This is a genomic window from Streptomyces sp. NPDC031100, assembly GCF_055570785.1.
Genome location: NZ_JBVIGN010000006.1, coordinates 1 through 57,033, shown reverse-complemented (window position 1 = coordinate 57,033; position 57,033 = coordinate 1). Strand labels below are relative to the sequence as shown.

Below are 57,033 nucleotides of genomic sequence, written 5' to 3'. Positions count from 1 at the left end.
GAGGATCTCCCCGTCCTGCTCGGAGGCATCCCCGGCGTTCATGGCCGTGAGGAACTGCCAGAGGCCGAGGTCGCCGTGGCACAGCGTGTGGCTCCAGCCGAAGCCCTCGGCCGCGCAGGCACGTGCGGCGCGCCGGGCCATGTCGAGGCGGGCCGGATCGCCGGTGCGCTCGTGCAGGTCGAGCATGCCGAGCCCGATCCCGGCGCTGCCGTGACACCAACTGGTGAAGAAGTCCTCCTCGGCGCCGATCCGGACATCGAGCCAGTTGCCGTGGTCGGGCTGCCACAAGGTCTCCTGGAAGGCGAAGGCCCGCTCGGCGAGACGGTTCCAGTCGCGCCGTTCGGCCGCGGAACCCGCCTCGCTGAGCGCGAGCCGGGTCAGCGCCCAGCCGATGCCGGTGGCGCCGTGGGCGAAGCCGCCGATGCCCTCCGGGTTGAGCCGGGTCGTCCAGCGGACCCCATCCGCGTCGACCGTACCCAGCCCGGCCAGCCTGCGGCCGATGTGCGCGGCGGCGGCCAGCCAGCGGTCCTGCCCGGTCGCCCGGGCCAGATCGAGCAGCGGGACGACTCCACCGGCCGCCCCGTTGAGGAGATCCACCTCGACGTCGTCCTCGACCAGCCGGCCCTCCAGCAGCACCGCCCGCTCGGCGGCCCGCTCCAGCAACCAGCCCGCACCGACCACCCGGTGCAGCGCCAGCCACGTCCACACCTGCGACGCGGCGCCGCTGAACGCCCCCGGTGACGGCGTCGGCGTCCGGTCCTCGGTGCTGATCAGCACGCGCAGCGCGCCCTCCAGCGTCTCGGCGACGCCGGGCACCTCGTCGGCCCGCCCGGCCCGCACCTCGGCCTGGTACTCCGCGAGCGTGAGGACCACCCCGCCCTGCCCGGTGTAGAGGTCGGCGGGCAGCACCCTGATCGACCACCCGGCGGGGGTGAAGACGGGGCTGATCCAGGTGACCGTACCGTCCTCGCCGTGTACCGCCCCGTCGCACAGCCGCCGCACCATCTGCGCGGCCAGCTCCCGGCGGCGCCGCTCCCGGTCACGCGCGTGCGGGTCGTGAGCGGGGGCCTGCACCCGCGCCGGCAGCGATCGCTCGTTCAGGTACGCGCCCACCAGCGCGTCCTGGATCACCGACTCCTCCAGCGCGAAGTCCGCGGTGCGCCAGTCCTCGACCGTGTTCCGTACGGCGGACCCGTCCACCGTGAAGGCGAACATCGGCACGTCGCCGGCCAGAAGGTCGGCGATCTCGCCGTCGATGGCCGCGCGGTCCGTCGGCGCACCGGGCAGCACCTCGGCGTTGCGCCGCAGGATGTCCCGGGCCCGCTCGACGGCCGCCGCCTCGTCGTGCAGCGAGGCCGGGTGCCACAGCATCCGGCCGATGTCGACGTACGCCTGCGTCGGCCGCAGGATCCGCCGTGCCTGCGCGCCTTCGAAGCGGCCCAGCAACCGGTACGGGTCCACGCCCGGCCCGCGCAGGTGCGTGGTCATCTCGCGGAAGCCGGCCAGGATCCGGTCCCAGTACGCGCTCAGCACCGGGGTGGGGCTGGGGTGGTTGCCGGCGGTGGGCATCGCCACCAGGCTCACCTGGAAGCGGGCCGCCGCGGTGCCGCCGTCCGCGATCACCGGGCTCGGGATCAGCGGCTGCTGGCCCGGCAGCGCACCGACCCCGGAGATGTCCACTCCGCCGAGGGCGAAGCCGGTGCCCCGCACGGGCAGCAGCCCGGTGCGCAGCACCGTACGGCGGATGGCGGCCGCCGCCACGTCCACCGCGTCGCCCCGGCCGCTGGGCGGGAAGGGCGCGGGCGAGTCGAAGAGCGTCTCGGCGTCCACGATCACCGGCACCGGGCCGGCGGCGATCATGTTCTCCGCGTGCATGTCGGTGCCGCCGGTGAAGCGGAGAACGGCCAGCCAGTGCCCCATGTTCCGGTAGAACGAGGCGAGTTCGAGGTCGTTCGCGCAGTACCGGTGGCGGACGAACTCGGCCCAGCCGTACCCCTTACGCGCCACCGTCCGTGGCACCCGGATCCGTTCGTCCGGCGCCGGGGCGTCGGGGAGGTCCGAGAACAGCTCGTCCAGCAGTGCGCCCAGAGCCACGTCGGTCTCCGACGGCCGGGGCTTGTACATGACGGTTCCGCCGGCGAAGTCGACCCGGCTGACCGTCAGGCCGCCCCGGTGACTGTCGCCCGCCCCGAACGTCACGGCACGTACCGGCCCTGCGGCTTCCCCGAGCAGCCGACGCAGAAGGTCCCGGTCCGAGGCGAGCCGTTCCGCGAAACCGGCCGTTGCCGCCACCGACATCCGCGCCACCGAAGCGATCCGTCGGCCGATGTTCGGGTACCGGCCGGCCAGCTTGTCGAGATAGCCCTCCTCACCGGCCTGCTCGACGAACGCGGCCCATGTTCTCGTGTCCGCCGCACGCTCGATGTCCGCATCGCCGCCCCCTGCCAGGCGCAGCGCGTGCAGTTCGAGGAGGAACAGGCGGGAGAGCTTGGCGTGCAATGACGCGTGCAGAGCGGTGTGGCCGGCCTCCAGCAGCACATCCCGCTCGTCCCGGCCCAGGGCGGACACGGCCGCCAGGCGCCGGGCCAGGTCCTCCCCCCAGGGTCGCGCGATGTTTCGTACGGGCTGGGCGAACCACTCCGTCTCCTCCCCGCTGTCCGGCGCCGATCCGCTCAACTTCCGCCCTCCCTGTTCTGCCGCACGTGCCGGGGCCTGCCGGGTGCCGCCCGGAGACGGCGCGGGGAACTGCGCGCGCCGCGCAGTTCCCCCATGGTGCGACCGATCAACAGCACCAGCTGCCGCGCGACCCGCTCGGGCTGGAACAGAAGCCGTACAGGGAGTCACTCGGGTCGGTGAGCGCGGCCTCCGCGGCGGCGCCGCCGACGTAGAGCGGACCGGCGGGGTTGAGCTGGCCAAAGGCGCTCTCGGCACCCGACAGCCAGGCCTCGAGCACGGCCGCGGTCTGAACACTGGTCTGGGACATCAGTGGCCTCCGAAGGCGGGAACGGGGCGGATTGCCCAGCCCTGAGTATGGCGAGATTCGAACATCCGTCAGATGTCCGATCCAGCCACACTCCAGTGGTGCTCCTGATGCCTCCTGTAGGGATCTGAGGCGCTGCGACGAGCCCTCCGTCCCCTCACAACATGACGTGCTTGACCTGCGTGTAGTCGAGTAGGCCGGTGAGGGACAGGTCGCTGCCGTAGCCGGAGTGACGCACTCCGCCGTGCGGCATCTCCGAGACTGTCGTGCCATGGGTGTTGACCCAGACGATGCCGGTGTGCAGTGCCCGGCTCGCGCGCATGGCTCGGTCGTGGTCGCGGGTCCAGACGCTCGCGGCGAGCCCCTGGGGAACGGCGTTCGCCATGCGGAAGGCCTCGGCCTCGTCGGTGAAGGCCTGGACGGTGACGACCGGGCCGAACACCTCGCTCCGTACGATCTCGTCCCCCTGCCGGGCCCCGGCCACCACCGTGGCCTGGTGGAAGTATCCGGGCCGGGTGAGGGCCGTGCCGCCCGTGACCACCTCGGCATGAGCAGGCAGACGCTCCAACAGGCCGCAGACAGAAGCAAGTTGGCCCGCGTTGGCCAGCGGGCCGAAGTCGGCGTGCTCGTCGTCGGGTGCTCCGGGCACGCGCTGTGCCGCCCTGCCGGCGAAGGCGTCCAGGAAGGTGTCGTGGATCCGCCGGTGGACGAGGATCCTGGTGGCGGCCGTGCAGTCCTGCCCGGCGTTGTAGAAGGCCAACGACGACAACTGCTCGACCACGTCCGTGAGATCGGCGTCCTCGTGGACCAGGACCGGTGCATTGCCGCCGAGCTCGAGATGCAGCCGCTTGAGGTCGGCGGACGCCGCAGCGGCGATCTCCTGCCCGGCGCGGACACTGCCGGTGACGGCGACCATCCGTACCCGGGGATGGGCGACGAGGGACCGACCGGTGTCACGGTCGCCGCACACGACGTTGAGCACGCCGGGCGGCAGGTGCTCGGCGGCCAGCCGGGCGAGGAGCACGGCGGAGGAGGGCGTGCTGTCGGACGGCTTCAGGACGACGGTGTTGCCCGCGGCCAGCGCGGGGGCGACCTTCCAGACGGCCATCATCAGCGGGTAGTTCCACGGGGTGATCTGGGCGCAGACACCGACCGGCTCACGGCGCACAACGGAGGTGCGCCCCGGTGTGTACTCGGTCGCGGCAGCACCCGGCAGGTTCCGGGCGGCTCCGGCGAAGTACCGCAAGACGTCCACGATCGCGGGCAGTTCGTCCGCCAGGAACAGGGCACGCGGCTTGCCCGTGTCGGTCACCTCGGCGCTCGCGAGCGCGTCCGCCTCCCGCTCCAGGGCGTCGGCGATGCGCAGCAGCGCGGCCTGCCGCTGTGCCGGAGTCGTCACCGACCAGCCGTGGAACGCCTCCTCGGCCGCCCGGCAGGCCGCGTCCACGTCCTCGGCGCCGGAGAGCGGAGCCGTGCCGTGCTGCTGCCCGGTGGCCGGGTCGATCAGCCGCACAGTGGCACCGGAGGCGGCCGGTACCTCGCTTCCGCCGATGTGGTTGAGGTGTGCGTCGTCAGCCACGGCGCAACGCCTCCTCGGCGGCGGCGCGGCCGGTGCGGACGGCACCCTCCATGTATCCGGCGACCCACTGGTCGGAGCCGCAGACGTAGAACGGCGGTTCGTGGGTGCCGTGCAGCGGGCCGACCGCCATGACCTCGCCCGGCGGCCACTGGGTGACGTAGCCCTGGGTCCAGGGATCGGTGCCCCACAGCCGCAGATGGCAGGCGGCCGGCCGACGTGCCTCGTCGCCGAACAGGGCGGCCATCTCGGCGAGCAGCTCGGGGGTGCGCAGATGGGGCGGGGTGCCGAGCAGGACTCCGTAGCGCTCGGGCGGGATCAGCGCCGACAGCATGCCCTCGCTCTGCGGCCAGGTGCTGCCCAGCACACCCTCGGCCTCGGACAGGCCGTTCAGATCGTCGTCCCGCCAGAAGGGACGGTCGTACACGGCCGCGAACTTCGCGGCGACCGCCTGGCGTTGCCGGTGCAGAGAGGCGAGCCGGGCCGGACTCACGCCGGTGACGGCGACATCCCGCAGCGGTCCCACGGGCAGGGCGCTCACCACGGCGGCGGCGGTGAGGACTTCGCCGGTGACGAGGCGGACGGTGCAGTGGCCGGGGCGTATGTCCAGTGCGGCGACCGGCGAGCCGAGCCGGATCCGGGGGCCCAGCTCGCGGCCGAGGATCTCGGCGAGCGTCGCCGATCCTTCCGCCGGCCGTAGCCCCTCCCAGTCGTCGTAGTCGTAGTCGCCCCCGCCCGAACCGGGGACCGCCGCGCTCTTGCGCAGCGCCGCCAGCAGCGAGATCCGCTCGTACGAGCCGCCCGCCAGGGCGAGTTGACCGATGTCCCACAGACGCACCACGGCCGGCGAGGCGTGCCGGGAGCGCAGCCAGTCGGCCACGGACAGCCGGTCCAGGGCGGCAGCGTCCGGATGCGACCAGGGGTCGCCCGGATCGACGGTGGCGGCGAGGGCGGTGAACTCGGCGCCCAGCCGCTCGTGCAGCAGCGCGTCACCGGGGCCGAACCAGTGCGGTGGATCGCCGGCCGAGCGGCCCTCGGGTGTGGCACGGGTGATCCGGCCGGGCTCGGCGACATAGCTGGGGACGAGTTCCAGGCCGAGTTCCCTGGCGAGTCGGAGGTAGGCGGTGTGCCCGTGGCCGACCACCTCGCCGCCCAGCTGGACGGTACGGCCGTCGGGTGTCCGGGTCTGCTCGACCCGGCCGCCGACGCGGTCCCGGGCCTCCAGGACGAGCACGTCGGTGCCGGCGGCGGCCAGGTCCCGGGCGGCGGTGAGCCCGGCGAGACCGGCGCCGAGCACGATCACGTCGTGGTGCATGAGCTTCGCTTTCGTCGTGGAGTGGGGTCAGGCCAGGACCAGGCAGTGTTCGGGGCGCCAGCCGAACTCCACCGTCTCGCCGCCGCTCCAGCGGTCCTCCATGCGGGCCCGGGCCGTGTTCTGCTCCAGGACGGACAGCGTGACGCCGGGGGCGAGTTCGATCAGGTAGGTCGTGGTCGGACCGCTGTAGACGGTTTCGCGGATGACACCGCGCAGCATCGACATTCCCGGTTCGAAGTCCGAGAGCCAGATCTTCTCGGGGCGCACGGACACACTGACGGCGGTGCCGTCCGCGATGCCGGTACGGGCGCCGACCGGCAGGGCGGGCCCCTGGTCCAGGGTGACCTCGCCGCCCCGGTAGGTGCCGCTCATCAGGTTGGACGTGCCCATGAAGGAGGCGACGAAGCGGCTGGCGGGGTGTTCGTAGATGTCCTCGGGGGTGCCGCACTGCTCGATGCGCCCCTCGTTCATCACCGCGATCCGGTCGGACATGGTGAGCGCCTCGTCCTGGTCGTGGGTGACGAAGACGAAGGTGATGCCGACCTCGCGCTGGATCTGCTTCAGCTCCACCTGCATCTGGCGGCGCAGCTTCAGATCGAGGGCGGCCAGCGGCTCGTCGAGGAGGAGGACGGCCGGGCGGTTGACGAGGGCGCGGGCGAGGGCGACGCGCTGGCGCTGGCCGCCGGAGAGGGTGCGGGGTCTGCGGTCGGCGAGGCCGGCCAGCTGGACCAGATCCAGCATCTCGCCGACGCGCTGCCTGATCTCGGCCCTGGCGACGCCCTTGCGCCTGAGGCCGAAACCGACGTTGTCGGCGACGCTCAGGTGGTCGAACAGGGCGTAACTCTGGAAGACGGTGTTGACGTTGCGCCTGTTCGGCGGCAACGCGGTCACGTCCTCACCGGCGAGCAGCACCGAGCCCTCGGTGGGGTCGCTGAATCCGCCGATCATGCGCAGCGAGGTGGTCTTGCCGCAGCCGGAGGGGCCCAGCAGGGAGAAGAAGTGGCCGGCCTCGATGGCGAGGTCGAGACGGTGGACGGCGTAGGAGCCGGCGAACTGCTTGGAGACGCCGTCGAGCCGGACGGCCGGGGTCGCGTCCATGGAGTCACTCTCCGGAGAGGATGTCGAGGCCGCCACGGCGGCCGAAGAGGCGCGGGATGAACAGGGCCAGGGCGATCAGGGCGATGGATCCCGCGAGCATCAGCGTGCCGACCGCGTTGATGGTGGGCTGCACCCCGAAGCGGATCGCCGAGTAGATGCGCACCGACAGCGGTTGGGGGTCGACGCCGGTGGTGAAGTAGGCGAGGACGAAGTCGTCGAAGACCAGCGCGAAGATCAGTACGGCACTGGCCAGGACGGCGGGGAGCAGGGCCGGCAGGGTCACCAGCCGGACCGCCTGCCAGCGGGTGGCGCCGAGGTCCATCGCCGCCTCCTCCACCTCCGGGTTCAGCGCGGCCACCCGGGATCGGAGGACGACCGTGACGTACGAGATGGAGAAGGTGATCTCGGCGAGCATCACCGTGCCGGTGGACAGGGCCACGCCCAGGCCCTTGAACAGCAGCATCGACGCGACGCCCGTGACGATCTCCGGCGTGATCAGCGGCACCAGCATGATGAGGCCGGCCAGCGAGCCGATCCGGGTGCGGCAGCGGACCAGGCCGAGTGCGAGCGCCACCCCGAGGACGACCGAACCGGCCATCGCCACCAGGGAGATCCGCAGGCTGGTGTCCAGCGAGGAGACCAGGACGTCGTCGTGGACGAACGCGCGGTACCAGCGCAGGCTGAATCCGCCGAAGACGGTGAGGGACTTCTTCGAGTTGAAGGAGAACAGGGCCACGACGGCGATCGGCAGGTAGAGCAGTGCGAAGAAGAGCGCGGTGACGGCGATGAGTATGCGGGGTTTGCGGTCGGCGCGTCCGCGTCCCGAGCGGGTCCGGGCGGCCGGACGGGCCGGAGCCGTGCCGGAGGGCAGGCGGAGCAGGGTCATCGGCGGGCCTCCGCCTCGTCCTTGCGGGTGCGCCGCAGATAGCCGAGCATCCCGATCAGCAGGACCAGCATCAGCAGCATGGTGAGCGCGGAGCCCAGCGGCCAGTTCTGGCCCTGGAAGAACTTGTCCTGGATGAGGTTGCCGATCATGATCTGGTCCGGTCCTCCCATGAGCTGCGCGCTGACGAAGTCGCCCATGGCGGGCAGGAAGACCAGCACGAGTCCGGCCGCCGCGCCCTGGCGGGTCGCGGGCAGGGTGACGTGGAGGAAGGTGCGGATCGGGCCGCCGTAGAGGTCGCGGCCGGCCTCGATGAGGGAGACGTCCAGGCGCTCCAGGGCCGCGTACAGGGGGATGATCATGAAGACGACGAAGCCGTAGACGAGTCCCGCGACCACGCCGGCGCCGGTGTTGAGGATCTTCGTGCCGCCGTCGGCCAGCCCCACCGCGCGCAGGGCGCGCAACACGGGCCCGTCGTCGGAGAGGACCACCGACCAGCCGTACATCCGTACCAGGTAGTTGGCGAAGAACGGCACCACGATCGCGGCGATCAGCGCGTGTTTGTACCGCCCGCCGTACAGGGCGATGGTGTACGCGACCGGGTAGGCGATCAGCAGGCAGATCGCGCAGGTCAGCAGGGCGTAGCCGAGGGAGCGGGCCAGGACCTCGGTGTAGGCGGGGTCGGCCAGGGCGCGCACGGCGGACAGGTCGAAGCCGAAGCGCGGGTTGCCGAGGTCGTCGGTGGTGCCGACGGCGAGGACGGCGACGAGCACCAGCGAGGCGATCAGGAAACCGGTCATCCAGAGGGTGCCGGGCAGCATGAGCCAGGTCCAGATGCGGGTGCCGTCGGTGTCCCGGCGGCGGGCGCCGGGGGAGTGGCGGAGCAGTGCCAAGGGTCAGCCCGCCTTCACATGGGTCCAGGCGGTGTCGCGGGCGTCCTCCGCCGCGCGGCCGCCGTTGCGGAAGAACAGGTCCGCCTTCAGCTCGTCCTCGGTGACGAGGCACTCGGGGAACGGCTTGACCAGCTCTGCGTAGACCTTCTCGGAACCCGCCACCGGCATCGGGTAACCGATGTACTCGATGTTCTTCTTCACGTTCTCCGGCCGCAGCATGTAGTCGATGAACAGCATCGCGGTGCCGGGGTGCGGGGCGTTCCAGGGAATCGCGTAGCAGTCGGAGTTGATCGGCGTGCCCTCTCTGGGAGCCTGGAAGCCGAACACGGAGGGGTCCTTGGCCTGGTTGAGCATCGCGGCCATGTCGCCGCTCCACGCCTGCGTCATCACCGCGTTGCCGTTGAGGAGGTTGTTGTAGCTGTCGCTGGAGAAGCCGCGCAGCCGCGGGCGCAGAGTGCTCAGCAGGGAGGTGATCCGGTCGAGGTCACCGGTGTCCCCGGTGCTGACGCCCAGGCCGAGTTCGAGGGCCGCCATGCCGAGGACCTCGTCGCGGTCGTCCAGCAGGAAGACCCTGCCCTTGGCCTTGTCGCTCCACAAGTCCCGCCAGGATCCGGTCAGTTCGCCGATCCGGTCGCGGCGCCAGCCGATTCCGGTCTTGTACGCGGTGAAGGGGACGGTGTGCGCGGAGCCGGGGTCGTACCAGGGGTCGGAGAAGTAGGTGTGCGCGCCGAATACAGCGGGCGCGTTGGTGAGCTGGGAGTGGTCTATACGGCGTAGCCGGCCGCCGCGCACCAGGCGCTGGGCCCACTTGGCGCTGGGGAAGATGATGTCGTAGCGGTTGCCGGCGTTGAGCTTGGCGACCATGCCTTCCATCGAGTCGAAGTTCGACTGGACGACCTTGACGCCGTACTCCTTCTCGAAGCCCTTGAACACGGACGGGTCGACGAAGTCGGCCCAGTTGAAGTAGACGAGATCGCAGTCCACGCGCGCCCGGACCGGGGCGAGCTGCCGGGCGTCGGGCGTTTTCGCGGGCATGAACCCGCAGCCGCCGACCGCGGCGCCCAGCAGGCCGCAGGCGCCTGCCCGCAGCACGGTGCGTCTGGTCGGTGGGGGTACGTCGGGGGACATGGAACGTCCTCTCCGTCGAGGAACGGCACAACTCCAGGGCGGGACCGGCTGGTCGGCTCGACGGAGGCCCTGACTCCGTGGGGAAGACCGGTCTGGGGAGGGTGCGACGTCGCGTCAGCGGGGGAGGGGTAAGTCCGACCCGAGGCGGAGGGAGTGCGGCGCGCGCGAGGACGTCACTGCGCGTCCCCCTCCAGGTCGTCCCGGACCCGGCGGGCGAACCAGCCGACGGCGGCCTCGCGCTGCGAGAGCGGGCCCGGCTCGAACCCGGGCGTCGACAGTCCGGCCTGCACGCGCTCCACCAGCTCGGCGTCCTCGTCGTTGGTGACCCAGCCGATGTGGATGTTCAGCCGCCGGGCCAGCCTCGTGCGGACGCTCTCCCCGTGCCGGGTGTAGAAACCGCCGGGAATCGCCGCCCGGTCCTGGGCGGTGGGCAGGGCGGTCCACGCGAGCACGTGGTCAGGGTAGAAGTCGATGAGCGTGTTCGGATAGATCACGGCGTAGCGCCACACGCGCCGGTCGGCCTCGGTCAGTCCCGGCATCGGGGTGGCCAGCCGCTGGTAGAGGCGCTCGGTCCAGTTCGAGGAGGGCTTGTCGCGCAGCGGGGACTCGAAGAGGACGTAGTTCTCCCGGACGTCCACCGTGTACGCCTGGTAGTCCAGCAGCCGCATCAGCGCGGGGTGCGCCACGGGGACGTGGTAGCCCTCCAGATAGTTGTCGACGATCACCTTCCAGTTGGCGTTCTGTTCCTCGCCGCCCGCCAGGTCGTGGATGCGGTGCCGGCCGACGGGTACCAGGCCGGGGTCGGCGTAGCGGCCGACGGCCTCGGCGAGCCCGGCGCAGCTCTCCGCGAGCGGCGTCGCCTCCAGGTCGAGGTTGACGAAGACGAAGCCGAGGAAGGACTCCACGTTGACGGGGTGGAGTCCGAGCCGGGGCTTGTCCAGGCAGGGGATCCGGCGCGCCTCGGGAGCGCCGACGAGGCGTCCGTCGAGCTTGTAGGTCCATCCGTGGTACGGGCAGCGGATCGCCTTGCCGGCCGGCTCGGGGGTCGTGACCAGGCGGGTTCCGCGGTGCCGGCAGACGTTGAGGTGGGCGGCGAGGCCGCCGTCCTCGGTGCGGACGACCAGCACCTCCCGGCCGGCGGCGGTCGCGGCCAGGCGGGCGCCGGGTCCGGGGAGATCGGATTCATGGCAGACGAGCTGCCAGGACTTGGCGAAGATGCGCTCGGTCTCGGCCTCGGCGATGGCCGGATCGGTGTAGTAGCGCGCGGGCAGCGCTTCCCCGGGATGCTCGGGGGGCGTCCCCGGCGGGGCAGGGGAGACGACGGCTGCCCGGGTGGTCGAGGGGTGCATGGAGTCCTCCTCCGCGCCGCGGCGGCGGCGATCGGCGGTGAGGCTGTGCCCGGATCGGAACGGCAGGTGCGGCCTGCGGACCTGCCGGAATCCGGCTGACTAATTGGTTAGTCAGAGTGCGACTGCGGCGGGTTCAAGTCAAGACTTGTGGGCTGACTAATTAGTTAGTTAGTGTCGAGGCAGGCGGATGGCCCGGGCCGCAGACGGCCGCCCAGGCGCATTCCGCAAGCCCGCGGACCACCGTCCGCCACACCGGGCGTCCGGATCCCTACGCCCCGGTCCCCGGGCGGGACCCGGCTCCCGCCGGGCACCTCGACCGGTCCGGCCATGCGTCCGCATCGGCCCGGACACGCTCCGCCCACGTCCGTGCCCGGCCCCGGCCGGGCACCCGCACCGCTCCCCGCCCCTCTCGTCACGGCGCCGGAGCAGCCCCGTCCACGCCAACGCCGCGCCACCCGCCTCCGGACCACCCGGAGACGGTGCGACCCCGGAGGCACGCATGAGCGCTCGCCGAAGTCTCGTATGGCTCGGCCTCACGCCGGAGCCCGAACAGGAACTGCCCGCAGCGGTGGCCGCCCTGCGGACCCCGGCGGACGGCCGCCCGCCCGCGGCCCTCGTCGCCGCCGAGCGGCACCGCGTCGAGCGGCTGGTGCTGCGCGGCACGCAACGCGGCTGGCTGCGCTACCTCGGCGAGGTCACCGACCTGGTCGTCGAGGCCGCGGCGGGCTCCGCGACCGCCGATCCGCAGGCGGCGCTGGTGGCCGGCGAGGTCGTCCTCGATCACCACCGCATGCTGATCGGCCTGCCCGGGGCGGGCTACGCGCGCACGGCCGCGCAGCGGCGGGACCTGCAGCAGGCACTGGCGCGGCTGAGAACCCGTCCCGTCACCAGCCACTCCAGTCACACCGGCCACTCCGAGCCCAGGAGCACCGTATGACCGGCGTCATCTCCCTCCTCCCCGAAGGACGGCCCGGCCTTCTCGTCCCGCTGCTGTCCGGGGCCTGGCTGTCCGGTGGCAGCGAGGATCTCGCCCGATACCTGGCCGCAGGCGGTTACGCGCCGCTGCCCGCTCCCGACCGGTTGCTGGACCGGATCGCCGCCGCGGGGCTGCGCGGCCGCGGCGGCGCCGGCTTCCCCGCCGCCGTCAAGCTCCGTGCCGTCCGCGACGCACCGGGCATCCCCGTCGTCGTCGCCAACGGCGAGGAGGGCGAGCCCGGTTCGGTGAAGGACCGCTGGCTGCTGCGGCACCGACCGCACGTCGTCCTGGACGGTCTCCGGCTGGCAGCGGCCATGACAGGAGCCGAACGCGGCTGCGTGTACCTGTCCGACGCCGGCGCCGAGCGAGCCGTACGACAGGCGCTCGACGAGCATCCCCCCGAGCTGCGCGTCGACGTCGTACGGACGGAGCACACGTACGTCGCGGGGGAGGAGACCGCGGCCGTACGACGCATCGACGGCGGTCCGGCCCTGCCGACGGCGAAACCCCCACGCCCCTTCGAGAGGGGTGTCGGGGGCGCGCCCACCCTCGTCGCCAACGTGGAGACGCTGGCCCGTGTCGCACTGACGCACTCGCGTCCCGCGGCCGCGGACGCCGTCGCCGGCACCCACCTGCTGACCCTCTCGGGTGCCGGTCGGACGGCCGCACTCGTCGAGGTGCCCGTCGGCACGCATCTGAAGGTCCTCGCCGACCTGTGCGGCCACGGCCGGGCCGAGGCGGTGCTCATGGGCGGCCTGTTCGGCGGCCTGTACGGCGCGGGCTGGACGGACCTGCCGCTCGACCATGACCACCTGAACGCGGCGGGCGGAGCCCTCGGCTGCGGGGCGCTGCACTTCCTGCACCCGGAGGACTGCCCGGTCGCCGTGGCCGGCGAGGCTGCCGCCTATCTCGCGGCGCAGAGCGCCCGCCAGTGCGGGGTGTGTGTCAGGGGCACCGGGGCGCTGGCCGGAACCCTCACGGCCGTCGCACGCGGCGCCGCGCACCGCGACCCGACCGACCAGCTGCACCGCTGGTCACGGCAACTGCCCGGGCGCGGGGCCTGCGGCCTGCTCGATGCCGCCGCCCGCATCGTCGCCACCCTCCTCGCCCACTTCCCCGACCGCGTCGACGCCCACCGCCGCTCCGCCTGCCTCGCGTGCGCAGAGCCGGCACCCGAGGACGGACGCCGATTCAGGGTGCCGGTGCCCTGACCCGCATCCCACCCATCCGCCCGCACCCGGCGCACCGAAAGGACCGCACCATGAAACTCCTGCTGGACTCCACCCGCTGCCAGGGCTACGGCCTCTGCCAGGAACCCGCTCCCGAGCTGGTCGACCTCGACGAGTGGGGCTATGCGCACGTGCGGGAGAACGAGGTCCCCGCCGGTGGCGAGGACGCCGCCGCGGCCGCTGTCGCCGCCTGCCCCAACTCCGCGCTGCGGCTGGTGAAGTGACATGGGACGAGACCTGTCGGCCCTCTTCGACCCCGTCTCCGTCGCCGTGGTCGGAGCCAGCGACGACCCCGCCAAGTACGGCCACGCCATCGCCGCGCAGGCCCTCCGCGCGAACGGCCGCCGCCCTGTCCACCTGGTCAACCGGCGCGGCGGCACGGTGCTCGGCCGCATCGCCGCCCCCAGCCTGAGCGCGATCGGGGAGCCCGTCGACCTGGCGGTGGTCTCCGTGCCCGCCGCAGGCTTCGAGGACGCCGTCGACGAGGCCCTGCGGTGCGGGGCCCGGGCGATCGTCGCGATCACCGCCGGCTTCGCGGAGACCGGCGACGCCGGGCGGACCCGCCAGCAGGCCGTCGCCGAACGCGTCCGTGCCGCCGGCGCCGTGATGGTCGGGCCCAACTGCCTGGGGATCGCCGACAACACCACCGACCTCTTCCTCGCCTCCGACACCTTCACCCCCGGCGGCGTCGCGCTCCTCAGCCAGAGCGGCAACCTCGCCCTCGAACTACAGCTCCGCTTCCGCCCGCACGGCCTCGGCTTCTCCCGCTTCGTCTCGCTCGGCAACCAGGCCGACGTCACCCTCGTCGACCTGCTCGCCGACTGCGCCCGGCACGAGGGCACCCGGGCCATCGCGGTCTACGCGGAGGACTTCGCCGACGGACGCGCCTTCGCCGAGGCCGCCGCCGACGCCGGGAAGCCCGTGGTGCTGCTCACCGCCGGACGCGGCGACGCCTCCGCGCGCAGCGCCCAGTCGCACACCGGCGCGCTGACCACCTCGGCCGACGTGGTGACCGCGGCCTGCCGTGACGCCGGTGTGGAGCTGGTCGCCACCCCCCGCGAACTCACCGTCGTGGTGGCCGCGTTGAACGGCACACACCGGGCGGCCGGTCGCCGGGTCGCCGTCCTCACCGACGGCGGCGGCCACGGCGTCGTCGCCGCCGACGCCGTCGAGGCGGCCGGCCTGACCGTGCCCGAACTCCGGGAACCGACGCGGCAGCACCTGCGGGACGCCCTGTGGGACCAGTCGGCCGTCGCCAACCCGGTGGACCTCGCCGGGATGGGGGAGCAGAACCCCGGCTCGTACGCGGAGACCGTCGACGCGCTGCTCGCCGCCGAGGAGGTCGAGGCCGTCCTGATGACCGGCTATTTCGGCGGCTACGCGGCCGCCGACGGCGGGCTCGGCGGGGGCGGCACGGTGCTCGCGGACGGAGAACAGGAGGCAGCGCGCCTCATCGCCGCCCGGCACCGCGCCACCGCGAAACCGATCGTGGTGCAGTCCATGTACCCCGAGTCGCCGAGCTGCCGAACCCTCGCCGCGGCCGGCATCCCGGTCTTCGCCGCCACCGAGGACGCCGCCCGCGCCCTCGCGGCGACGGCCCCCGGCGCACAGCGCGCAGGCGTCCCCCCGCTGCCCGCGCCCGCGTCCCCGCTGCGCGAGAGCGGCTACCTGGAGACCCGCAGAGCCCTCCAAGAAGCCGGACTCGCCTTCCCCGCCGCGCGCGAGATCCACGACGAGGCCGAACTGCTGGCCGCCGCCGAGGAGTTCACCGGACCCTACGTTCTCAAAGCCCTCCATCTGCTGCACAAGTCCGACGCGGGCGGTGTGGCACTGGGCCTGGCCGGCCCCGGCGAACTGCTCGCCGCCTTCCGGGAGATGCACGCCCGGCTCGGCGCCCCCTCCTACTCCGTCGAGGCCATGGCGGACCTGACCGACGGCATCGAACTGATCGTCGGCGTCAACCGTGACCCGCGCTTCGGCCCGGTCGCCATGGTGGGGCTGGGCGGAGTGCTGGCCGAGGCACTGCGCGACACCGCCTTCGCCCTCGCCCCGGTACCCGCCCACCGTGCCCTGCGGCTGCTGCGCGGCCTGCGCGCCGCCTCCCTGCTCGACGGGGTGCGCGGAAGGCCCGCCGTGGACATCACCGCAGCCGCGGCGGCCGTGGAGACGATCACGGCATTCGCCACCGCCCACCCGGAGATCGCCGAGATCGAGGTCAACCCCCTGCTCGTGAGCCCCCACGGAGTCCTCGCCCTCGACTCCCGCGCCGTACTCGCCTGACCCACCCCTTTGCGACACCACCGAAGAGGCCCCATGGACATGCGCTACACCCCCGAGCAGGCCGGCCTCAAGCGCCGCGCCGCCGACTACGCACGCCTGCTCATGCGATACGAGGACCAGTCCGAGCAGGCCGGCGGCCCCCTGCCGCAGCAACTCGTCACCGAACTGACCCGGGCCGCCATGGACGCCGGTGTCTACGCCATCAACATGCCCGCCGAGTGGGGCGGAGCCGGCCTCAGCCTCCTCGACCAGGTCATCGTGGAGGAGGAGTTCGGCAAGGTCACCAACTGCCTCTGGGACATCCCCTGGCGGCCCGCCAACGTCCTCGCCCACGGCGACGAGCGGCAACGCGAGAAGTACCTGATGCCCGTGATCCGCGGGGAGAGGTTCGACGCGTTCGCCGTCACCGAACCGGGCGCGGGCTCGGACCCCTCCTCCGGCACCTCCACGGCCACCCGCACCGAGGGCGGCTGGCTGCTCAACGGCGAGAAGTGGTTCGTCACTTGCGGCGACATCGCCGACTTCCTGCTGGTGCAGGCGGACGCCGGCCCCGACCTGCTGCCCACGCTGTTCTTCGTGGACAAGGCCGCGCCCGGCGTCGAGATGACCCGGCTGCCGCGCTTCATGCACTCCGCTGTCAACGGGCACCCCGAGTTCACCTTCACCAACGTCTTCGTGGCCGACGAGGACGTGCTCGGCGGCGTCGGCAACGGCTACGAGCTGACCAAGGAATGGTTCACCGACGAACGCCTGATGATCGCGGCCCGCACGGTCGGCGCGGCCGAGCGCGCCCTGCAACTCGCCCGCGACTGGGCCGTGGAGCGCGAGCAGTTCGGTGCCCCGATCGCCTCGTACCAGCTGATCCAGGGCATGCTCGCCGACTGCGCCGTCGACATCGCGGTCAACCGGGCCTACACCCACCAGGTTGCCTGGGAGGCCGACCAGCCGGGCACCGACCGCAAGACGCTGCACGCCAAGGCCTCCACCGCCAAGCTCGCCGCCAGCGAGGCCGCCGGCCGGGTCGCCGACCGCTGTCTGCAGATCTTCGGCGGCCGCGGCTACGACCGCACCTATCCCGTGGAGCGCATGTACCGCGAGCTGCGCGTGGACCGGATCTGGGAGGGCACCTCCGAGATCCAGCGGCTGATCATCGCCAATGAACTCATCAAGCGCGGCACCCGCGCCCTGGCCCTGCCCACGCACTGAACCCGCCCGCCCACCCCGATCACCGCACAGCGAGGACTTCCATGGACTTCCGCCTCACCCCGCGCCAGGTGCAGCTCAAGGCCGACGCGCGCGCCCTCACCGACGTCATCGCCGCCTACGAGATCCAGTGCGAGGAAGAGAACGGCCTGCCCGCGAGCGCCCACACCAAGATCCGCGACGCGGTCCTGGACGCGGGGCTCCAAGCCGTCAACATGCCGGCCGAATGGGGCGGCGCCGGACTGACCATCGCCGAGCAGGTCACCGTCCAGGAGGAACTGGGCAGGCTCACCGGCGCCCTGTGGGACATGGTGTGGCGCCCCGCCAACGCGCTCCGCTTCTGCACCCCCGAGCAGCGCGAGCGCTTCCTCGTCCCGGTCATCAGGGGCGAGCGCCGCGACTGCTACGCCGTCACCGAGCCGGGTGCGGGCTCGGACCCGCAGAACCTGGCCACCACCGCGACCAGGAACGACCGGGGATGGGTGCTGAACGGCGAGAAGTGGTTCGTGACCGTCGGCGACCACGCCGACTTCATGATCGTGCTCGCCGCGGCCGGCCCGGACCGCGCGCCCACGCTGTTCCTCGTGGACAAGGACACCCCGGGCATCGAGATGACGCGGGTGCCGCGCTTCATGCACACCTTCGTCTACGAGCACCCCGAGTTCACCTTCACCGACGTCCAGGTCAGCGACGACGCGGTACTCGGCGGCATCGGCGAGGGATACGACATCACCCGCTCCTGGTTCACCGAGGAGCGCCTGATGATCGCGGCCCGCACCACCGGCGCGGCGGAACGTGCGCTGGAGCTGGCCCGTGACTGGGCGGTGGAGCGGGAGCAGTTCGGTGCCCCGATCGCGTCGTACCAGCTGATCCAGGGCATGCTCGCCGACTGCGCCGTCGACATCGCGGTCAACCGGGCCTACACCCACCAGGTGGCGTGGGAGACCGACCAGGCCTCGGCCGAGGACCGCAAGAGGCTGCACGCCAAGGCCGCCATCGCCAAGCTCTCGGCGAGCGAGGCCTCGGGCCGGGTGATCGACCGCTGCCTGCAGATCCACGGCGGGCGCGGCTACGACCGTGCGTACGCCGTCGAGCGGCTCTACCGCGAGCTGCGCGTGGACCGGATCTGGGAGGGCACCTCCGAGATCCAGCGGCTGATCATCGCAGGCGAGCTGATCAAGCGGGGCACGGGGGTCCTGGACCTGCCCGTCGCCTGACCCCCCACATCGCCACAGACCGGAGAGGAAGACGGATGACCGACATCGAGCGAGTGGGGGTAATCGGCGGTGGCCTGATGGGCGCCGGCATAGCCGAGGTCTGCGCTCGCGCCGGCGTACCGGTGACGATCGTGGAACGCGACGCAGAGGCGGCCCGTGCGGGCCTGCGGCGCATCACCCGCTCGCTCGACCGGGCCGTCGCACACGGCAGGCTCAGTGCCGAGCGGCGCGCGGCCGCCGCGGCCGTGATCACCGTCGTGGACCAGCTCGAGGCCCTGCACGACCACGACCTGGTCATCGAGGCGGTACCGGAGGACGAGGCACTCAAACGCGACGTCTTCGCCCGCCTCGACTCCGTGATCACCGGCGACCGGACCATCCTCGCGACCAACACCTCCTCCATCCCGGTCATCCGGCTCGCCACCGCGACCACCCGCCCCGATCGGGTCGTCGGCGTGCACTTCTTCAACCCCGTCCCGGTCCTGCGGCTCGTGGAACTCGTGCCCTCGCTGCTGACCTCGCCCGCCACCACGGCACGGGCGGAGACCTTCGTGACCGGCGCCCTCGGCAAGGAGGTCGTCCGGACCCGGGACAAGGCCGGATTCATCGTCAACGCCCTGCTGGTCCCGTATCTCCTGGCCGCCGTCCGCATGGTGGAGTCGGGCAGCGCGACGGCCGAGGACATCGACCGCGGGATGGTCCTCGGCTGCGCACACCCGCTCGGCCCGCTGGCCCTGACGGACCTGATCGGCCTGGACACCACCCGCGCCATAGCCGAATCGCTCTACGCCGAGTTCCGTGAACCGCAGTACTCGCCGCCACCCCTGCTGTCCCGGATGGTGGAGGCCGGCCTGCTCGGACGGAAGTCCGGCCGGGGCTTCCACGTGTACGACGAACAGCCACAGCGTGAGGCGGCGGCACCGGCGAGGCCGCAGTGAGGGAAAAGTGAGGGAAAATGTTCATGGCGTACGACCACCGAGCGAGGGGAGCCGCAGCGTGTCCACGAAGGTGCGCACGGCAGACACACGCGAGCGCATCCTGACCGCGGCGTGCGAGGTCATCGCCGAGATCGGCTTCGAGAAGATCCGCATGCGCATGGTCGCGGAGCGGGCCGGTGTGTCCACGGCGCTGCTGCACTACCACTTCGACACGCGCGAGAAGCTCTTCACCGAGGCGATGACCCACTCCTTCGCCAACACCGCCGTCGACCTCGAACGCGATGCCGAGACCGCGCCGGCGGCGGTCATCCTGGCCCGCATCCTGCGCAGCCTGCTGCCCACCGATCCCGAACTGCAGCAGGACTGGCGGCTGTGGCAGGAACTGTGGGCCCGGGCCCTGCGCGACGAGACGACCCGCGCCTTCGCCGTGGACCTGTACGGGCAGCTGCACGCCTGGGTGGCCGGCGCCGTACGGCGTGGCATCGCCTCCGGCGAGTTCACACCGACCGACGTGGACGACCTCAGCACGCTCGTCCTGTCCCTCAGCGACGGCTACGGCATCCGCCTCATGCTGCGCGATCCGACGGTCACTCTGGACAGCGCCCTCACCGCCGTCTGGCGCCAGGTCTCCGCCGCGTTGGGGCTGTCGGACTCGATGCCCACGGAGTGAATCACCGCGCGATCCACGGCACACGGTGGTGGCGCGCCTAGCAGGCCTGGGCAGAACCCTCCCACAGCTCGGGCACCCGGCCGCCGCCGGTGAGCATCTGGGTCGCCAGCGCCCGCAGCGTCGCGGCGAACGCGGCCGGGTTGCGCAGGAACTCCATGTGAATGCCTGGGAATTCGGCCCAGGGTGCCCCGATCCGACGGGCGATCTCGATCGAGGGCCGGGCGTAGTAGGTGCCCCGGTCTTCCGCGCCGGCCCCCAGCACGATCGGGAAGGGCGCCGCCTCGAGGGCGGCCTCGTCGGGCCGGAACGCCGCGAAGCCCGGCCACTCGGACGCGAAAAGGTGGTCCTGATTGCCCAGGAAGCGCTGCCACAGATCGTCGGGCCAGCGGTACGTGCCCTCACCGCGCACCGTCTGCGCGAATCGGAGGCCGGCCGCCGGGCCGCCGCCTTCCGCGTACCGCGCGGCCAGCTCCGGGAAGAAGCCGCGCGCCGGGTCACCCTCGGGCAGGACGTCGACCGCCGGCGGCTCGTGGGCGATCAGACACGGCCTCGGGATGCGACGCGGCCAGCGTGAGCCCGATGATCGCGCCCCCGCTGTTGCCGAACACCAGCCCGCGGCCGCCGGCCGGCCCTTCGAGCAGTTCCCGGGCGTCGGCAGCCTGCCGCGCCAGGTCCATGGGCCGGCCGTCGCGCCCGGTGCTGCGGGAGTTGCCCCGCCGGTCGTAGCTGATCACCGTGAACGCGCTGGCCAGCTCGTCAGCGATCGCGGAGTAGTACCCGGCATCGCCGCCGGCCCCGCTGATGAGCAGCAGGGCCGGTCCGCTGCCGCGCACCTCGTAGTACAGCTCGGCGCCATCGGTCTCAAACATGCCACTGCGCATACATGCACTCCGTTCATGTACTCCAGGGCGCACTCTCGATCTCGCTCCTCACTGTAAGGGGGTGACCCGTCACTGCGCCCTGACGTCCTCGGCGTCCAGGCCGCGGTCGATGCCGTGGGCGATGACCTTCTGCCCCGGTTCGGGGTGCAGGCACTTGCCGTCGAGGTGAACCCCGACCTGGTCGGGTTCGAACGACACGAGGCCGCCGATGCGGTCGACCTCCCGGTAGGCGCCGCGGTACGACCACGCCGCGCGGCGCACATCGCCGATGTCGTAGTAGTCGCACAGACCCTTGTAGGGGCAGAACGTCTGTCCGTCGACGGGGTGCAGCCGCGTCTCGTCGATGTTGCCGCGCGGGACGTACCAGCGGGGGGCGAACCCGGACTCGTAGAGCACGACGGGGTGTTCGGACCGGGCGATCACCGTGTCACCGAGGCGGACTTCCAGGCGGCGCGAGGTGGTGCGGATGTCGATGCGGTGGTAGGCGTCGGCGGCGTGTCCGAGGATGCGTTCGCCCTCCTCGTAGAAGGCGTCCATCGCGCGCCACGCGAAGGCGACACGGCCCTGGAGTGCTGCGGCATGCCCCGGCAGCGAGGTGAATTCCCAGGCGGCGCGCTCGGCGGTGCTGCCGCCGGCGCGCACCGCGTACCAGGCCGTCTCGCCGAGGTCCTTGCGCCGGCTGACCTTGCCGCTCGCCACCAGCGCCTGCTCGTCCACGTCCTGCCGGGGGAAGTAGGCGACGGGGTAGCGGCCCGGCTCGTGCAGCAGGACAACGTTCTCGCTGTCGGCGATCCATCCCTGATCTTGCGTGGGTATCCCCGGCTTCAGCCGGGGAGGGAAACGCATCCTCGGGCCGGAGGCGCGCAACGCCGGAGTTCTCTGCGCTCACGTATTCTGACCTGCACTTTCTTGATATCGTCTTCTCAACTTCGTTGCTGTGAAAGGGAGGTGGGCCGGATGATTCGTGCGTACAAGTTCCTCATGCGACCCACCGTGGGGCAGGCGGCAGCGCTCGGCGAGATGCTGCGTGATCACTGCTCGCTCTACAACGGGGCGTTACAGGAACGGCGTGACGCCTAACGGCACGTCTCCAAGACGAGCATCAAGTATGGGCAGCAGTCCGCGCAGCTCAAGGAGATTCGGGCATTCGATCCGGAGCGCCAAGGGCGTTGGTCGTTCTCCAGCCAGCAGGCCACCTTGCGCCGCCTCGACAAGGCATTCGCCGCGTTCTTTCGGCGCGTGAAGGCCGGAGACAAGCCCGGCTACCCCCGCTTCCGGGGCGTGAACTGGTTCGACACGGTCGACGTCCCGAAGGACGGGGACGGCTGCCGCTGGGACTCCACCCCGCACGATCCCGTCACCCGCGTCCGGCTGCAAGGCGTCGGACACATCAAGGTCAACCAGCACCGGCCCGTGGTCGGCAAGGTCAAGACCGTCAGCGTCAAGCGTGAAGGCAAGCGCTGGTACGTGATCCTGACCGCCGAACAGACGCAGCCCGATCCGCTTCCGGCAACCGGCTCCGTGGTCGGCATCGACATGGGCATAGCCAACTTCCTCGCCGACTCCAACGGTGAGTTCGTGCCCAACCCCCGGCATGGGCGCAAGGCCGCAGCGAACCTCGAAGCCGCACAGCGCGCCCTCGCCCGGTTCCCTCGCGCCCGCCGCGACAAGCGCACCGCCAACCACCAGCGGGCCGTCCAGCGTGTTGCCGACCTGCACCGCAAGGTCCGGCGTCAGCGCCTGGACCACGCCCACAAGACCGCGCTTGACCTCGTCCGCGAACACGATGTCATCGCGCACGAAGACCTCAAGATCCGCAAGATGGTCAAGGCCCCCGCACCCAAGCCTGACCCGGCCCAGCCGGGCAGGTTCCTGCCCAACGGGGCCGCAGCGAAGGCCGGGCTCAACCGCTCGATCTCGGATGCCGGATGGGGGGTGTTCCTGACGATCCTGCACGCCAAGGCTGAAAGCGCCGGACGGGAAGTGATCACCGTGGACCCCCGCAACACCTCCCGGACCTGCCCCCACTGCGGGCATGTCTCAGCGGAGAACCGGCCCACCCAGGAGAAGTTCCACTGCGTCTCGTGCGGCCACAACGCGCACGCGGACACGGTGGGCGCTCTGAACGTTCTACGGGCCGGGCTGGTCCGTCGCGACGCCAACCCGGCATAGCGAGAAGCCCCCACCTTCAGGTGGGGGAGGAGTCACACGGAGCAGTTCAGCGCCCTGCCCGCGATCAATCCCGGCGTCACGCCCACCGCCTCGGTCCGGCCGCACCAACCCCCAGGGCCGACGGGCACCGGTCCCCTCGTCACCTTCGCCCGCAGCGGCATCACGACCCCGTGGTCACCCGCTCACGCCTCGCTCCTCGATCTCGCCGAGGCCTGCGACATCCCCACCCGCTGGTCCTGTCGCACCGGCGTCTGCCACACCTGCGTCACGGACCTCGTGTCGGGCGACATCACCTACACCACCCGGCCCCTCGAACTCCCCGAGGCCGGCACCGTCCTCGTCTGCTGCAGCGAACCGAGAGGTGAGGTCGTGCTCGACCTCTAGCCGGGCGGTCTGCGCCAAGCCAGGCCTGGTGGCGGTGAGCGGTTGAAGTCGGCCCCCTTGCTGTGGGGCGCGTCCAGGTACTTCCAGGTCTGCCTGCGGCCCTCGTCCCTGCGGGCGCAGCCGTTCGCCTTCAGCGATGCGGTGATGGCCGTCACTGCGCTTGCGGTGCCGGGCGTTCTGCGCGTCGGCTCTCAACCGTCCTGCGGATGCGCGGGCTTGGTCCAGTCCGGGTCGGACCAGTGGGCCGACTCCGTGGGATCGGGAAGGTCGGGGCGGTAGTCGGGGTCCCGCTCGCGGCGGAGCCGGACGCTGGCGTGCAGCACCACGTCCTCGGGTATGCGGCGCGAGTGCCGGCCGGCCAGGATCCACAGCGGGCCGTTGGGGTGGATGGCCGCAACGGCGAACTCCTCGGTCACCGCGCACGCCTCCGCGTACGCGCCGGGACGGAAGACCAGGTCCTGGGCGACGCCGTCGGTGATCCACTTGAGCGTGACGGTCGAGAGCAGGGGAGCGCCCTTCGCGTGCGGAAAGGTGCCTCCGACGTCGGAGTGCACGCCGGCGAACCAGACTTCCTGTGCCGTGTCGCGCAGCGGCTCCGGCCGGCGCGTCACCAGGAATTCCTGGAACGGGCGCCGCTTCTCGTCGAGGGACACGGCATGCCGGATGCGGGCCGCGTTGGGGAGTTGGTGCGTGTACGGCCACCGCAGCGTGCCCAGCCGCAGGATGCCCGCCGCCTTCACCGTGTCCCAGACGCCGAGGTAGGCGACGGGCAGCGCGTGATGGGAGACCTGCCGCGGATCGTTGCGCTTGACCTCCGCCCACAGCGGCTCGTGCTCGGTCCGCCGGCAGAAGGCGTGCGAGAAGCGCGCCACTTCCCGTTCGCTTCGGTCGATGTCGTGGTTGAAGGCGTACTTGGCCACCGCGTAGGGGACGAGATTCTCGGAGCCGGGGCGCATGAGGCCCGGCTTGTTGAGCATCCCGACCAGCGCGCGGGCGGTGTAGGCGCCACGGCTGAACCCGAAGACGTACACGTGGTCTCCGGGCTCCCAGTGCTGCATCAGGTACGTGTACGCCTCGGCGAGATTCGTCCTGAGCCCGGTGCCGAAGGCGAGACCGGAGAGCCGGGACAGCTTGCGGCCGACCGGACCGCGGGCCCCGGCCGACGACATGGTGCCGACGCCGGGGTCGTAGTACAGGAGCTGGCGTGTCGGGTCGTCCGCCTCCAGCATCTCGAACAGCCGGACGACGTTGGTCGGATACCGAGCGCCCACCTGATTGCTCGTTCCGTCGAGGCAGACGACGATCCTGCGGGACATGGGGACCTCTCTCAACGGGCCCGGGAGCTGCGGCCGTTCCCGCGGGTCCGGCGTGTGGCCAGCGGCCCGGCGGCGGTGCGCTGCCCTGGCTCGATCTGGTCGGAGAACGCCTGGAGTGCGGCCGAGCTGTTCGGCGGCAGGACCGCCATCAGGCCATGCTCCTGCGCCTCGGCCAGCGTGTCCGCGGCCTGGCTTCCCTCCGAGGCGAGCACCAGACGCACGTGCCCGTCACCGGACCCGCGCCGGGCCACCGGCGTCACGGCCCCATGCGTGCCGTCGGGCAGGGTCACCCACAGCTGGAAGTCGTCGTAGCGGACGAAGTCTGCACCCTTCACCGGCCACGGGTAATGGTGCTCACCGGGCACCTTCGGCAGGATGCCCTGGTGGTTCCCATGGCTCATCGGCACACACGCGTTGAAGAGGGAGTCCGTCCAGGCCTCGACGCCGTCGGCGTCCTTGATCGGCGTGCGCAGCAGTTCCTCGGCCTCCTCGTAGCCCAGTTCGGTCAGGGCGGGCAGGGTCTCGGGGAAGCCTGCCACGAGTTCGGCCGCGTCGCGGCGCAGCCGGTCGACCCTCGACGGCTCGGCGCAGAACTGCATGCTCCACTCGATGCCCACGCGGGCCCGGTACATCCGCCAGCCGCCCGCCGTCTTCACCCACAGGCTGCCCCCGTGGTGCATCTCCCAGTGCTCGGACCCGACGGGCCGGGGCCCGTACGGCAGGTCCGCGTCGTCCATCTCATCGAGAATTTTGTGCGCCGTCCGCTTCGCGGCCTTGAAGAACGGCGAATCGAAGCGCTTCGGATGCTCGACCAGCCGGATCTTCCAGGGATGGCTCTCCGGCTCGATGCCGCCCGGCTTGAGGGTGTCGGGCATCGGGGACGTGGCGACGGTGCCGGCGCGGGCCATGCTGACCTCCTCGTGCCGCCCGCGGCCCGGGGTACGGCCCGCGGTGCCGAGTGCCCCCTGTGACCATCGTGCGCCTTGGGGCGGAAGTGCGCGAGCCGGAAAGGTCGTTGCCGGCAAATGACGGCAACGAGTGACTGCCCGGCCGCGGCAGCCGGACACCGTACTCGGCAGCGAGTGCCTCCAGGGCCCGGCGCTCGCCCCGCCGCTCGGTGTGCGCGTCGTCCTGCCGGAAGAGCCGGTCCGGGTCCAGCGCGGTCGGCACGGATCCTCGTATGCCCACCGCCGTCCCCCGCACGGTCAATGCGTACCGTTCCTCCCCGTTCTCCGCGAAGGACAGATGGAAGACACCGGGGCGGTGCCCGTCGGAGGGCTCGCTCCACACCGTCACCGCACGGGTGCCCCGCGAGGCGGCGATGCCGGGGGAGACGAACCGCTGCTCGACGAAGCTGTGCCCGGGCCGTGGTTCCAGGGCGAAGCACCAGCCGGTGCCCGCCCGCCCGACGGCGGTCAGCGCCCTGTCCTCCCACGTGGAGACGTGCGCGTCGCCGCGGATACGCATCCGTGCGTCCCACAAGGTCATCGGCTCGTTCAGGACGGTGGTGTCGTCCGCGCCGATACGGCCCGGCAGCTCGGCCGGCTCCACCCCCTCCACGAGGACGAAGCGGTACGACTCCGGGACGTTGCCGGGCTCCCCCTCGGCCAGCCACGCCAGGCCCGGCGGATCCAGGTCGGCCGTCGGAGCCGGGGCCTCGCCCCGCTGCCCGGCCCGGGGTGTGGCCAGCAGCTCCCGGCCCCGCTCCGGGGTGAGCAGCGGGCCGAGGAGCGGGTCGGCGCACAGGCCGACCGGGGCAATATGGTCGGTGCTCAAAGGCCGCCAGTCGGGCAGGGCCGCGCGCAGGGTGTGCCATGCCGCGTCCGTGTCGCCCCAGCGTGCCTGCTCCCGCGCCTCCTCCACGGCACGTCCGAAGGCACCTTCAGGGGTGTAGCGGAAGGTGCCTTCCCGCACGTCCCGCAGGATCTCGTACGCAGTCCCGACCACCGACTCGGAGGCGCCCCCCAGGCAGTAGGTCCACGAAGCATCGTCCCGGTGATGGCTCACGTGCTCGGCAGCCAGCACGGGCACGACCTCCGGTGCGTACAGCGGATCGGCCGCGAGCCCGTGGAAGGACACCATGGAGGTCTGCCCGAGCAGCCGGCGGATCTGATTGCGCAGCCCCGTCGCCCGTGGCCTGCCGTACTCGATCGCCTCCGCCAGCAAGGCCTCGGCCTGCTCGTACCGTCCCCGCAGCGCCTCCAGCCGGGCGTCCTCGACGGACGCGTCCAGCGCCCGCGTCGTCGCCTTGACGATCTCCGCCCCCGCGCCGTCCGGCCGGTGTGCTTGCAGGCTGTGGAACTCCCGGTACATCGCCTCCATGAACGCACGGAACGACACGTACCGCTCCGGTGGGCTCGCGCGCCACGATGCGTAGCATTACACGGCCCACTCACCGTCATCGCCCACGTCCCCAGGATCCAGCAGGACGTACACGGCATCCGACTCCACGTCCAGTTCCAGCGCCCGCTGCCACATCCCGGCCAGCAGCTCCTCCTCGGGCGTGGCGTCGTCGTCCAGATCGCCGGGGTGGAACTCGGCCAGACCCGCCGCGTCCTCGTGCCACCGGACCTGGTCGGTTCCGGCGAGCAGCCAGACGAAGCCCCCCGCGTGCCGCCAGCCGTCACTCACCGCCAGGAACGCCCGGTACGAGGGAGGCAACCGGTGCCCGAGCCGCTCCTCCAAGGCGACGATCCGCTCCTCGGACGCGGGCGGGAACCCCAGCCAACGCGTATGCAGGGGCTCCTCGTCGCCCGCGGGCCGCTCGTCCGCCGGCGCGTCCGGATCCTGCGCGTCCGCCCACTCATGGCTCCAGCGCACCAGGAAGGCCCGCCAGTCGTCGATGTCCGTCATGCCACCGATCGTGCCGGCCACCACTGACAACGCCCCGGCCTGCTACGGCGGTTCGGACCCGCAGGGCAGGCCGTGGGCCTTGACCAGATACGTCCGACCAGACCGGCCCGAAGACGCGTGCATCATGCACCTAACCCCGGGTAAGGCGGGTAAATCATAACGATCTTGGCGTAAACCTTGTGTGAATCCTGAGCGCCTCTAGCCTCCCGGCATGGCATTTCTTTCAAGTCGCCGCAGAAGGGCACGTCTGGCCCCGGAACTCGACGACCAGGAGCTGGGCAGACTGCTGAAGTCCCTGGTGGCGACGAGGAGGACGGGAACGATCGCGACGACGGACCTGTGCGTGGCGCAGATTTCCCGTCTCCTGGAGCAGGACCCGGGCGGCTGGGACCGCCGGGCGCACCGCGTGGGTGTCCTGGCGGACTACTTGGCCGATTCCCATCTGTCGCGGTCCTGGGCCACGAGCGAACCCCGCAACGCGAGCGCGCTCGTGCTGCATGCCTGCACACACGTGGCATGGGCCCGCTCGCAGGGGCGCCCGGAGGATGCGGCGGACGCCACCGAGAGCTGTCTGCGGGCCGCCGAACTCACCCCGGAAGACCCCACCCCCTGGGTGATCCTCCTGGAGGTGGCACGCATGCAACGCTGGGAACAGTCCCAGGTGTTCGGCGTGTGGAACGAGGTGCTCGCCCGCGACCGCTGGAACCGCGACGCCTACCTGACCATGCTGGGCTACCTCACCCCCGAGGAAGGGGGCTCGCGCATCCAGGTCCTGGAGTTCGTGGACGCCCTGCGCGCTCGCATGCCCGCCAACGCGCCCTGCGCGGCGACCGAACTCACCGCTCAGGTTCTCCAGTACCACTCCGTCCTCGACCGCGGTGGATTCGAAGCGCTGGTGGCCCGCAACCACTGGTCCCAGGTGATGGCCGCCCAGGCCCTCGACCGCGTGGCCCAGACCTGGGTGCAGCCGGGCTTCCTCCGCCATGCCAAGGCGCAGGCCGACCTCAACCTCCTCGCCTACGCGCTGATGGCCGCCGACCGGCGCCACGAAGCCCGCCCGGTCTTCGAGGCACTCGGCGGCACGGTCACCGCATGGCCCTGGCGGACCGGCGGCGACCCGCTGACGGAGTTCGACCAGGCGCAGCGGAGGGCAGCCGCCGGGTCGTGATCTTCTCCGGCTGGGCGCGGACGGCGTGGTGATGGACGGGCTGGACGCGGCCTCGGTCGGTGAGACGGTGGCCCAAGCCCAGCCGGAAGTGATCGTGCACCAGATGAACCGCGATCTCCATGGCGCAGGCCGGCAAGCCCGACATCAAGCATCCGGACCGTTGGTTCGCCACGTTCACGGGTTCGGACAGCACTCGCCAGGGCGTGGCGGTCGTGAGGGCGTCGTGGGTGAGGTGGCGCCGCAGCGGAAGGCCGCTGTGCCACCGCACCTCCGCCGACATGAGCACGTCCCGCACGTCGGACCCGCTGGGGCCACCGTGCGGGACGTGGGCGACGAAGAACCCTCCTGCCTCGGGCCGGCGCGTGGGTCGGTCAGGCCGCGAGCAGTTCGGTGACCAGGCGGACGGCCTCTGGCACCTCGACGTGGTCGTCCGGTGTGGCCCCGAAGTGCGCGCCGGTGGGCGTCACGACGGCGGTCGCACCGAGGCCGTCGACGAGCAGCCGGACGTGTTCGGTCGGGTCGGGCTGGTTGACCGGGTCGTCCATGGCCTGGAGGACCCGGAAGCGCCGGGCCGAGCGGCGGATCCGCTCCCAGTCGAAGCCGCCGTCGAAGAATTCGGCGAGTTCGTCGTAGCCGACCCCGTGCGCCGAGGTCGCCACCAGCAGCACGCCCGCGAACACCCCGTGTGCCTCGGGGTCGTGCTGCTCCAGGAAGCGCAGCACATTGACTCCGCCAATGCTGTGCCCGACCAGCACCGTGGACTCGGCGGGGCCGGCGGCCAGGACAGCCTGGCCGTAGGTCTTCCGCCAGGGCTCCAGTCGTGGGGCGGCGGTCTCCGGCAGGCGGGGCACGGTGACCCGGTGTCCGGCCGTCGCGAGCCGCTCGGTCAGGTACGGGAACCAGACGCTGTCGTCGCTCGAGCCGTAGCCGTGCGACACCACGATTTCGCTCATGATCGATCCACTCTCTAATCGAAACGCTCCGTAGCGTTTCGATTGAAGATAGCACGCTGCTACGGTGTCGCCGTGCCCACAGGAGAAACCTCAAGCCGCCGGACCGGCGGACGGATCCGCAGCGAGGACGCCCACAACGCCGTCCTCGCCACCGCGATCGAGCTCGTAGAGGAACTCGGCTACCAAGCCGTCACCATCGAACGCATCGCCACCCGCGCCGACGTCGCCAAGAGCACCATCTACCGCTGGTGGAAGTCGAAAGCGCCCCTCGTCATGGACGCCTACCGCACGGCCGTCGAACAGCGGATGCCCGAACCCGACACCGGCTCACTCACCGGCGACCTGACCGTCTTCGTCACCGCCCTGTACGGCATCACCGCGCACCCCGTCCGAGTCAAGACCCTGCGCGGCCTCATGGCGGAAGCCCAGCTCGACCCCGCCTTCGCCGAGCCCTTCCGCGAGTGGGTGGAGAGCCGGCGGGCCGTCATGCTCAGCCTGCTCAGCAGGGGCGTGGAACGCGGCGAACTTCCCGCCACTGCCGACCTGGACGCCACCACCGACCACCTCTTCGGACTGTTCTGGTACCGCCTCCTGGTCGGTCACCAACCCCTCGACGCCGCCCAAGTCCCTGCCCACATCGACCAACTGCTGCACGGACTTCGTGTGCGACACGGGCAGTAGGGCCCGTCGACAGGCGGCCACCCCCGCTGCTGTGCGCGCCCTCGCCGACCGGGCGGACATCGTCTTCGTAGGCCTCGACTTTGAGCGTGTGTCTGCCACGCGCGGCCGAGCAATCAGCGTCCACGGTCAGTCGCAGGCGTACGGCATCATGACGGGAACGCGGGGGCCCAGGCCCCGCCCCATCCCCATCCCCGCCCCCATCCCCGTCCCCGTCCCCGTCCCCGTCCCCGCCCCCGTCCCCGTCCCCGTCCCAGTGAAGGGTTCGCCCGGTGAGTACCGTCCCGCCCCCCGAAGAATCCGACGGGGGATCGGAGGAGCAGTCCTCCATATCCGACGAGCAGTGGGCGGCGTTCCTGCGGGACGCTGCCGAAGGCGACGGCGCCGCCGCACCGAAGGAGCCGTCGGCGCGGGCCAGGATGGTGGACCGGCGGCTCCGGGAGGTGCCCGAGGCGGAGAAGAAGGCTCGGTGTCCGAAGGGGCGTGCGTTCGGCGACAGGGCACGTGCGTCGATCCCCTGGCTGGCAGCGGCGGCCGTCGTACTCGTAGGCGCCTACCAGCAGAACCTTTTCTCGTGGGGGACGCCACCCGCGTCGGGCCCGGCGAAGGCCGTGTCACGGCCGGGAGGCGGTATCTCCGACGGCGATCGGTGCGGAGCCATGGGCTACCACCACTTCCCGCTCCCCGCAGCCGCCTCCGCACCCGCACCAGCGCCGCAATCCACCGGCCCACATCCCGGCCCGCAACTCGAACTCGGCTCCTACGGCTATGAGGAGCTGTCCCCCCGCACCCCCGGCCGCTTCACCATCGAGTTGCTCTTCGCGCCAGGCCCGAAGGGATCGCTCAAGGTGTCCCGGACCCTGGGCGGGGAGGGCGTCGCGGTGGAGATCGAGGGCCCGGACGGACTGGTCGCCGGCGCGCACGGCCTCCCTGTCACCTGGGATTCCCCCGGGAAGGCCGACCGCGAGGACAAGACGCACATCGACCTGAGCGGTGGCGGCAGCGCCGAGGTCACACTGCCCGTACAGGCCCTGTGCCCCGGCTATGACGGCACCACCGTGTGGAAGAGACTTCAGGCGCCGATCGACTCCTCCAACACCATCATCGGGCAGCCGGCCTACACCCTGACCGTGTCCGTCCGCGATCCCGGCATCGGAGCACTGCGCAAGTCGATCGGCTCTCCGACCGGCGGCAACCTGCTCAGCGCGAACAATCTTGTGCCCGACGGTCCCTGAACACGGTGTCAGCGACCACCGGTTGAAGGAGATCGCCCCGTCGGACCCGATCGGCGCGTTCGACGGGGCGGCGGCGACCGGTTTCGGCCAGGTCACTCGGGCCAGTCGGAGTTCTTGATGACCTCGACGAAGTCGGTGGGTCGGAAGCCGGGGACGTAGTGGGCCAGCACGTCGGCCTTGACGTTCCCGAAGGTGGTGTCGGGCCGGTCCTTGATGCCCTTCGTGAACGCGGCGAGGATCTGGTTCTTGAAATCCGGGCGCGGGTGCGCCGCGACGACGGCCGCACGCTGCTCGTCGGAGACCGCGTGATGGCCGATCCCGAGGACGTCCAGCTCGACACCGCGGTCGTGGAACATCGCCCCCACGTACAGCAGTTCGGGATCGAAGCCGAGCTGCTGCTCCCGGCCGCGCAGCGCTCCCCACAGGAAGACCCGCCGGGAGTGGTGGAACAGCAGCGGCGGGGCGAGCTCGCGAACCAGCTCGGTCGCCTCCCGCACCAGGGCGGTGTCCGGGATCTCCACGCCTGCGATCACTTCGCTCATCGTCGTCTGTCTCCTTGCCGGATCGGTGGTCTGCCCCCAGCGTTCACCGGCGACGTAGCCTGAGCCATGTCTCTGCTGCCAGGAAAACCACGGATTCGGACATGACGCATCGGGTTGGCTTCGTGGTCTTCGAATGGGTGACCATGCTGGACGTCAGCGGCCCGTCCGAGGTGCTCCATCAGGCGAGCCGGCTCGCTCCGCCCTATGAGCTGGTGCTGGTCTCCCCACGTGGCGGTACGGTCACCACGTCCGCCGGGCCGGCGCTGACCGGAACGGTCCGGGCGGCCGACGCGGGGCCGGTCGACACGGTCGTGGTCGCCGGAGGCGACCGGCTGGCCGAGCAGCTGATCGAGGACGAGCTGCTGGCCGCGGCCCGCGCCCTCACCGCGCAGGCGCCACGGGTCGCCTCGGTGTGTACCGGCGCCTTCGTCCTGGCGGAACTGGGCCTGCTCGACGGCCGCCGCGCGACGACACACTGGCGACACGCGGCCATGTTCGCCCGCCGCTACCCCCGGGTGCGCGTCGAGCCGGACGCCGTCCACGTCCGCGACGGGCGGTACGTCACCTCCGCGGGCATCAGCGCGGGCATCGATCTGGCCCTCGCCCTGGTGGAGGACGACCATGGCGCCGACGTGGCGAGGGACATCGCGCGGGAACTGGTCGTCTTCATGCAACGTCCCGGCGGGCAGTCCCAGTTCTCCACGGCCATCACCACCCCGCCTGCCCGCAGCGACCTGCTGCGCTCACTGATCGCGTCCGTCCTCGCCGACCCGGCCGCCGACCACAGCCTGCCCGCCATGGCCGCGTCCGCCGCCATCAGCCCCCGGCACCTGGCCCGGCTGCTCCGCGCCGAACTGGGCACCACACCCGCCCGCTGGGTCGAGCGGGTCCGCCTCGACCGCGCCCGGCACCTGCTCCTCGAGGGGCACAGCGTCACCTCGGCCGCGCACCACAGCGGGCTCGGCACCGACAAGACCCTCCGCCGCGCCTTCGCCCGCCATCTGAACACCACGCCGACCCACTACCGGAAACGGTTCACATCCACCCACCTACAGAAGTAGGTCCCGAGTCAGACCTCAAAGACGATCAGCTGCGGCTTGCTTGGCGAGCTGTCGGCCTATGGCCACCGATCAGCCTCCGACCACGCAGAAGGGATGCCCCGCCGGATCGGTGAAGACCCGCCACCGCTCCCCACCCGGCTGGTGATCCGGCTTGCCCGCGCCCAACTCCAGCAGCGCGGCCTCGGCTTCGTCCAGGTCGTCCACCGCGAAGTCGAGGTGGAACTGTTGAGGAACACTCTGGTCGGGCCAGCGCGGAGGCCGGTAGTCGTCGACCCGTTGAAAGCCGATGAAGAGTCCGTCCTGAAAGGTGAGACCGGCGAATTCCGCGTCCGACTCGGGGTGCGGCTCAAGGCCGGTGGCCTGCTGATAGAACGCCGCCAGAGCAAGGGGATCAGGGCAGTCGAGAGTGATCGCGGTCAACTTCATTCGCAGCGGCATGGCATCTCCGGAACGATCGGTGGACGTCCGCGACACCCTGCCACAGCCGAAGGCCTCCACTCCTGAGCAAGCGCTTAGTAAGATGCTCCCACGAGTAATCCGCGCGCCATGGAAGGACACCTATGCCGACGTCGGAAGCCGAGGCCTTCTACGAGCGGGAGGCCGACGACCGGTTCCTCCCCACCGCCTTTACCCGGGGTCCCTGGGACGCCGACTCCCAGCACGCCGGTCCGCCGGCCGCGTTGCTCGGGCTGGCTGTCGAGCAGCGGCCGGGCGGACGGCCGGACATGCGGGTCGCCCGGCTCACGTACGAGATCATGCGGCCTGTCCCGCTACGACCGCTGACCGTGACCACGCGCGTCCTGCGCGCCGGGCGCAGCGTGGAGCTCGTGGAAGTCGGTCTGACACCCGACGGCGGCGAGGAAGTGATGCGGGCGACGGCCCTGCTGATGAAGACGGCCCCCGGCTCGGTACCTGAGGTGTCGCCGGGCCCGCAGGTGCCCGGTCCTGGGGCCGTACCCCGGAAGGCGTTCTTCCCGGTTCCCTGGGACCAGGGCTACCACACCGCCATGGAGGTGCGTTTCGCCGCAGGTTCGTTCCTGGAGTCAGGCCCCGCCACGGCGTGGATGCGCATGAGGGTGCCCCTGGTCGCGGGCGAGGAGATCACGCCGCTCAGCCGGGTGCTGACGGCCGCCGACTCGGGCAACGGCGTCAGTGCCGCACTGGATTTCCACCGTTACGTCTTCATCAACGCCGACCTCACCGTCAGCCTGTACCGCCACCCCGAGGGCGAGTGGGTCTGCCTGGACGCCCGGACGATGGTGGACGGTGCGGGCGTCGGCCTCGCCGAGACCGCCCTGCACGACGAGAAGGGCCCGCTGGGCCGCGGTACGCAGACCCTGTACGTGGCCGCGCGCGGCTGAGGCGGCGGACACGGCCCGCCCGCGAACGATTCCTGACCCTATAGTCGAAGGCCGGTTGGGGGCAGGAACACAACAGGGGTGGGAATGGCGGGGGTTCGCGAGGAGCTGGTTCGTCCGTTGGCCGAAGCCCTCCGGGGGCATGCGGCACACGCGGGGGAGAGGGCCGCCTTCCGGGACGTCCGCCGGGGCGTGACCTGGGCGCAGCTCGATCAGCGGACGGCCCGGATCGCGGGCCACCTGGTCCGGCTGGGCGTGCGGCGGGGGGACCGGGTGATGTTCTGCCTGTCCAACCGCGTGGAGACGGTGGAGAGTTGCCTGGCCTCCGTGCGCGCGGGAGCCGTCGCCGTACCGCTGGATCCCGGGGCGACCGAGGGCGAGATGGCCCATGCCCTCGGCGACAGCGGCGCGGTGGCCGTCGTGGTCGAGGCGCCTGTGCTGGAGCGGCTGGCGCGGGTGACGGCTGGGCGGTCGTCGCTGCGGGCGGTGGTGGTCGTCGATGCACAGGCTCCGCCGACCGACGTCCTGGCGGGCGCGCTGTCGTACGAGGAACTCGCCGGGACCGATCCCGGCCGCCCGCCGTACGACGATCTCGGCCTGGACGAACCGGCCTGGATCCTCTACACCTCCGGCACCACCGGCGCGCGCAAGGGCGTGGTGACGAGCCAGCGGGCCGCGCTGTGGTCGACGGCCGCCGCCTATGCACCCCTGTTCGGCATGTCCGACCAGGACCGGCTGCTGTGGCCCCTGCCGATGCACCACGCCTACGCGTACTCGCTGTGCATCCTCGGGGTGGTCGCCACGGGCGCGAGCGCCTACCTCCTGGACCGGGGCGTGGACGTCGTGGAGGCACTCGAACGGCAGCCGCTGCAGGAGCCGTTCACGATGCTGGCCGGGGTGCCGGCCACCTACCACCTGCTGGTGAGCGCCCTGCGAGACGCATCCCGGGCGCCGAGCGGGCTGCGTCTGTGCGTCACCGCCGGAGCACCCTGCCCCGCGGAACTGCGCACCTCCGTCGAGGAGTTGCTGGGCGCACCACTGCTGGACGGCTACGGCGCCACCGAGACCTGCGGCAAGATCGCGGTGGACCGGCTCGACGTGCCGGGGCCGGAGCGGGTGCCGCGGCCGGTGCCCGGAGTCGAGGTCCGGGTGGCCGACCCGGTCTCCGGAGCCACGGCCACGGACGGCGACGAGGGCGAGATCTGGGTGCAGGGCCCCAGCCTGATGATCGGTTACCACAACCGCCCCGACAGCACGGCGCAGGTGCTTCGGGACGGCTGGTACCGCACCGGCGACCTCGGCCGCCGTGAGCCCGGCGGCGGACTGCGGGTCACCGGCCGGGTGGGCGACCTGATCATCCGCGGCGGGCAGAACGTCAACCCGGTCGAGGTGGAGCAGGTGCTCCTGGCCTGCCTCGGTGTCGCGGACGCGGCGGTCGTCGGCAGGCCGCACGACGTGCTGGGCGAGGTCCCGGTGGCGTTCGTCGTCCCCGGGCCGGACGGCACCGACCTCGCTCGGCTGCGGGCCGCGTGCCGGGAGCAGCTGTCCGCGTTCAAGGTGCCGGACGAGTTCCGACTGTGCGCATCCGTGCCCCGTACCGCCTCCGGCAAGGTCCAACGGGCAGCACTCGCAGAGCAGTTGGCCAAGGAGCTCGTCACCGAGAGGGAGAACGCCTCCGCCGGACTGCGGGCCCGGCTGCTCGCGCTGCCCTCCCTGGAGCGGCGCCGCGCTGTGCTGAACCTGGTCATGGTCGAAGTGCGCGGCGACGGGGAGGCCGACCCGGAGCCGGACCAGGCCTTCACCGATCTGGGACTCGGTTCACTCCAGGGCGTGCTGCTGCGCGACCGACTCGGGGCGGTCACCGGCCTCGACCTGCCCGCGACCCTGGTGTTCGACCACCCGACGCCGCACGCGGTGGCCGAATTCCTGCACGACACGCTGCTCGGCGCCCCGTCCGCGGCGACGGCGCGCAGGGCCAAGCCCGTTGCACCCGCAGACACCCCGCCCCCCGACGAACCGGTGGCCATCGTCGCCATGGCCTGCCGCTTCCCCGGACTCGTGGACGACGCCTCCTCACCGGAAGACCTGTGGCGACTGATCGCCGACGGTACGGACGCCACCTCCGCGTTCCCCGCCGACCGCGGCTGGGATCTGGCCGGGCTGTTCGACCCCGACCCCGACCGGCCGGGCACCTCGATCACCCGCCGCGGCGGCTTCCTGCGCCGGGCCGCCGACTTCGACGCGGCCTTCTTCGGCATGTCCCCCCGCGAGGCAATGGCCACCGACCCGCAGCAGAGGCTGCTGCTGGAGACCGCCTGGGAGGTCGTGGAGCGGGCGGGCCTCGCCCCCAGCGCGCTGCGCGGCAGTGACACCGGAGTCTTCGTCGGTGTGATGCACGGCGACTACGGAGGCCGTCTGCTGCACCGCGGAGGCCACGCGTACGAGGCGCACCTGGCGCTCGGTTCCGCGGGCAGCGTGGCCTCCGGGCGCATCGCCTACACCCTGGGACTGGAAGGGCCCGCGGTGACGGTGGACACGGCCTGCTCCTCGTCGCTGGTGGCGATGGACTGGGCGGCGCGGTCGCTGCGTTCGGGTCAGTGTTCGCTGGCCGTGGCCGGCGGAGCCACCGTCATAGCCAGCCCGGTGCCGTTCGTCGCGTTCAGCAGGCTGCGCGGCCTGGCGCCCGACGGGCGGTGCAAGCCGTTCTCGGCCGCGGCCGACGGAACGGCCTGGGGCGAGGGCGTCGGGCTGGTCCTGCTGGAGCGACTCGCCGACGCCCGCCGCAACGGCCACCCGGTGCTGGCCGTACTGCGCGGCTCCGCGGTCAACGGCGACGGCGCGTCCAACGGTCTGACCGCGCCCAGCGGCCCCGCCCAGGAGCGGGTGATCGCCGACGCCCTGACCGCCGCCGGGCTCACCCCGGCCGACATCGACGCCGTGGAAGCCCACGGCACCGGCACCCCGCTCGGCGATCCCATCGAGGCCCGGGCGCTCCTCGCGGTGTACGGGCAGGACCGCCCGGCCGAGCGGCCGCTGTGGCTGGGATCGCTGAAGTCCAACATCGGCCACACACAGGCCGCGGCCGGTGTCGCCGGGGTCATCAAGACCGTACTGGCGATGCGCCACGGCCTGCTGCCGCGCACGCTGCACGCCGATGAGCCGTCGCCGGGCGTCGACTGGTCCTCGGGTGCCGTACGACTGCTGACGCAGGAGCAGCAGTGGCGCCCCGTTCCCGGAAGCCCCCGTCGCGCCGCGGTGTCCGCCTTCGGCATCGGCGGAACCAACGCCCACGTGATCCTGGAGGAGGCGGCCCCTGAGCCGGAGAGCCCCGGCCGCGGGAGTGCCGCGGCGGGGGACACCCCGCAGCCGCCGGTCCTGCTGTCGGGCGCGAGCGCCGAAGCGCTGCGTGCCCAAGCACGGCGCACGGCGGCACTTGTGCGCGAACGGCCCCAACTGCCCCTCGGAGACGTGGCGTTCTCGTCGGCCACCTCGCGCGCCGCGCTCCGCCACCGGGCGGCGGTGCCCGCCCAGGACCGGGCCGTCCTGCTGAGCGAACTGGACCGGCTCTCGGCCGAGGGGACGGCACCCGCACCGCCCCCGGTCCGGACGGGCGGACGGCTGGCACTGCTCTTCACCGGTCAAGGCGCCGGATGGGCAGGCCTGGGCCGGGAGTTGCACAGCGCGTACCCCGTCTTCGCCGACGCCTTCGACACCCTGTGCGGCCGGTTCGACTCCGCAGGCGTCGGGGACCGCCCCCTGCGCGAGGCCCTGTGGAACGGAACGGGCACGGCGGCCGCCGACGCGCGGAACAGGACCGACGTCGCCCAGGCCGGGCTGTTCGCGTTCGAGGTCGCCCTGTTCCGGCTGCTCGAATCCTGCGGAGTACGACCGGACTTCCTGGCGGGCCACTCCGTCGGCGAACTGGCCGCGGCGCATGCCGCCGGGATCCTCTCGGAACACGACGCCGTCGAACTGGTCGCCGTCCGGGGGCGGTTGATGCAGCGACTCCCCGAAGGCGGCGCCATGGTCTCGTTGGACGCCACCGAAGACGAGGTGACGACGGCGCTGGCGGAACTCCCGCCGTCGGCCGGGCCGGTGACGATCGCGGCGGTGAACGGCCCACGGTCGGTCGTCGTCTCCGGGGCCGAGCAGGCGGTGACGGCGGTTGCCGAACGGTTTCAGGCCCACGGCCGTCGCACCGTACCGCTGCGCACGAGCCACGCCTTCCACTCGCCGCTGATCGAACCGGCGCTCGCAGCGTTCACCCGAGCCGCGTCCCGGGTCACCTACCGCGAGCCCCGCATCCCTCTCGCCTCGGCACTGACGGGACGTCAGGCCACCGGTGACGACCTGCGCTCGGCGGCCTACTGGGTCCGCCACGCCCGCGAAACCGTGCGCTTCGCCGACGTCGTACGGCATCTGGTGCGCGATGCGGGGGTGACGGCCTTCGCCGAGGTGGGCCCCGGCGCACAGCTCACCTCGGCCGCGATCACGACGGTCGAGGCCCCCGAGGACCTGGTGTTCACCCCGACGGTACGGGCCGGCCACCCCGAGCCCGACGCGGTCCTGGCAGCGCTGGCCCGACTCCACGTGCACGGCACGGCAGTCGACTGGGAAGCCGTGCACCGAGGACACACCGGCCACCGAGCCCAGCGTGTGGACCTGCCCACCTACCCCTTCCAACGCGAGCGCTACTGGTTGGCAGAGCCTCTCGACACGACACCGGCCGCCGCACCCACCGCCTCCGGCCATCCGGTGCTCACCGCGACGACGAGCCTCCCGGACACCGGCCGACTGCTGAGCACCGGCCATCTCTCGGACGCCGACCACCCCTGGCTGCGCGATCACGTCGTCGGCGGACGGCCGCTGGTCCCTGCCGCCGCCCTCGCCGACATGGCACTCCACGCCGGTGGCACCTGCGGGCTGGACGTACTGGAGGAGCTGACACTGCTGCTCCCGCTCCAACTGCCCGGCGCCGGCAGGCGCGTCCACGTGCAGGTTGCCCTCGACGCGCCGGACCCGTCCGGCCGCCGGACCGTCGACATCCACGCGCGCCCCGAGGACTCCGGCCCGGCCGGCACGTGGACCCACCACGCCACCGGCCGGCTGCGACCGACCGCCACCGCCCCCGGCCCGAGCCGCAGCCCACAGGAGCCCTGGCCGCCCTCGGACGCCGTCCCGGTCGACCTGACAGGGGCCTACGACCGGCTGGCGGGCGCGGGCTACACCTACGGCCCGGCGTTCCGCTGCGTGCAGGCCATGTGGCGGCAGGGAGACGACCTGCTCGCCGATGTACGTCTCCCCGGCGCAGCCGTAGCAGAAGCACAGCGGTACGCCGTCCATCCCGCACTGCTCGACGCCGCCGTGCACGCTCCACTGCTGCTGTCCCCCGAAACGGGACAACCCGGACCGACCACACCGACGCGGCTGCCGTTCGCCTGGCGAGGCGTCAGCCGCTACGCCTCCGGCGTCAGCGCACTGCGGGTTCGGCTCCGTGTCACCGGGGAGGACACGGTCGCCGCGGACCTCTCCGACCCGGCCGGCAGGCAGGTGCTGCGGGTGGAGCAACTGATCACCCGGGCGGCCCCGGGCACCGATGGACACCCGCAGCCGTTGTACCGCCCGGTGTGGACCGCCGTTGCTCCGGCAGAGTCGTCCGTGCCCGCGTTCACGGTGGCTTCCCCGGACGACCTCGGCCTGGCCGCCGCGCTGTCCGGCTCCCTGGGGACCGAGCCGGGGCCTGGCTCCAGCGAAGCGGCCGCCCCGGCCCTCGTCCTCTCCTTGACCTCCCCGACCCCCTTCACCAGCCCGTCCGCCGACGCTCGCGACCTCGTCACGCGCACCCTGCAATTGCTGCACAAGCGGCTGCCGACCCTGGCGCCGGGAGCGCGCCTGGTCCTGGTGACCCGCGGCGCCACCGGACCGGACCCGGACCTGCCCGCCGCCGCGCTCTGGGGGCTGATGCGCAGCGCACAGTCGGAGTACCCCGGCCGCCTCGCCCTCGTCGACGTCGACGACAGCCCGGAGTCGCTGCACCACCTGACCGCCGCCCTGGCAACGGGCGAACCCCAACTCGCCCTCCACGACGGCAAGATGCTGGTGCCCCGGCTGACACAGACGGCCACGACCACACCTTCCCGTACAAACCCGTTCGTAGAAGAAGGCACCGTGCTGATCACCGGTGGCACAGGAGCTCTCGGTGCGCTGCTGGCACGTCATCTGACGGAGCATCACAAGATCCGCCGACTGGTGCTCACCAGCCGCAGCGGCCCGCAGTCCCCCGGTGCGGGGCGGCTGCGGGAGGAGATCGAGCGGGCCGGCGGACAGGCGGACGTGGTCGCCTGCGATGCCGCCGACCGGACCGCGCTGGCCGAGGTGATCGACCGGTACGCCGCCGACCTGACCGCGGTCGTGCATGCGGCGGGTGTCCTGGACGACGGCGTGCTGGAGGGACAGACGCCCGAGCGGCTCGCGGCCGTCATGCGCCCGAAGGCGGACGCGGCCTGGCACCTGCACGAACTGACGAAGGACCTGCCCCTGGCGCAGTTCGTGCTCTTCTCCTCGGCGGCGGGCCTGCTCGGCAATCCCGGTCAGGCGGGCTACGCCGCCGCGAACGCGTTCCTCGACGCCCTCGTGCTGCACCGCGCCGCCCGGGGACTGCCCGCACTCTCGCTGGTGTGGGGACCATGGGCGGGAGCCGACGGGATGGCGGCCCGTACCGGCCGGACCGACGACGGCGTGCTGCGCGCCGTCACCCCTGCCGAGGGCCTGGCGCTGTTCGACGCCGCGGTGGGCGCGGGCGAGCCGGTCCTCGCACCGCTGCCACTGGACCCGAGGGCCGATACGGCGCGACGGCCGGTCCCGCCCCCGCTGCGCGGTCTGCTGCGGCCCTCCGGCCCGCCGGCAGGCGAGGACCGGGACCTCGACGGCGGGGGCCCGGCGGCCGACACCGCCCCGGCGACGCACGATGCGCCCGGAGCGTGGCGCGAGCGGCTGGCCCGGCTCCCCGCCGACGACCGTGCCGGCACCCTGCTCACCCTGGTCCGGGAGACGGTCGCCGAGGTCCTCGGCCATACCGGCGCGGCCGGCGTGACGGCCGACCGTACCCTCACGGAGCTGGGCCTCGACTCCCTGACCGCCGTTCTGCTGCGCAACCGGCTGAGCCTGCTCACCGGCCTGGAACTGCCCGCCACCCTCACCTTCGACCTGCCCACCACCGAACGACTCGCGGACCACCTGCTCGCCGAACTGCACGAGGCCCTTCCCCACCGCGAGACAGCCACCAGCGGCCTCCCGAGCACCCCAACAGCCCGGTCCCCACAGACCCTCGCCTCCCTCTACCGCCGCGTCTGCGGGACCGGTGACGTCGTCTCGGCGATGCACCTGCTCGTCACCGCCTCGCTGGCCGTCCCCGGCTTCGGCCCCGACGACGCCGCCGCGCACGCCCTGCCCCCGCTCCCGCTGGCCGCGGGCACGGACGACAGGGCACCTCTGGTGTGCTTCCCCGGCTTCTCCCCGGCCCTCGGCAGACCCTGGTACGCCGAGCTCGCGCGCCATTTCGACAGGGAACGGGACATGCTGGAAATGCGGCACCCCGGAGCCACCGCCGGCGAAGCCGTGCCCCGCGACTGGGAGACGCTGGTGGACCTGCACGCGGTCACCCTGCGGGAGCGGCTGGGCGACCGCAGGCCCGTCCTGCTGGGCTGGTCGATGGGCGGCTACCCGGCCCATGCGGTCGCCGCACGGCTGGCGGCCACCGGCGCCCCGCCCGCCGGCCTGGTCCTTCTCGACACCTACCACGTGACCCCCGAACGGGAGGCCGAGCCCTGGCTGCTCGCCCTGCCCGCCCGCGCGGCCCTGGCCCTGGGGGAGGAGTTCGACACCGCGGTGGAGGACATGGCACTGGCCGCACTCGGCGCCTATACCGCCATGCTCCGCGGCCACCGCCCCGAACCGGCGGCCGTACCCACACTCCTGGTCCGCGCCACCGAGCAACTGCCGGAGATGCGCACCCACGGCAGCCGCAGGACAACCCACGACTGGCGGGCCTCCTGGCCGCAGCCGTCCGACACCTTGGACGTCCCGGGCGACCACTGGACCGTCGCCGAAGACCACGCACCCACCACGGCACAGGCGATCCGTGACTGGATCAGCGGGCTCGAACCTCTCACCGGCTGAGGCACTGCCTGCTGACAAGGGTGTGCGGGGCGGGTACCGGTGTGAGAGCACCTTCCGTCGACGCAGCCGAGTGAGAGCCGCGGAGGGTGCGTGGACCGGTAGTCTCCGTCAGATGAGGGTGGGCACCGAACAGACCCGGCTGGTGGTGCTGCGCGGCAACAGTGCCTCGCCGGTGAGGCGCAGCTGCGGGACTGGTACCGGCCGCTGGACCTCCTGCCCGGCGGAGTCGAGACCGTCATCGGCGCCGACAGCACCCTCGCGGAGACCGTCGACCGCATCATGCGCGACACCGGCCTGGCCGGCCTCCCTGCCCTGGAGCCATGACACCGCATCCTGCAACACCACCCTGCACCTGCTGAGCGGGGGCACGGATCAGGCAGGCGCCGGGCGCGGCGGAAATGTGCCGGGAGCCTGGTGCTGCGTGATCCTGAAGAGGTGGGTGGTGTCCCAGCCGGTCGCATCCCGGCGGCCTACGCAGCCTCCGGCCGCCGGGCGATACGCGTGACCCTGGTCGCCGCGGTCGGCTTCTACCTCTTCCGCTACGGCCTGGACAGCCCCGTCGCGGCCACCTACGCCCTGTTCGCCACCGTGGCACTGGGCGGACTCGCCAAGATCCCCGGCACGGGGCGGCAGCGCGCCGCGGTGGTGCTGCGCCTGCTGCCGGTGTGCTGGCTGCTGGTGGTCATCGGCACCTATCTGTCCGTGCGCACCTGGACGGCCGTCGTCGGCATGCTGGTGGTCGGCTTCGCGCTGGCCTTCGCTGCGGTCGGCGGACCACGTCCGGCGGGCGCGGCGCCGGGCCTGCAACTCCTCTACATCCTGCCGTCCTTCCCGCCCTACGACCCCGGCTCGCTCGGCGAGCGGCTGATCGGGACGACCACCGGGCTGGGCCTGTTCATCGCCGCAGAGGCGCTGATCCTTCCCGGGCACGCCCCGCCGCCGTACCGGGAGCGGGCCGCCCGCGCCGCGCAGACCGCCGCGAACTGCGCGACACTCCTCGCCGCCCCTCCGTACGCCCTGACCGAAGCGGACATCCGGGCGACCCGTGACGACGGCCGGGCACTGCGGTCCCTGACCGTTGCGGAGGCCGACCGACCGGCAGGACCGGGGATCCGCGACCGCGCCCTCACCCACACCGGCCTGGCCACCCGCACCCTGCTCAGCCGACTGGCGCAACTGCCCGCCGCGCCGGACGGCCGTCCCGGACCCGACGTGAGCGCCGTACTGCACGCGGTGGCGCGACTGGCCACGGCGACCGCGTCCTGCCTCCGGGAGGGGCCGTCGCCCGTGGCACCGTACGAGGAGTTGGTCGTCGCCCGCGCCCACCTGTCGGCCGCGTCCGCGAACCCTGCCCCCGCCGGGGCAGCCGTCTGCGACCCCGCTGACAGGACCGCGTCGGCGCCGGCCCTCCTGCGCCTGCACGCCGCCGTGCTGGAGATCGCCGACGCCGCGCTGGCCATGGCCTCGGCGGCCGATCTGGCCGTCCGAGGACGACGGGCCTCGGTGGAGGTGCCGACGAGTCGCTTCTGGTACGCCACGAGCTGGGCGCCGCTCCTGTGGTGGCACCGGGTGCGCGGCCATGCCGAGCGCCGGTCGGTGTTCTTCCAGAACGCGGTACGCATCGCCCTGGCGTTGACGGCGGCCCGCCTCGTGGCCGGGGTGGACACGCTGCCGCACGGATTCTGGGCCACGCTGGCGACCCTCACGCTCACCCGGACCACCATGGACGAGACCTGGAGCACCATCCGCCGGGCCCTCGCGGGCACGCTGGCCGGGGCCCTGCTGACCGCCGGGATCCTGGCCCTTGCGGGGACCGACACCGCGGTGTACGCCGCCGTACTGCCGGTGTGGATGCTCTTCGCCTTCACGGTGGGGCCGGTCAGAGGCGTCGGCTGGGCGCAGGGCCTGTTCACCGTGCTCGTGGCCCTGGTCTTCGCCCAGCTGGCGCCCCCGACCTGGCGGCTGGCGGAGGTCCGGCTGCTGGACGTCCTGGTCGGCAGCGCGATCGGCGCGGTCTTCGGCCTGCTGGCCTGGCCCCGCGGGGCCCACGACGAACTGCACCAGGCCGCGGCCGCGCTCCTGCGCAGGGCAGCCGAGATCGTGGTGGCGACCAGCGCCTCGGTGGCCGGGGGCGGGGCGGCTGCCGCTCCGTCCGGGGTGACCGGCCACCGGTCGCTGCAGCACGCCGTCATCCTCGCGGAGTCCGCGTACGCACAGTTCCTGAGCGAGCCGACGCCCTTCGGAGGCAGGCGGCACGGGGTGGCACCGCCCGCCGTGGACTGGCAGGCGACGCTGATGGCCGGTCACCACACCCTGTGGGGGTCGGAACGGCTGCTGCAGTCGCCACGCACCGGACTGGGCCCGGCGACGGCCGAGTCGGTCAGCGGGCTGGGGGACAGGGTGGCCGGTCGGATGCTGCTGGTCTCGGCGGCACTGGACCCCGGAGGCGACACCCCGGCCGCGCCGGTGCCGCTCATCGACCCGGCCGTCGCGGGGTTCTCCGCGGAGCCGCCCGGCGCACCGCGGCTGTACTACGCGACCGTCTCGTGGCTGGCCTCGCTCATGACCGACCTGGCACGCATCGCACGCGGCGGGCCTGCACCGAGCGGGGACGCGCCATGACCCGTCCGCGCTGATGCGCACCGAGGCAGGCCCTGGCCGGACAGGTGACCGAACGCCCTCGCCCTCCCCTCAGAGCCTGTGTCATATCCCCGGCCGGGCTCGCGGCGTCTGGCACGCACTCCCCCACTGCCTTAAGGGCGTGGGGGGACCCCCAGCCGCGTTGCCGAACCGCCCATGTGGCTCCTCCCCCACGCTCGGCTTCGCTCGCGCGGGGGCACCCCCATCGAGGGCGCTCCGGCGCCTTGCGATCGCACGCACCAGACGCCGCGCGCTGATCCGACCGGGGATATGACACAGGCTCTCAGCCCCGCTGCCCCCAAGCCATCACCATGCCCGGCCCCAGTTCGGCCAGCCGGGGCGAGGCCAGGTACGCGAGTGCTTCGTCGATGACGGCGGCGTCCACCCGGCCGCTCTCCTCCAGCGCGGGCCGCATGCGGCTCCACGTCTGCGACCAGAAACGCGCCAGCGGGCTGCCCACGACCAGCGGCGGGCAGCAGAGTTCCGCCGCGACGTTCCGCAGGCCTTCCTCCCTCAGGAAGTGCGGATACGCCGGGACCGAGGAGGTGTCGGTCCCGATCGTCGACCTCAGCGCCTGCCACATGGCGTCCATGACCCGCCGATAGGCGGACGAGGTGTCCAGGACGTCCGGCACCTCCACGGCATCGCCGAGCACCAGCCAGCCTCCCGGGTTCAGCCATCGCGCGAGCCGTGAGAGGAGCTCGCGGCGCCCGGGCAGGTGCATGAGGACGAACCTGGCGTGGATCAGGTCGAAACCGCCGAGTTGCAGGCTCTCGTCCGTGAGATCGCCGGTGACCACCCGCAACCGCGGACCCGCGAGGCCGTCCAGGGCGCTCGTGTCCCGGTCCAGGGCGACCACCTCCGCCACGCCTGCCTCCGCAACCAGCCACCGGGCCACCGTTCCGGTCCCGGCCCCCACCTCCAGACAGCGGCTGCCCGGCCCTGCGCCCAGCGCCCGGAGCCGACGCGTGGTGACGGGGTCGTAGACCAGCGCGGCGGCGTCGATCCGCTCGGCCTCCCCGGGGCGTTCCGGTTCGAACAGATCCTCTCCGTAATGGCCGTCATCCGCACCACTCGACGCCATGAGCGCTCCCTGATCATCGAAGACCGGCAGGAGTCACGGTGCCAGCTGCCAGGCACAACCAGTCACGGGCGACGACTGCTCGGCGGATCCCTCGACACCATCGAGTGAACGGCGTACGGGACCCCGGCCGCCGCCTGCTACCGGCCGAGCAGCGGCAGGGTCGGAATGGAGTGGTCCTGCCAGATGAGGCGAGAGATCTCCTCCGGGTAGGCGATGACGGTCGACCGAGTGTCGAAGATCTGCGTGAGGCGTTGCTCCACGTCGTACGGGGCCCAGCCCGGGTCGCCGTGACGGGCGAACGCCGTCCACGCCGTGCGCATGCGCGCGGACAGCTCCTGCGCAGCGGGGGAGGGGCTCTCGCCGATCAGAGCAGCAGGCTGCCCACTGCTCAGATTTCCGAACACGAGGGGTACGTCGAGGCCGTGGCAGGCGCCGAGAACGCCCCCCATTCCCGGGGCCGACCAGGCCAGTTCGTACACGTGGGCACGTCCGCCGCCGGTGATCTGCGCGCCGGCGAGGTGGAGGCTCGGCATGCGGAACAGCCAGTCGGAGACGACGAGTTCGTACAGCTCGTCCGGCCCTGCGGCCGGAAACCCGTCACGGTACCGGCGCGCGCCGGCCGGACCGGGGGCGAAGACCTCGAGAGCAGTCGCCGCCTGCTCCTCCGTCACCTGGCCGAGCATGCCGTCGAGCGCGGTCAGCAACCGCTGCTCGTCACGGGTGTGTCCGACGAGGATCTCGACGTCCCGGCCCGCGCCGTCGGCCAGGGCCTGCCAGGGAGTGACGGGCAGAACATCGCCGTCCACGATCGGTGACAACGAGATCGACCTGTGTGCGACGGGACCCCAGCGCTCCGCGAACGACGCGGACTTGGCGGTGACCGCATCACCGGCGGCAGGCAGCCGCTTCGGGGCCACGGCGGCGAAGTCGGCCACCGTCGGCCGCAAGCCCAGCTCGGCCGCGCAGGCGGCGGCGATGTCGGCCGCGAGGGCCGGTGAGAAGAACGTCCCCTGCACGCTCTGCGCGATGGCCCGGCGGAACAGCCCCGCCGCCCGCGGCATCGCCAGCAGCGCGGCGACCGACCCCGCGCCCGCCGACTGACCGAAGACGGTGACCTGGTCCGGGTCGCCCCCGAAAGCCCGGACGTTGTCGCGCACCCACTCGAGCGCGGCCACCTGATCGAGCAGGCCCCGGTTGGCGGGCGCTCCGTCGAGGTACGCGAAACCCTCGATACCCACACGGTAGTTGAGCGTCACCACGACAACACCGCCCTCCCGTGCAAGGCGGGCCCCGTCGTACTCGGGGAGGCTTGACATGCCGATGCTGTACGCCCCGCCGGGGATCCACACCATCACCGGGAGTCCGGCACCCGGGTACGGCTCGGGCGACCAGACGTTGACCGTCAGCCAGTCGTCGCCCGCCGAGTCCCGGGATAGCGCATCCATGCCGAAGTGACCGGCCTGCGGAGGCGGCGGGCCGTACGACACAGCCGCGCGCACGCCGTCCCAGCCCCCGAACGGCTGCGGCGCGGCGAAACGGAGCGGGCCCACCGGCGGCTCGGCGAACGGGATCCCCCGGAAGACCGCCACACCCTCGTCCACGCTGCCGCGCAGCACCCCGGCTGCGGTGCGGACCTCGGGCTCGGAGTCGTGCGGCTCGGACGCGGCAGTCGTCATCACAGGACGGATCATCCCGCCATGTCGGGTAGAGGGCCAACGAATTTGCGGCGCAGGGCCGTTGACTCCACGGGACCCTTGTTGGTTGAGTGGCTCATCCACTGAGCCACTGGAGGACGACGTGGAGGCACTGCCCCGCGAAACCATCGTCGACGTCCTGGAAAACCGACTGCGTGAGGACATCCTCACCGGCCGCCACCCGGCGGGCAGTTATCTGCCTCCCGAGCGCACCCTCGCCGACGGTTACGGCGTCACCCGCACCACCCTCAAGCACGCCTTCGGGCGCCTGATGCAGGCCGGACTGCTGGAGACCCGGCACGGCGTCGGCACGCGCGTACGGGACTACCTGCGCCTGGGCGGCGCCGACCTGCTGCCCATGCTCGTACGCCACAGTCCCGAATGGATCGGCGAAGTCTTCGAAGTACGGCGCAGCATCGGAACGTTGATCGCCGAGCGAGCCGCGGCCCGGGCCACAGGCCGCCAACGGACCGAACTGCGCGCACTGTTGACCGCTGTGGGGGAGGCGGCGGACGCCGATGCCGTGCAACTCGCGGACATCGAGGTCCACCGGGCCCTGGCCCGCGCCACCGGCAACCGCGTCTACGTCCTGTTGACCAACACCCTCTTCAACGCCTATCTGCCGGTGCGGAGCGCGCTGCGGGGACCGTTCATCGACGCCCAGGTGGCCCACGGACGTCTGGAGCCGGTGGTCGACGCGGTGACGGCCGGCGACGAGACCGGCGCCCGGCGAGCCGCCGAGCAGTATCTGACGGCGACCGAGCGGATCATGCTGGAGGGCCTCGCATGAGCGCGCCGACGACCTCCCACGCGGCCACGGACAGTGCCTCACCCGCTCGCGGCACCGCTTTCCGCGAAACCATGCTCGGCACCCTGCGGCTCCACGACGACGACCGCACCCGCCGGGTCCGCCTGGATCTGACGGTCACGGCCCACCGGTTCCTACGACCGCTCGGCACGACCGAGGCCCGCGCCACCGGCCGGATACGGATCGCAGGCTGGGCCGACGACCCGAGCGCCGAGGGCGAGTTGGAGATCTCGCCGCTCGCCCGACGCAGGATCCGCTACCGCATCACCTTCACCGCCGACGGCCGCCACCTGACCCTCGACGGCTGGAAATCCATCACCCCACGCAGACCCATCGCCTCCATGACCGTACTCCCGTACACCCTCTACGAGGACGGCGAACGGATCGGCACAGGCACCCTGCGCTTTCCTCTCGGCACACAACTCCTCCCCTTCCTCGCAAGCTTCCGCTTCCCACGGCGGGCGGATCCCGGCGCGTACCTGGCACCCCGCTGGCGTGGAGAGCCGGGCCGCACCGAGGTCTGGTACACCACCCTCACCGACCCGGACAGCGGCAGCGGACTGTGGCTGCACCACGAACTGACCGCACCGGCCGACGGATCGACGCCGTATGCACACGGCTGGGCCGCGGTCTTCCCCAAGGACGGACCCGTACGACACGCCCGCTTCGGCCCCACCGAGTGGACGCCCCAGGAGTCCGGCTTCACCGCCGACGAGGTCGCAGTCCGCCCCGGCCGTCTGTCCGGAACGGCCGAGGACGGCGCCCTGCACTGGGATCTGACCGAACGACACGCGGACGAGCCGCTGTTCACCTTCCCCCGCTGGTCCTGGCGCAGGCCCCTGCTGCCCGCCGCCCAGATGCTCCCCGCGGCCCGCGCCTCCTACGACGGCACCTTCACCCACGACGACACGACGCTGACGCTCACCGCGGCCCCTGGCGCGTCGGCCCGGATCTACGGCCACGGCAACGCCCGCCGCTGGGCCTGGCTGCACGCCGACCTCGGCCGCGGAGACGTCCTGGAGATCGTCGCCGCCGTCTCCATGCGCCCCGGTCTGCGCAGGCTCCCGCCCCTGGTCTTCCTGCGGCTGCGCCGGCACGGCCGCACCTGGCCCCGCCGCCCCGAACGACCGGCCGCCGGGTGGGCGGGAGCGGGACGTTTCCGCGCCGATATCGCCCTGCCCACGTGGACGGTCACCGGCCGAGCCGGCCTGCGCCGGATCCGGGTCGAGGTCACCCAGCAGGCGGACCGTACCCTCGCCCTCGACTACACCGACCCCGACGGCAGCCACGCGACCTGCCGCAACAGCGAACGCGCCGACGCGCACGTCCTGCTGGAGCGGTGGTGGTTCGGCGGCTGGCGCACCGAGGCCGAGTGGACGCTGGAGGGCACCGCGCACGCGGAGGTGGGCACACGATGACTCTCACCGGCCTCGTGGCCGCCCTCATCGCCGACGACGGCACCACCGACTGGGCCCGACGTGTCCCCGCGAGACTGGAGGCGGTCCTCACCACGATGCCGCTCGCCGCCCGGGCCGGCCTGCGGGCAGCGGCACACGGGCTGGACGCCTACGCCATGGCTCGCACCGGACGCACCCTGCGCACACTCACCCCGCCCGAGCGAGAGGCCGTACTGGACGAACTCGCCACCCGCCCCGCACTCCTGCCGCTCCTGGACGTACTGAAGGTGCCCGTTCTCCTGGCGGCCGGAACGGAACGGATGCTCCAGGACGGTCCCGCACCGAAAGGTTTCGTGCCCAAGGACCCACCGCTCGACGTGACGCCCGCACCCGCCTGGCCCGCCCGCTCCACCGCCGACGCCGTGGTCATCGGCTCGGGCGCGGGCGGGGCCATGGCCGCCAGGACCCTGGCCCGAGCCGGCCTCGACGTCGTCGTCCTGGAGGAAGGACACCACCACGGCACAGCCTCGTTCGGCCGACGCGCACCCCTGGACCGCTTCACCGACCTGTACCGGGACGGCGGAGCGACCGTAGCCCTAGGCACTCCGCCGCTCCTCCTGCCGACCGGCAGGGCCGTCGGCGGCACGACAGTCGTCAACTCCGGTACCTGCTACCGCACTCCGAACCACGTCCTGGACCACTGGAGCAAGGACCTCGGATGCGCGTTCGCCGACGGCTTCGACCGCCGTCTGGACGAGGTCGAGCGCACCCTGCGGGTGGCCACCCAACCCCTCGACGTCCTCGGCACCAACGGACGTATCGCCCTCGCCGGAGCCCGCGAACTCGGCTGGCAGGCCGGAGCCCTGCGCCGTAACGCCCCCGGCTGCCGGGGCTCCTGCCAGTGCGTCGTGGGCTGCCCCACCGGCGCCAAACAGAGCGTGCAGCTCTCCGTACTGCCCGACGCCTGCGCCGCCGGAGCCCGCATCGTCACCGGTGCACGGGTGGAGCGCATCCTGGTCGACACGGACCACCCCGCAGGCCCGCGCGCCTCCGGAGTACGCGTCCTACGACACAACGGCGCCCTCGAAATCCTCGCACCCCTGGTCGTCGTCGCGGCAGGCGCACTCCAGTCGCCACCCCTCCTGCGCCGCTCCGGCCTCGGCCGGCACCCGCGTCTCGGCCACAACCTCAGCGTCCACCCGGCCACGAGCGTCGCCGGACGCTTCGCCGAACCGGTCACCGCATGGGAGGGCGTACTGCAGAGCGTCGGAGTGGAGGAACACCACCCCCAAGGCATCCTCATAGAGGCCACCGCCACCCCACCCGGAATGGGCTCCTTCATCCTCCCCGGACTCGGCGCCGAGTTGCGCCGCGAACTCGAGGGCGCCGACCGGCTCGCCACCCTGGGCGCGATGATCGCCGACCGCCCCTCCGGCCGCGTCCTCGGCCGCGAGCCCACACTGATCCGCTACGACCTGGACCGCCGCGACGCAGGCCGTCTGGTACGGGCCGTCCGAGCCATGGGCGAGCTGCTGTTCGCCGCAGGCGCCGAGGAAGTCCTCACCGGCATCCCCCACACCCCCCGCGTCACCAGCCTCGCGGAACTCGACACGCTCCTGTCCACCACGAGCGCCCGCCACCTCCACCTGTCGGCCTACCACCCCACCGGCACGATCGCCGCGGGCGCCAACCCACAGCACTTCCCGGCCGACCCGTGGGGCCGGCTCAGAGGAGTACACGGAGTCCTCGTCACAGACGCCTCGGTACTCCCCAGCTGCCCTCAGGTCAATCCCCAACTGAGCATCATGGCGGCGGCCCTGGCCATCAGCGAGGAGTTTGTGAGGGCCTGAGGAGCTGTTCCTGTTCGGAAGGCCGCGATGACGAGCCAGGTCCACCGGTCCGCCGCCTGGGGCACGCGGAGCTTCGGACGGGTCCAGCTGAGAGTCTGCTTGATCATCCTGAAGCGGTGCTCCAGGTCGAACCTGCGCAGGAACGCCTGCCAGCGCAGGTCGACGTCCTCGCCGGTCAAGCCGGTGGCTGATGTCCACAGCCATATGGGGAGTGGATCGTGACCGCCGGGCAGGCGGTCGACCTCCAGGCGGATCAACGTGCCTTCGATGACGGGGAGTTCGCCAGTGTGGTCGATCCACGCGGAGCGGGTGGTCAGACGAGGACGGACACGATCCCAGGCCATGGTGCAGGCGGTGCCATAGCGGTCGGTGGCCTGCACGGTCGCGGTATCGGGCTCGCCCCAGGTGTCCGGCTTGGCGAAGCGGAACTCCTTGCCGTGCTTCGGCGGCCGTCCGCCTGTGGCGGTGAGATCCACGGCACCGGGACCGGCTTGCGCATGACGTGGTCCGTGCGTAGCCGCCCGAGGACCTCCACCGGCAATCGGCCGGCCCAGCCGCAGTGCGTCCAGGATCTGGCACCACGAGGTCCTCCCGACTCCAGCGCGGCGACGAACGAGCAGGGCCAGCCGGGCACGAACTGGTCCGAGGACCGGCCGCTGCGGCCGTAGACGTAGCAGAACAAGCGGTCCGGGCTGGTCGGAGCGTCTGGCCGGAGCCAGTGGGTGACGTCCACCGCCAAGACCATGCGCCCGGCGGCGGCCTCGGGCTGCGGCAGCCCGGGTGATGCAGCAGACCCATTCCCCCACGGCCTTCGCACTGGTCAAGTGCCTCTTTGGTCGGAGCACGGGATCAGCCGAAGGCTGTGTTCACGTCCGGCGACTACTCGTCTGGACGATCATCTTCGGGACATCGTTCGAAGCTGTCCAACCTCTTTCGGCTCCGCGGCCCCGCTTGCCGTTCGGATGGACGCCGAGGGGCTGTCATGCAGCACGGGTCGTTGTGTTCACCGTTTCCGAGCGGAAGCCGTACCCGACCTCCGGTGCCAGACCTTGATAGTGGCGGAAGTTGTAGATGAGCGGGCTCCAGAGAGCGGGGTCGATGTGGTGCGTGCCCGGCACGACGATGCGTTCGTCGGCGTGGACGCGCAGCACGTCGCACTCGACGCTGAAGAAGAGCCCCGTTCCGCCCGGCGTCAGTGCGCGGGCCCGTGCCTCCAACTGCAGCGCGCACTCGGCGACCCGCGGCGGCTTCACGATGAGGGAATCGGCCGGGGTGAACCCGGACGCGGCGAACTTGTCGGGCTCGTACCGGTACGCCGTTCGCTTGCTCTCGGGCACCGGGTTGGCCCCGGTGAGCGGTGCCAGGCGCTCCACCTGCTCCCACAGCTCCGGCGAGGCAACGTTGACCACCAGCTCGGAGCGCGCCGCGAGGTTGCGCGCGGTCTGGCTCTCACTGCCCAGGCCCAGGACGATGTGCTGCCCCAGCGCCCAGGCGGAGGAGATCGGGGCAACCGAACCCGCACGGGTGCGTGACCTGGGCGTTCTTGGCTGTCTCACAGCCCTTGTCACCCACGATCAGTCTCAAATCCGTGGCATTTCTTCGCGAGGGCGAGGGCGAGGGCGAGGGCGAGGGCGAGGGCGAGGTCGAGGTCGAGGTCGAGGTCGAGCTCAGGCGGCTTGCCCGTGTCGGCCGAGTACACCACGCTGAGCCCCGAGCACGAGGACTACCGGCGAGCCCAGATCGAGCACCGATGAGTTTCCCGCGCCGCGCTGGTCTATACGCCGGCCACCCACGGACGGAAGGCTGGGCCATGCGGAAACTGATCTACGGCATGAACCTGACCCTGGACGGCTACATCGCCGCGGCCGGCGACGACATCGGCTGGAGCGGACCGCCGAGCCACGAGCTGTTCCAGTGGTGGCTCGACCACGAGCAGGCGAGTGGCCTGTCGCTGTATGGGCGCAAGCTATGGGAGACGATGAGCTCCTACTGGCCGACCGGCGACCAGCAGCCGGGCGCCACCCCGGCGGAGATCGAGTTCGCGCGGAACTGGCGGGACACGCCGAAGGTGGTGTTCTCCTCGACGATCGACAAGGTCGACTGGAACACCTGCCTGGTCACCGGCGACGCGATCGCCGAGATTACCCGGCTCAAGGCCGAGGACGGCGGCCCAATGAACATCGGCGGCGCAACGCTCGCCGGGGCGGCCATGCGCGCCGGGCTGATCGACGAGTACGTGATCGCCGCCCATCCGGTCCTGGTGGGCGGCGGAACGCCGTTCTTCACCGCGCTGGACAGCTGGGTGAACCTGAACTTGGTGGAGACGCGGACGTTTCCCGGCGGCGTGGTCCTGACCAGGTATGAGACGAGGCGCTGAGTGCCTGTTCCTGATCCCTTCCGAGGCCGTGTCGTTAGGCGAAGTCGTCCACCCCCAGGACCTCCACGTCGCCGACGTCCGGCTCGGGCAGGGCACGGACCAGCCGCAACAGGTGGCCTTGCCCACGGTGATGCCGACCGCAGCCGCCAGACGAGCCCCCGGACGAGTGTGAGCTGAACAGACCGACAAGAAATCGCTAGATCAAACAGACGAATTACGCCTGAATCATGACAGAGCCGCCAAGATCACGGGAAGCCTCACTGTCATGACGACAGACAAGGCGTATGAGGCATCGCCACTGGCAGGGAGCATGGTCACGGATTGGGCTGGTGCGGACGGGGAGCATTGGGCCCGGCACGCCGCGCGCTACGACGCCGTGATGGGTGTCTTCAACCCGCTCATCCTTGATGCGGCTGATATCAGCGAGAAGGATCGGGTGCTTGATATCGGCTGCGGTGCCGGGCAGTTGACACGTGCGGCCGCTGAACGGGCAGCACACGGTGAGGTGACAGGCATCGACATCAACCAGCGGTTGGTGGACCTGGCCCGCGCGGGAGTGGCGCAGCCGCATCTGGCTCATGTGAAGTTCGTGGTGGGCGACGCGCAGGTCCATGCCCTGCCCGAGGCCGGTTATGACGTGGCCATCAGCCGACTGGGAGTTATGTTCTTTGCCGATCCCGGCAAGGCTTTCACCAACATCGCGCGCTCATCACGGACCGGGGGGCGGGCTGTGTTCCTGACACCGGCGCCCTTGGACGGCAGCGAGCTGGGAGAGGCGCTGGATGCCGCCGGCGGGCGGGCCCGCCCAGATGAGGAAGTCAGCCCGGCAGAAAACATCGGTATGTCACTGTCCTCACCGGATCGTGTCCATAAGATCCTGGAGGGGGCAGGATTCACTGAGGTGAACGCCCGGCCTGTGAGCGTCGTGCAGACCTGGGGCGAGGAAGTGGAGGATGCCGCGGCCTTCCTGGCCGACTGGTGTCCGATCCGACTGCACCTGGCGAGCCAAGGACCGGAGGCGGATCGTAGGGCCCGGGCCGCGCTCCCTGCTGTGCTGCGCCGGTATCAGGGTTCGGCAGGTGTGCGCCTTCAGGCGACCGGCATGCTGGTCACGGCGCGTCGTGGGACTTCTCGGTAGCCTGGGCGCGGGGCGCACACCGGGTGGGAGAGCGGTTGCACGCAGGTTGACGTGGTCGTCATCCGCGGGGCCCTGGCGGGTCGGTGGCAGACAACTGTCGAGCCCAGGCTGACGTGTGAAGATCGCGTCCACGATCTCCCGGCGCGGGTGGGCCTCCGGCCGGCCGCCGGTCTCGGTCTGGCAGGCCGGGACCGGCAGCAAGGGCCCGATCAGCGCCCACTCGGCAGCGGTGGTGTCGGACGGGTAGCGGCGTCGTCGCATGGTCGGGCCGTCTCGTCAGCGGCGGGTGCGGACCGGAGGGGTGCGGCGGAACTTCACCAGCATGTCCAGCGCCGCCTTGATGCCGTTGAGCTGGGCCAGGACCAGCTGCACCCACTCGTCGTCCGGGTCCATCTCGGCGTGCGGGCCGACGGTGCCAGTGATCAGCCGGGCGAACTCGTTCAGCTTCCGCCGGAAGATTGCCTGTTCGTAGGCTTCCAGCTCGACCGGATCCCCGGCGAAGCGGTACCCGTCGGCCAGCGTCCAGATGATCGGCGGCAGATGTTCCTCGACCGCGATGTCCCGCAGCAGGCCCAGGCCCCGGCGGGCCTGCCACGGCGACAGTTCCGTCGCCGCGACCAACTGGGGGAACCTCAGCCCGGCCGGGCGGGCCTCCATCAGCGCGGCCCGCACTCGGTCGGCCGAGACCGCCGGCTTCAGCGGCCCTCTGCGCACGGCTACTCGCCCCGCAGCAGGCGGGTCAGCTCCTCGTCCAGGTCGACTTCTCCGGTATCGACGGCGGTCTCCACCCATTCGCACGTCGCTCTAACGCGGCCGACGTTCTTGTGCACGACGGACTGTTCGTCGCCGGACAGCTGGCGCTCGCGCAACTGCGGCACCACCCGGCCAGCGGCCGTGACGAAGCGCCGGCAGGCGCCGACCAGGTCCAGGTGGCGATCACCACCCTGCATGCCGGGGGCGGCTGATGCCGACGGTCACACCGGCATGCGAGTGGCAGCAGTGTGTACCCGCCAATTCCGGCCAAACAAGCCTTGTAATAGTCTTGTTGACGCTGAGTCATACGAGTCAGAAGAGGCGTTCGCCGCCAGGCCCTCGTCCGGCACCGCTGGGAGCACACCACCGCATCTGCCCGGCGATCGATCCCGGCCGCCCAGGTCGTCCCGCACTCTGGGCACACCATGTGCTCGCCCTCGCCCCGGATCGCGGCGACCCGAGCCTTGGTACGGCGGACCATGCGCCAGTGCCTGGCCCGACACGCCGCTGAACAGTATTGGGCGCCCAGCTGAGCGTCCGGATTCAGTCGGCCACCGCAGGCCGGACAGATCCGCCCGAGCCGTCGACCGCCGACTCCGGCCGCCGCACAGAGGCTACGGCTAACGACACGACTTCGGGAGGGATCAGGAACAGGCACTGAGCAGCAGCACCCAACACGCTTTACAACGGCTAACACAATGAGATGGGCCGGTCCTGGCTGCCGTGTCCAGCACTGGAGTTGAGCGTTTCGTCCAGTGTGGGGACGTCACCGTGGATC

47 protein-coding genes and 4 pseudogenes (1 of these 51 only partly in view) are annotated in these 57,033 nt (G+C 71.9%); 23 read left to right on the top strand and 28 right to left on the bottom strand.

Translation table 11 applies throughout. The features are described 5' to 3' along the window. From ACZ5DS_RS18400 to ACZ5DS_RS18360, 9 genes are all read right to left on the bottom strand, one after another. Positions 1-2,676, bottom strand: the 5' portion of a protein-coding gene (locus tag ACZ5DS_RS18400) for a type 2 lanthipeptide synthetase LanM family protein (RefSeq protein ID WP_468239445.1). It extends 147 nt beyond the left edge of the window; the window shows 2,676 of its 2,823 coding nt (coding positions 1-2,676); it begins with the start codon at positions 2,674-2,676; the stop codon falls past the left edge of the window. A 106-nt stretch (positions 2,677-2,782) separates the two neighbouring features. Continuing rightward, on the bottom strand, positions 2,783-2,983 hold the full coding sequence (locus ACZ5DS_RS18395; protein ID WP_361239307.1) for a DUF6229 family protein: 201 nt from the start codon (positions 2,981-2,983) through the stop codon (positions 2,783-2,785). Positions 2,984-3,137: 154 nt separating this feature from the next. Next, positions 3,138-4,559: an aminobutyraldehyde dehydrogenase gene (locus ACZ5DS_RS18390; protein ID WP_468239442.1), complete on the bottom strand. Its 1,422-nt coding sequence runs from the start codon at positions 4,557-4,559 to the stop codon at positions 3,138-3,140. Next, entirely contained in the window at positions 4,552-5,871 is a 1,320-nt protein-coding gene (locus ACZ5DS_RS18385) for a flavin monoamine oxidase family protein (RefSeq protein ID WP_468239439.1), read from the bottom strand. The genes ACZ5DS_RS18390 and ACZ5DS_RS18385 overlap by 8 nt, the downstream gene beginning before the upstream one ends. 27 nt (positions 5,872-5,898) lie before the next feature. Beyond that, on the bottom strand, positions 5,899-6,969 hold the full coding sequence (locus tag ACZ5DS_RS18380) for an ABC transporter ATP-binding protein (RefSeq protein WP_468239436.1): 1,071 nt from the start codon (positions 6,967-6,969) through the stop codon (positions 5,899-5,901). 4 nt (positions 6,970-6,973) lie between these two features. Beyond that, positions 6,974-7,855, bottom strand: coding sequence for an ABC transporter permease (locus ACZ5DS_RS18375; protein WP_468239434.1), 882 nt, complete (start codon positions 7,853-7,855; stop codon positions 6,974-6,976). Beyond that, positions 7,852-8,745 (bottom strand): ABC transporter permease, encoded by an 894-nt coding sequence (locus ACZ5DS_RS18370; RefSeq protein ID WP_468239431.1) that lies wholly within the window; start codon positions 8,743-8,745, stop codon positions 7,852-7,854. The genes ACZ5DS_RS18375 and ACZ5DS_RS18370 overlap by 4 nt, the downstream gene beginning before the upstream one ends. A 3-nt stretch (positions 8,746-8,748) precedes the next feature. Beyond that, complete coding sequence (locus ACZ5DS_RS18365; RefSeq protein ID WP_468239428.1) at positions 8,749-9,873, bottom strand: polyamine ABC transporter substrate-binding protein; 1,125 nt, start codon at positions 9,871-9,873, stop codon at positions 8,749-8,751. Between the two features lie 173 nt (positions 9,874-10,046). Beyond that, positions 10,047-11,222: an aromatic ring-hydroxylating oxygenase subunit alpha gene (locus ACZ5DS_RS18360; protein ID WP_468239425.1), complete on the bottom strand. Its 1,176-nt coding sequence runs from the start codon at positions 11,220-11,222 to the stop codon at positions 10,047-10,049. A 499-nt stretch (positions 11,223-11,721) separates the two neighbouring features. Here ACZ5DS_RS18360 and ACZ5DS_RS18355 point away from each other — a divergent pair, with 499 nt between their 5' ends. The 8 genes from ACZ5DS_RS18355 to ACZ5DS_RS18320 are packed head-to-tail and all read left to right on the top strand — an operon-like array spanning position 11,722 to position 19,735. Further along, positions 11,722-12,159, top strand: a complete 438-nt coding sequence (locus ACZ5DS_RS18355; RefSeq protein ID WP_468239422.1) for a hypothetical protein — start codon at positions 11,722-11,724, stop codon at positions 12,157-12,159. After that, positions 12,156-13,409, top strand: coding sequence for an NADH-ubiquinone oxidoreductase-F iron-sulfur binding region domain-containing protein (locus tag ACZ5DS_RS18350; protein WP_468239419.1), 1,254 nt, complete (start codon positions 12,156-12,158; stop codon positions 13,407-13,409). The genes ACZ5DS_RS18355 and ACZ5DS_RS18350 overlap by 4 nt, the downstream gene beginning before the upstream one ends. A 50-nt stretch (positions 13,410-13,459) precedes the next feature. After that, positions 13,460-13,651, top strand: a complete 192-nt coding sequence (locus tag ACZ5DS_RS18345; protein ID WP_468239416.1) for a ferredoxin — start codon at positions 13,460-13,462, stop codon at positions 13,649-13,651. A gap of 1 nt (position 13,652) precedes the next feature. Further along, positions 13,653-15,707 (top strand): acetate--CoA ligase family protein, encoded by a 2,055-nt coding sequence (locus tag ACZ5DS_RS18340; RefSeq protein WP_468239414.1) that lies wholly within the window; start codon positions 13,653-13,655, stop codon positions 15,705-15,707. Between the two features lie 33 nt (positions 15,708-15,740). Then, positions 15,741-16,913 (top strand): acyl-CoA dehydrogenase family protein, encoded by a 1,173-nt coding sequence (locus ACZ5DS_RS18335; RefSeq protein WP_468239411.1) that lies wholly within the window; start codon positions 15,741-15,743, stop codon positions 16,911-16,913. A gap of 41 nt (positions 16,914-16,954) precedes the next feature. After that, the gene (locus tag ACZ5DS_RS18330; protein ID WP_468239408.1) at positions 16,955-18,127 is read left to right on the top strand and encodes an acyl-CoA dehydrogenase family protein; all 1,173 of its coding nucleotides are present in this window, start codon (positions 16,955-16,957) and stop codon (positions 18,125-18,127) included. A gap of 35 nt (positions 18,128-18,162) precedes the next feature. Continuing rightward, complete coding sequence (locus ACZ5DS_RS18325; protein ID WP_468239405.1) at positions 18,163-19,065, top strand: 3-hydroxybutyryl-CoA dehydrogenase; 903 nt, start codon at positions 18,163-18,165, stop codon at positions 19,063-19,065. A 58-nt stretch (positions 19,066-19,123) separates the two neighbouring features. Beyond that, entirely contained in the window at positions 19,124-19,735 is a 612-nt protein-coding gene (locus ACZ5DS_RS18320) for a TetR/AcrR family transcriptional regulator (protein WP_468239402.1), read from the top strand. Positions 19,736-19,772: 37 nt separating this feature from the next. On the opposite strand, the gene ACZ5DS_RS18315 is transcribed toward ACZ5DS_RS18320, so the two are convergent. The 3 genes from ACZ5DS_RS18315 to ACZ5DS_RS18305 all read right to left on the bottom strand — a co-directional run bounded on the left by ACZ5DS_RS18315 (position 19,773) and on the right by ACZ5DS_RS18305 (position 21,462). After that, positions 19,773-20,144, bottom strand: a complete 372-nt coding sequence (locus ACZ5DS_RS18315) for a hypothetical protein (RefSeq protein WP_468239399.1) — start codon at positions 20,142-20,144, stop codon at positions 19,773-19,775. 85 nt (positions 20,145-20,229) lie between these two features. Next, positions 20,230-20,604, bottom strand: coding sequence for an alpha/beta fold hydrolase (locus tag ACZ5DS_RS18310; RefSeq protein ID WP_468239396.1), 375 nt, complete (start codon positions 20,602-20,604; stop codon positions 20,230-20,232). Positions 20,605-20,685: 81 nt separating this feature from the next. Beyond that, positions 20,686-21,462, bottom strand: a complete 777-nt coding sequence (locus ACZ5DS_RS18305; RefSeq protein ID WP_468239393.1) for a DUF427 domain-containing protein — start codon at positions 21,460-21,462, stop codon at positions 20,686-20,688. A 111-nt stretch (positions 21,463-21,573) separates the two neighbouring features. Between ACZ5DS_RS18305 and ACZ5DS_RS18300 the strand changes: the two are divergent. After that, a pseudogene (locus ACZ5DS_RS18300) lies at positions 21,574-22,788 on the top strand (RNA-guided endonuclease InsQ/TnpB family protein). A 54-nt stretch (positions 22,789-22,842) separates the two neighbouring features. Continuing rightward, entirely contained in the window at positions 22,843-23,172 is a 330-nt protein-coding gene (locus tag ACZ5DS_RS18295; RefSeq protein ID WP_468240321.1) for a 2Fe-2S iron-sulfur cluster-binding protein, read from the top strand. Here ACZ5DS_RS18295 and ACZ5DS_RS18290 read toward each other — a convergent pair. Genes ACZ5DS_RS18290 through ACZ5DS_RS18270 form a run of 5 tightly spaced genes read right to left on the bottom strand, consistent with a single transcriptional unit; the run spans position 23,169 to position 27,341 of the window. Continuing rightward, positions 23,169-23,327, bottom strand: coding sequence for a hypothetical protein (locus tag ACZ5DS_RS18290; RefSeq protein ID WP_468239391.1), 159 nt, complete (start codon positions 23,325-23,327; stop codon positions 23,169-23,171). The genes ACZ5DS_RS18295 and ACZ5DS_RS18290 overlap by 4 nt on opposite strands. Before the next feature lie 36 nt (positions 23,328-23,363). Then, entirely contained in the window at positions 23,364-24,488 is a 1,125-nt protein-coding gene (locus tag ACZ5DS_RS18285; protein ID WP_468239389.1) for a DUF2235 domain-containing protein, read from the bottom strand. A gap of 11 nt (positions 24,489-24,499) precedes the next feature. Continuing rightward, positions 24,500-25,336 carry a DUF6424 family protein gene (locus ACZ5DS_RS18280; protein ID WP_468240318.1) on the bottom strand — a complete coding sequence of 279 codons (837 nt, stop codon included), beginning with the start codon at positions 25,334-25,336 and terminating at the stop codon, positions 24,500-24,502. Continuing rightward, positions 25,227-26,828, bottom strand: coding sequence for a DUF6461 domain-containing protein (locus tag ACZ5DS_RS18275; protein ID WP_468239386.1), 1,602 nt, complete (start codon positions 26,826-26,828; stop codon positions 25,227-25,229). Before ACZ5DS_RS18275 ends, ACZ5DS_RS18280 begins: the two co-directional genes overlap by 110 nt. Before the next feature lie 39 nt (positions 26,829-26,867). After that, a complete protein-coding gene (locus ACZ5DS_RS18270) occupies positions 26,868-27,341 on the bottom strand; it encodes an SMI1/KNR4 family protein (RefSeq protein ID WP_468239383.1) in 474 nt (157 codons plus the stop codon). Positions 27,342-27,552: 211 nt separating this feature from the next. Between ACZ5DS_RS18270 and ACZ5DS_RS18265 the strand changes: the two genes are divergently transcribed. Then, entirely contained in the window at positions 27,553-28,509 is a 957-nt protein-coding gene (locus ACZ5DS_RS18265) for a hypothetical protein (protein WP_468239380.1), read from the top strand. 371 nt (positions 28,510-28,880) lie between these two features. Here the strand turns inward: ACZ5DS_RS18265 and ACZ5DS_RS18260 are convergent, their stop codons facing one another. Beyond that, positions 28,881-29,462, bottom strand: coding sequence for an alpha/beta fold hydrolase (locus ACZ5DS_RS18260; protein WP_468239377.1), 582 nt, complete (start codon positions 29,460-29,462; stop codon positions 28,881-28,883). A 72-nt stretch (positions 29,463-29,534) separates the two neighbouring features. Between ACZ5DS_RS18260 and ACZ5DS_RS18255 the strand changes: the two genes are divergently transcribed. Further along, the gene (locus ACZ5DS_RS18255; RefSeq protein WP_468239374.1) at positions 29,535-30,143 is read left to right on the top strand and encodes a TetR/AcrR family transcriptional regulator; all 609 of its coding nucleotides are present in this window, start codon (positions 29,535-29,537) and stop codon (positions 30,141-30,143) included. Positions 30,144-30,412: 269 nt separating this feature from the next. Continuing rightward, entirely contained in the window at positions 30,413-31,375 is a 963-nt protein-coding gene (locus tag ACZ5DS_RS18250; RefSeq protein WP_468239371.1) for a hypothetical protein, read from the top strand. A gap of 92 nt (positions 31,376-31,467) precedes the next feature. On the opposite strand, the gene ACZ5DS_RS18245 is transcribed toward ACZ5DS_RS18250, so the two are convergent. Then, on the bottom strand, positions 31,468-31,917 hold the full coding sequence (locus tag ACZ5DS_RS18245) for an HD domain-containing protein (RefSeq protein WP_468239368.1): 450 nt from the start codon (positions 31,915-31,917) through the stop codon (positions 31,468-31,470). A gap of 101 nt (positions 31,918-32,018) precedes the next feature. Between ACZ5DS_RS18245 and ACZ5DS_RS18240 the strand changes: the two genes are divergently transcribed. Then, positions 32,019-32,978: a GlxA family transcriptional regulator gene (locus tag ACZ5DS_RS18240; RefSeq protein ID WP_468239365.1), complete on the top strand. Its 960-nt coding sequence runs from the start codon at positions 32,019-32,021 to the stop codon at positions 32,976-32,978. Positions 32,979-33,047: 69 nt separating this feature from the next. Here the strand turns inward: ACZ5DS_RS18240 and ACZ5DS_RS18235 are convergent, their stop codons facing one another. Continuing rightward, positions 33,048-33,416 (bottom strand): VOC family protein, encoded by a 369-nt coding sequence (locus ACZ5DS_RS18235; protein WP_468239363.1) that lies wholly within the window; start codon positions 33,414-33,416, stop codon positions 33,048-33,050. A 122-nt stretch (positions 33,417-33,538) separates the two neighbouring features. Here ACZ5DS_RS18235 and ACZ5DS_RS18230 point away from each other — a divergent pair, with 122 nt between their 5' ends. The 4 genes and pseudogenes from ACZ5DS_RS18230 to ACZ5DS_RS18215 all read left to right on the top strand — a co-directional run bounded on the left by ACZ5DS_RS18230 (position 33,539) and on the right by ACZ5DS_RS18215 (position 45,136). Further along, a complete protein-coding gene (locus ACZ5DS_RS18230; protein ID WP_468239360.1) occupies positions 33,539-34,339 on the top strand; it encodes a thioesterase family protein in 801 nt (266 codons plus the stop codon). An 84-nt stretch (positions 34,340-34,423) separates the two neighbouring features. After that, positions 34,424-42,514: a type I polyketide synthase gene (locus tag ACZ5DS_RS18225; RefSeq protein WP_468239358.1), complete on the top strand. Its 8,091-nt coding sequence runs from the start codon at positions 34,424-34,426 to the stop codon at positions 42,512-42,514. A 174-nt stretch (positions 42,515-42,688) separates the two neighbouring features. Beyond that, a pseudogene (locus ACZ5DS_RS18220) lies at positions 42,689-42,838 on the top strand (kinase); the annotation flags it as partial. A gap of 111 nt (positions 42,839-42,949) precedes the next feature. Then, entirely contained in the window at positions 42,950-45,136 is a 2,187-nt protein-coding gene (locus tag ACZ5DS_RS18215; RefSeq protein WP_468239355.1) for an FUSC family protein, read from the top strand. Between the two features lie 301 nt (positions 45,137-45,437). On the opposite strand, the gene ACZ5DS_RS18210 is transcribed toward ACZ5DS_RS18215, so the two are convergent. Further along, positions 45,438-46,238, bottom strand: coding sequence for a class I SAM-dependent methyltransferase (locus tag ACZ5DS_RS18210; protein WP_468239352.1), 801 nt, complete (start codon positions 46,236-46,238; stop codon positions 45,438-45,440). 137 nt (positions 46,239-46,375) lie between these two features. Then, a complete protein-coding gene (locus tag ACZ5DS_RS18205) occupies positions 46,376-47,914 on the bottom strand; it encodes a carboxylesterase/lipase family protein (protein ID WP_468239349.1) in 1,539 nt (512 codons plus the stop codon). Between the two features lie 121 nt (positions 47,915-48,035). Between ACZ5DS_RS18205 and ACZ5DS_RS18200 the strand changes: the two genes are divergently transcribed. The 3 genes from ACZ5DS_RS18200 to ACZ5DS_RS18190 are packed head-to-tail and all read left to right on the top strand — an operon-like array spanning position 48,036 to position 51,987. Beyond that, positions 48,036-48,722 carry a FadR/GntR family transcriptional regulator gene (locus tag ACZ5DS_RS18200; protein ID WP_468239346.1) on the top strand — a complete coding sequence of 229 codons (687 nt, stop codon included), beginning with the start codon at positions 48,036-48,038 and terminating at the stop codon, positions 48,720-48,722. Next, positions 48,719-50,158 carry a hypothetical protein gene (locus ACZ5DS_RS18195; RefSeq protein WP_468239343.1) on the top strand — a complete coding sequence of 480 codons (1,440 nt, stop codon included), beginning with the start codon at positions 48,719-48,721 and terminating at the stop codon, positions 50,156-50,158. The genes ACZ5DS_RS18200 and ACZ5DS_RS18195 overlap by 4 nt, the downstream gene beginning before the upstream one ends. Beyond that, positions 50,155-51,987: a GMC family oxidoreductase gene (locus tag ACZ5DS_RS18190; protein ID WP_468239340.1), complete on the top strand. Its 1,833-nt coding sequence runs from the start codon at positions 50,155-50,157 to the stop codon at positions 51,985-51,987. The genes ACZ5DS_RS18195 and ACZ5DS_RS18190 overlap by 4 nt, the downstream gene beginning before the upstream one ends. A 20-nt stretch (positions 51,988-52,007) precedes the next feature. On the opposite strand, the pseudogene ACZ5DS_RS18185 reads toward ACZ5DS_RS18190, so the two are convergent. From ACZ5DS_RS18185 to ACZ5DS_RS18175, 3 genes and pseudogenes are all read right to left on the bottom strand, one after another. Further along, positions 52,008-52,765: pseudogene (locus tag ACZ5DS_RS18185) on the bottom strand (transposase); the annotation flags it as partial. A gap of 202 nt (positions 52,766-52,967) precedes the next feature. After that, a complete protein-coding gene (locus ACZ5DS_RS18180) occupies positions 52,968-53,543 on the bottom strand; it encodes a flavin reductase family protein (RefSeq protein ID WP_468239337.1) in 576 nt (191 codons plus the stop codon). Positions 53,544-53,551: 8 nt separating this feature from the next. Continuing rightward, complete coding sequence (locus ACZ5DS_RS18175; protein ID WP_468239335.1) at positions 53,552-53,689, bottom strand: hypothetical protein; 138 nt, start codon at positions 53,687-53,689, stop codon at positions 53,552-53,554. A 108-nt stretch (positions 53,690-53,797) separates the two neighbouring features. On the opposite strand from ACZ5DS_RS18175, the gene ACZ5DS_RS18170 reads away from it, so the two are divergent. Together ACZ5DS_RS18170 and ACZ5DS_RS18165 are read left to right on the top strand one after the other, a co-directional pair. Further along, positions 53,798-54,364 carry a dihydrofolate reductase family protein gene (locus ACZ5DS_RS18170; RefSeq protein ID WP_468239332.1) on the top strand — a complete coding sequence of 189 codons (567 nt, stop codon included), beginning with the start codon at positions 53,798-53,800 and terminating at the stop codon, positions 54,362-54,364. Between the two features lie 265 nt (positions 54,365-54,629). Beyond that, on the top strand, positions 54,630-55,502 hold the full coding sequence (locus ACZ5DS_RS18165) for a class I SAM-dependent methyltransferase (protein ID WP_468239329.1): 873 nt from the start codon (positions 54,630-54,632) through the stop codon (positions 55,500-55,502). Between the two features lie 120 nt (positions 55,503-55,622). Here ACZ5DS_RS18165 and ACZ5DS_RS18160 read toward each other — a convergent pair. The 3 genes and pseudogenes from ACZ5DS_RS18160 to ACZ5DS_RS18150 all read right to left on the bottom strand — a co-directional run. Next, positions 55,623-55,763: pseudogene (locus tag ACZ5DS_RS18160) on the bottom strand (transposase); the annotation flags it as partial. Positions 55,764-55,778: 15 nt separating this feature from the next. After that, positions 55,779-56,216 carry a RacP protein gene (locus ACZ5DS_RS18155; protein ID WP_468239326.1) on the bottom strand — a complete coding sequence of 146 codons (438 nt, stop codon included), beginning with the start codon at positions 56,214-56,216 and terminating at the stop codon, positions 55,779-55,781. Between the two features lie 2 nt (positions 56,217-56,218). Further along, on the bottom strand, positions 56,219-56,452 hold the full coding sequence (locus tag ACZ5DS_RS18150; protein ID WP_468239323.1) for a DUF6192 family protein: 234 nt from the start codon (positions 56,450-56,452) through the stop codon (positions 56,219-56,221). Between the last annotated feature and the right edge of the window lie 581 nt (positions 56,453-57,033).

Bases quoted from the DNA above. Each gene is read 5' to 3' on its own strand.
- ACZ5DS_RS18205 (WP_468239349.1), bottom strand. From the start codon at position 47,914: ATGACGACTGCCGCGTCCGAGCCGCACGACTCCGAGCCCGAGGTCCGC.
- ACZ5DS_RS18225 (WP_468239358.1), top strand. From the start codon at position 34,424: ATGGCGGGGGTTCGCGAGGAGCTGGTTCGTCCGTTGGCCGAAGCCCTC.
- ACZ5DS_RS18350 (WP_468239419.1), top strand. From the start codon at position 12,156: ATGACCGGCGTCATCTCCCTCCTCCCCGAAGGACGGCCCGGCCTTCTC.
- ACZ5DS_RS18385 (WP_468239439.1), bottom strand. From the start codon at position 5,871: ATGCACCACGACGTGATCGTGCTCGGCGCCGGTCTCGCCGGGCTCACC.
- ACZ5DS_RS18245 (WP_468239368.1), bottom strand. From the start codon at position 31,917: ATGAGCGAAGTGATCGCAGGCGTGGAGATCCCGGACACCGCCCTGGTG.
- ACZ5DS_RS18170 (WP_468239332.1), top strand. From the start codon at position 53,798: ATGCGGAAACTGATCTACGGCATGAACCTGACCCTGGACGGCTACATC.
- ACZ5DS_RS18330 (WP_468239408.1), top strand. From the start codon at position 16,955: ATGGACTTCCGCCTCACCCCGCGCCAGGTGCAGCTCAAGGCCGACGCG.
- ACZ5DS_RS18360 (WP_468239425.1), bottom strand. From the start codon at position 11,222: ATGCACCCCTCGACCACCCGGGCAGCCGTCGTCTCCCCTGCCCCGCCG.
- ACZ5DS_RS18310 (WP_468239396.1), bottom strand. From the start codon at position 20,604: ATGTTTGAGACCGATGGCGCCGAGCTGTACTACGAGGTGCGCGGCAGC.
- ACZ5DS_RS18340 (WP_468239414.1), top strand. From the start codon at position 13,653: ATGGGACGAGACCTGTCGGCCCTCTTCGACCCCGTCTCCGTCGCCGTG.
- ACZ5DS_RS18325 (WP_468239405.1), top strand. From the start codon at position 18,163: ATGACCGACATCGAGCGAGTGGGGGTAATCGGCGGTGGCCTGATGGGC.
- ACZ5DS_RS18195 (WP_468239343.1), top strand. From the start codon at position 48,719: ATGAGCGCGCCGACGACCTCCCACGCGGCCACGGACAGTGCCTCACCC.
- ACZ5DS_RS18375 (WP_468239434.1), bottom strand. From the start codon at position 7,855: ATGACCCTGCTCCGCCTGCCCTCCGGCACGGCTCCGGCCCGTCCGGCC.
- ACZ5DS_RS18285 (WP_468239389.1), bottom strand. From the start codon at position 24,488: ATGTCCCGCAGGATCGTCGTCTGCCTCGACGGAACGAGCAATCAGGTG.
- ACZ5DS_RS18150 (WP_468239323.1), bottom strand. From the start codon at position 56,452: ATGCAGGGTGGTGATCGCCACCTGGACCTGGTCGGCGCCTGCCGGCGC.
- ACZ5DS_RS18165 (WP_468239329.1), top strand. From the start codon at position 54,630: ATGACGACAGACAAGGCGTATGAGGCATCGCCACTGGCAGGGAGCATG.
- ACZ5DS_RS18395 (WP_361239307.1), bottom strand. From the start codon at position 2,983: ATGTCCCAGACCAGTGTTCAGACCGCGGCCGTGCTCGAGGCCTGGCTG.
- ACZ5DS_RS18305 (WP_468239393.1), bottom strand. From the start codon at position 21,462: ATGCGTTTCCCTCCCCGGCTGAAGCCGGGGATACCCACGCAAGATCAG.
- ACZ5DS_RS18190 (WP_468239340.1), top strand. From the start codon at position 50,155: ATGACTCTCACCGGCCTCGTGGCCGCCCTCATCGCCGACGACGGCACC.
- ACZ5DS_RS18240 (WP_468239365.1), top strand. From the start codon at position 32,019: ATGACGCATCGGGTTGGCTTCGTGGTCTTCGAATGGGTGACCATGCTG.
- ACZ5DS_RS18355 (WP_468239422.1), top strand. From the start codon at position 11,722: ATGAGCGCTCGCCGAAGTCTCGTATGGCTCGGCCTCACGCCGGAGCCC.
- ACZ5DS_RS18210 (WP_468239352.1), bottom strand. From the start codon at position 46,238: ATGGCGTCGAGTGGTGCGGATGACGGCCATTACGGAGAGGATCTGTTC.
- ACZ5DS_RS18260 (WP_468239377.1), bottom strand. From the start codon at position 29,462: ATGAGCGAAATCGTGGTGTCGCACGGCTACGGCTCGAGCGACGACAGC.
- ACZ5DS_RS18365 (WP_468239428.1), bottom strand. From the start codon at position 9,873: ATGTCCCCCGACGTACCCCCACCGACCAGACGCACCGTGCTGCGGGCA.
- ACZ5DS_RS18335 (WP_468239411.1), top strand. From the start codon at position 15,741: ATGGACATGCGCTACACCCCCGAGCAGGCCGGCCTCAAGCGCCGCGCC.
- ACZ5DS_RS18345 (WP_468239416.1), top strand. From the start codon at position 13,460: ATGAAACTCCTGCTGGACTCCACCCGCTGCCAGGGCTACGGCCTCTGC.
- ACZ5DS_RS18270 (WP_468239383.1), bottom strand. From the start codon at position 27,341: ATGACGGACATCGACGACTGGCGGGCCTTCCTGGTGCGCTGGAGCCAT.
- ACZ5DS_RS18235 (WP_468239363.1), bottom strand. From the start codon at position 33,416: ATGCCGCTGCGAATGAAGTTGACCGCGATCACTCTCGACTGCCCTGAT.
- ACZ5DS_RS18380 (WP_468239436.1), bottom strand. From the start codon at position 6,969: ATGGACGCGACCCCGGCCGTCCGGCTCGACGGCGTCTCCAAGCAGTTC.
- ACZ5DS_RS18230 (WP_468239360.1), top strand. From the start codon at position 33,539: ATGCCGACGTCGGAAGCCGAGGCCTTCTACGAGCGGGAGGCCGACGAC.
- ACZ5DS_RS18265 (WP_468239380.1), top strand. From the start codon at position 27,553: ATGGCATTTCTTTCAAGTCGCCGCAGAAGGGCACGTCTGGCCCCGGAA.